The 57,671-nt window shown below is 38.7% G+C and carries 52 protein-coding genes and 1 riboswitch (1 of these 53 running past the window's edge); of the genes, 40 read left to right on the top strand and 12 right to left on the bottom strand.

Annotation, left to right across the window (positions count from 1 at the left end; genetic code table 11):
* From CUS89_RS00285 to CUS89_RS00270, 4 genes are all read left to right on the top strand, one after another.
* Positions 1 to 123 carry the final stretch of a hypothetical protein gene (locus CUS89_RS00285; RefSeq protein ID WP_104870581.1) on the top strand. 291 nt of this gene lie to the left of the window's left edge, so 123 of the gene's 414 nt are visible here — the last part of the coding sequence; its start codon lies off the left edge, out of view; it ends in the stop codon at positions 121 to 123.
* Positions 124 to 244: 121 nt separating this feature from the next.
* On the top strand, positions 245 to 1,318 hold the full coding sequence (gene rlmN / locus CUS89_RS00280; protein ID WP_019722503.1) for a 23S rRNA (adenine(2503)-C(2))-methyltransferase RlmN: 1,074 nt from the start codon (positions 245 to 247) through the stop codon (positions 1,316 to 1,318).
* 85 nt (positions 1,319 to 1,403) lie between these two features.
* Positions 1,404 to 1,946, top strand: a complete 543-nt coding sequence (gene aac(6') / locus CUS89_RS00275) for an aminoglycoside N-acetyltransferase AAC(6')-Ii (protein ID WP_104870580.1) — start codon at positions 1,404 to 1,406, stop codon at positions 1,944 to 1,946.
* A 334-nt stretch (positions 1,947 to 2,280) separates the two neighbouring features.
* A complete protein-coding gene (locus tag CUS89_RS00270) occupies positions 2,281 to 3,948 on the top strand; it encodes a peptide ABC transporter substrate-binding protein (protein ID WP_104870579.1) in 1,668 nt (555 codons plus the stop codon).
* A 92-nt stretch (positions 3,949 to 4,040) separates the two neighbouring features.
* Here the strand turns inward: CUS89_RS00270 and CUS89_RS00265 are convergent, their stop codons facing one another.
* On the bottom strand, positions 4,041 to 4,385 hold the full coding sequence (locus CUS89_RS00265) for a DUF3899 domain-containing protein (protein WP_104870578.1): 345 nt from the start codon (positions 4,383 to 4,385) through the stop codon (positions 4,041 to 4,043).
* Between the two features lie 80 nt (positions 4,386 to 4,465).
* On the opposite strand from CUS89_RS00265, the gene opp3b reads away from it, so the two are divergent.
* Genes opp3b through CUS89_RS00240 form a run of 5 tightly spaced genes read left to right on the top strand, consistent with a single transcriptional unit; the run spans position 4,466 to position 9,487 of the window.
* Positions 4,466 to 5,407, top strand: a complete 942-nt coding sequence (gene opp3b, locus CUS89_RS00260) for an oligopeptide ABC transporter permease (RefSeq protein ID WP_019722500.1) — start codon at positions 4,466 to 4,468, stop codon at positions 5,405 to 5,407.
* A complete protein-coding gene (locus CUS89_RS00255) occupies positions 5,408 to 6,451 on the top strand; it encodes an ABC transporter permease (RefSeq protein ID WP_104870577.1) in 1,044 nt (347 codons plus the stop codon).
* Between the two features lie 5 nt (positions 6,452 to 6,456).
* Entirely contained in the window at positions 6,457 to 7,539 is a 1,083-nt protein-coding gene (locus CUS89_RS00250; protein WP_104870576.1) for an ABC transporter ATP-binding protein, read from the top strand.
* A complete protein-coding gene (locus CUS89_RS00245; protein ID WP_104870575.1) occupies positions 7,514 to 8,467 on the top strand; it encodes an ABC transporter ATP-binding protein in 954 nt (317 codons plus the stop codon). The genes CUS89_RS00250 and CUS89_RS00245 overlap by 26 nt, the downstream gene beginning before the upstream one ends.
* Before the next feature lie 12 nt (positions 8,468 to 8,479).
* Positions 8,480 to 9,487 (top strand): RNA-guided endonuclease TnpB family protein, encoded by a 1,008-nt coding sequence (locus tag CUS89_RS00240; protein ID WP_065096132.1) that lies wholly within the window; start codon positions 8,480 to 8,482, stop codon positions 9,485 to 9,487.
* A 143-nt stretch (positions 9,488 to 9,630) separates the two neighbouring features.
* On the opposite strand, the gene CUS89_RS00235 is transcribed toward CUS89_RS00240, so the two are convergent.
* On the bottom strand, positions 9,631 to 10,452 hold the full coding sequence (locus tag CUS89_RS00235) for an NUDIX domain-containing protein (RefSeq protein ID WP_104870574.1): 822 nt from the start codon (positions 10,450 to 10,452) through the stop codon (positions 9,631 to 9,633).
* A 91-nt stretch (positions 10,453 to 10,543) separates the two neighbouring features.
* Positions 10,544 to 10,822, bottom strand: a complete 279-nt coding sequence (locus CUS89_RS00230) for a hypothetical protein (RefSeq protein WP_104870573.1) — start codon at positions 10,820 to 10,822, stop codon at positions 10,544 to 10,546.
* A gap of 277 nt (positions 10,823 to 11,099) precedes the next feature.
* On the opposite strand from CUS89_RS00230, the gene metG reads away from it, so the two are divergent.
* Entirely contained in the window at positions 11,100 to 13,109 is a 2,010-nt protein-coding gene (metG, locus tag CUS89_RS00225) for a methionine--tRNA ligase (protein ID WP_065096133.1), read from the top strand.
* A 337-nt stretch (positions 13,110 to 13,446) separates the two neighbouring features.
* Entirely contained in the window at positions 13,447 to 14,208 is a 762-nt protein-coding gene (locus tag CUS89_RS00220) for a Fic family protein (protein ID WP_104870572.1), read from the top strand.
* A gap of 43 nt (positions 14,209 to 14,251) precedes the next feature.
* On the opposite strand, the gene CUS89_RS00215 is transcribed toward CUS89_RS00220, so the two are convergent.
* On the bottom strand, positions 14,252 to 14,845 hold the full coding sequence (locus tag CUS89_RS00215) for a hypothetical protein (RefSeq protein ID WP_104870571.1): 594 nt from the start codon (positions 14,843 to 14,845) through the stop codon (positions 14,252 to 14,254).
* 169 nt (positions 14,846 to 15,014) lie between these two features.
* Between CUS89_RS00215 and CUS89_RS00210 the strand changes: the two genes are divergently transcribed.
* The 5 genes from CUS89_RS00210 to CUS89_RS00190 all read left to right on the top strand — a co-directional run bounded on the left by CUS89_RS00210 (position 15,015) and on the right by CUS89_RS00190 (position 19,566).
* Positions 15,015 to 16,337 (top strand): APC family permease, encoded by a 1,323-nt coding sequence (locus CUS89_RS00210; RefSeq protein ID WP_104870570.1) that lies wholly within the window; start codon positions 15,015 to 15,017, stop codon positions 16,335 to 16,337.
* Positions 16,338 to 16,473: 136 nt separating this feature from the next.
* Positions 16,474 to 17,250 carry a TatD family hydrolase gene (locus CUS89_RS00205; protein ID WP_104870569.1) on the top strand — a complete coding sequence of 259 codons (777 nt, stop codon included), beginning with the start codon at positions 16,474 to 16,476 and terminating at the stop codon, positions 17,248 to 17,250.
* Positions 17,243 to 17,812, top strand: a complete 570-nt coding sequence (rnmV, locus tag CUS89_RS00200; protein WP_104870568.1) for a ribonuclease M5 — start codon at positions 17,243 to 17,245, stop codon at positions 17,810 to 17,812. Before CUS89_RS00205 ends, rnmV begins: the two co-directional genes overlap by 8 nt.
* Positions 17,805 to 18,689, top strand: a complete 885-nt coding sequence (gene rsmA, locus CUS89_RS00195; protein WP_104870567.1) for a 16S rRNA (adenine(1518)-N(6)/adenine(1519)-N(6))-dimethyltransferase RsmA — start codon at positions 17,805 to 17,807, stop codon at positions 18,687 to 18,689. Before rnmV ends, rsmA begins: the two co-directional genes overlap by 8 nt.
* A 250-nt stretch (positions 18,690 to 18,939) precedes the next feature.
* On the top strand, positions 18,940 to 19,566 hold the full coding sequence (locus tag CUS89_RS00190; protein WP_104870566.1) for a hypothetical protein: 627 nt from the start codon (positions 18,940 to 18,942) through the stop codon (positions 19,564 to 19,566).
* Positions 19,567 to 19,648: 82 nt separating this feature from the next.
* On the opposite strand, the gene CUS89_RS00185 is transcribed toward CUS89_RS00190, so the two are convergent.
* Positions 19,649 to 20,758: an ABC transporter ATP-binding protein gene (locus CUS89_RS00185; RefSeq protein WP_104870565.1), complete on the bottom strand. Its 1,110-nt coding sequence runs from the start codon at positions 20,756 to 20,758 to the stop codon at positions 19,649 to 19,651.
* A gap of 413 nt (positions 20,759 to 21,171) precedes the next feature.
* Here CUS89_RS00185 and CUS89_RS00180 point away from each other — a divergent pair, with 413 nt between their 5' ends.
* The 4 genes from CUS89_RS00180 to CUS89_RS00165 all read left to right on the top strand — a co-directional run bounded on the left by CUS89_RS00180 (position 21,172) and on the right by CUS89_RS00165 (position 23,049).
* Positions 21,172 to 21,405 (top strand): AbrB/MazE/SpoVT family DNA-binding domain-containing protein, encoded by a 234-nt coding sequence (locus CUS89_RS00180; protein ID WP_010736133.1) that lies wholly within the window; start codon positions 21,172 to 21,174, stop codon positions 21,403 to 21,405.
* Positions 21,406 to 21,732, top strand: a complete 327-nt coding sequence (locus tag CUS89_RS00175; protein WP_010736132.1) for a type II toxin-antitoxin system PemK/MazF family toxin — start codon at positions 21,406 to 21,408, stop codon at positions 21,730 to 21,732. It abuts the gene before it with no gap.
* 63 nt (positions 21,733 to 21,795) lie between these two features.
* Entirely contained in the window at positions 21,796 to 22,227 is a 432-nt protein-coding gene (gene mgsA / locus CUS89_RS00170; protein ID WP_104870564.1) for a methylglyoxal synthase, read from the top strand.
* Between the two features lie 154 nt (positions 22,228 to 22,381).
* A riboswitch (THF riboswitch) is annotated at positions 22,382 to 22,479 on the top strand.
* 36 nt (positions 22,480 to 22,515) lie between these two features.
* Positions 22,516 to 23,049 carry a folate family ECF transporter S component gene (locus CUS89_RS00165; protein ID WP_104870563.1) on the top strand — a complete coding sequence of 178 codons (534 nt, stop codon included), beginning with the start codon at positions 22,516 to 22,518 and terminating at the stop codon, positions 23,047 to 23,049.
* A gap of 76 nt (positions 23,050 to 23,125) precedes the next feature.
* On the opposite strand, the gene CUS89_RS00160 is transcribed toward CUS89_RS00165, so the two are convergent.
* From CUS89_RS00160 to CUS89_RS00145, 4 genes are all read right to left on the bottom strand, one after another.
* Complete coding sequence (locus tag CUS89_RS00160) at positions 23,126 to 24,901, bottom strand: ABC transporter ATP-binding protein (protein ID WP_104870562.1); 1,776 nt, start codon at positions 24,899 to 24,901, stop codon at positions 23,126 to 23,128.
* 1 nt (position 24,902) lies between these two features.
* Positions 24,903 to 26,618: an ABC transporter ATP-binding protein gene (locus CUS89_RS00155; RefSeq protein WP_104870561.1), complete on the bottom strand. Its 1,716-nt coding sequence runs from the start codon at positions 26,616 to 26,618 to the stop codon at positions 24,903 to 24,905.
* Between the two features lie 406 nt (positions 26,619 to 27,024).
* Positions 27,025 to 27,666: a lytic polysaccharide monooxygenase auxiliary activity family 9 protein gene (locus tag CUS89_RS00150; protein ID WP_104870560.1), complete on the bottom strand. Its 642-nt coding sequence runs from the start codon at positions 27,664 to 27,666 to the stop codon at positions 27,025 to 27,027.
* A 628-nt stretch (positions 27,667 to 28,294) separates the two neighbouring features.
* Positions 28,295 to 29,236 carry a helix-turn-helix domain-containing protein gene (locus tag CUS89_RS00145; protein WP_104870559.1) on the bottom strand — a complete coding sequence of 314 codons (942 nt, stop codon included), beginning with the start codon at positions 29,234 to 29,236 and terminating at the stop codon, positions 28,295 to 28,297.
* A gap of 211 nt (positions 29,237 to 29,447) precedes the next feature.
* Between CUS89_RS00145 and CUS89_RS00140 the strand changes: the two genes are divergently transcribed.
* The 12 genes from CUS89_RS00140 to CUS89_RS00085 all read left to right on the top strand — a co-directional run bounded on the left by CUS89_RS00140 (position 29,448) and on the right by CUS89_RS00085 (position 45,267).
* Entirely contained in the window at positions 29,448 to 31,184 is a 1,737-nt protein-coding gene (locus tag CUS89_RS00140; protein ID WP_104870558.1) for a fibronectin type III domain-containing protein, read from the top strand.
* 560 nt (positions 31,185 to 31,744) lie between these two features.
* A complete protein-coding gene (locus tag CUS89_RS00135) occupies positions 31,745 to 33,790 on the top strand; it encodes a pectate lyase-like adhesive domain-containing protein (RefSeq protein ID WP_181055274.1) in 2,046 nt (681 codons plus the stop codon).
* A gap of 286 nt (positions 33,791 to 34,076) precedes the next feature.
* Complete coding sequence (locus tag CUS89_RS00130) at positions 34,077 to 34,706, top strand: WxL domain-containing protein (protein ID WP_104870556.1); 630 nt, start codon at positions 34,077 to 34,079, stop codon at positions 34,704 to 34,706.
* A 31-nt stretch (positions 34,707 to 34,737) separates the two neighbouring features.
* A complete protein-coding gene (locus CUS89_RS00125) occupies positions 34,738 to 35,787 on the top strand; it encodes a DUF916 and DUF3324 domain-containing protein (RefSeq protein ID WP_104870555.1) in 1,050 nt (349 codons plus the stop codon).
* A gap of 168 nt (positions 35,788 to 35,955) precedes the next feature.
* On the top strand, positions 35,956 to 37,434 hold the full coding sequence (locus CUS89_RS00120) for a helix-turn-helix domain-containing protein (RefSeq protein ID WP_181055273.1): 1,479 nt from the start codon (positions 35,956 to 35,958) through the stop codon (positions 37,432 to 37,434).
* Between the two features lie 399 nt (positions 37,435 to 37,833).
* Complete coding sequence (locus CUS89_RS00115; RefSeq protein ID WP_065096148.1) at positions 37,834 to 38,847, top strand: NAD(P)H-dependent glycerol-3-phosphate dehydrogenase; 1,014 nt, start codon at positions 37,834 to 37,836, stop codon at positions 38,845 to 38,847.
* A 30-nt stretch (positions 38,848 to 38,877) separates the two neighbouring features.
* Complete coding sequence (gene galU / locus CUS89_RS00110; protein WP_104870553.1) at positions 38,878 to 39,759, top strand: UTP--glucose-1-phosphate uridylyltransferase GalU; 882 nt, start codon at positions 38,878 to 38,880, stop codon at positions 39,757 to 39,759.
* A gap of 64 nt (positions 39,760 to 39,823) precedes the next feature.
* Positions 39,824 to 40,198 (top strand): hypothetical protein, encoded by a 375-nt coding sequence (locus CUS89_RS00105; protein ID WP_065096150.1) that lies wholly within the window; start codon positions 39,824 to 39,826, stop codon positions 40,196 to 40,198.
* A 507-nt stretch (positions 40,199 to 40,705) separates the two neighbouring features.
* Positions 40,706 to 41,311 (top strand): SIS domain-containing protein, encoded by a 606-nt coding sequence (locus CUS89_RS00100; protein ID WP_104870552.1) that lies wholly within the window; start codon positions 40,706 to 40,708, stop codon positions 41,309 to 41,311.
* Between the two features lie 510 nt (positions 41,312 to 41,821).
* Complete coding sequence (yfcC, locus tag CUS89_RS00095; protein WP_104870551.1) at positions 41,822 to 43,561, top strand: putative basic amino acid antiporter YfcC; 1,740 nt, start codon at positions 41,822 to 41,824, stop codon at positions 43,559 to 43,561.
* A gap of 199 nt (positions 43,562 to 43,760) precedes the next feature.
* Positions 43,761 to 44,954, top strand: coding sequence for a beta-aspartyl-peptidase (gene iadA / locus CUS89_RS00090; RefSeq protein WP_104870550.1), 1,194 nt, complete (start codon positions 43,761 to 43,763; stop codon positions 44,952 to 44,954).
* Positions 44,955 to 45,045: 91 nt separating this feature from the next.
* Positions 45,046 to 45,267 (top strand): CsbD family protein, encoded by a 222-nt coding sequence (locus CUS89_RS00085; protein WP_104870549.1) that lies wholly within the window; start codon positions 45,046 to 45,048, stop codon positions 45,265 to 45,267.
* Between the two features lie 60 nt (positions 45,268 to 45,327).
* Here CUS89_RS00085 and CUS89_RS00080 read toward each other — a convergent pair whose 3' ends face one another.
* Positions 45,328 to 45,993 (bottom strand): ABC transporter ATP-binding protein, encoded by a 666-nt coding sequence (locus tag CUS89_RS00080; protein WP_104870548.1) that lies wholly within the window; start codon positions 45,991 to 45,993, stop codon positions 45,328 to 45,330.
* A gap of 12 nt (positions 45,994 to 46,005) precedes the next feature.
* Positions 46,006 to 47,517, bottom strand: coding sequence for an ABC transporter permease (locus tag CUS89_RS00075; protein WP_104870547.1), 1,512 nt, complete (start codon positions 47,515 to 47,517; stop codon positions 46,006 to 46,008).
* 470 nt (positions 47,518 to 47,987) lie between these two features.
* On the opposite strand from CUS89_RS00075, the gene CUS89_RS00070 reads away from it, so the two are divergent.
* From CUS89_RS00070 to CUS89_RS00040, 7 genes are all read left to right on the top strand, one after another.
* The gene (locus tag CUS89_RS00070; RefSeq protein ID WP_104870546.1) at positions 47,988 to 49,667 is read left to right on the top strand and encodes a ribonuclease J; all 1,680 of its coding nucleotides are present in this window, start codon (positions 47,988 to 47,990) and stop codon (positions 49,665 to 49,667) included.
* 115 nt (positions 49,668 to 49,782) lie between these two features.
* Positions 49,783 to 50,148 carry a hypothetical protein gene (locus tag CUS89_RS00065; protein ID WP_104870545.1) on the top strand — a complete coding sequence of 122 codons (366 nt, stop codon included), beginning with the start codon at positions 49,783 to 49,785 and terminating at the stop codon, positions 50,146 to 50,148.
* 414 nt (positions 50,149 to 50,562) lie between these two features.
* Positions 50,563 to 51,243, top strand: a complete 681-nt coding sequence (locus CUS89_RS00060) for a metal-dependent hydrolase (protein WP_104870544.1) — start codon at positions 50,563 to 50,565, stop codon at positions 51,241 to 51,243.
* A gap of 9 nt (positions 51,244 to 51,252) precedes the next feature.
* Positions 51,253 to 52,584 (top strand): DRTGG domain-containing protein, encoded by a 1,332-nt coding sequence (locus tag CUS89_RS00055; protein ID WP_019723185.1) that lies wholly within the window; start codon positions 51,253 to 51,255, stop codon positions 52,582 to 52,584.
* 15 nt (positions 52,585 to 52,599) lie between these two features.
* Positions 52,600 to 53,550, top strand: a complete 951-nt coding sequence (locus tag CUS89_RS00050; RefSeq protein ID WP_104870543.1) for a DHH family phosphoesterase — start codon at positions 52,600 to 52,602, stop codon at positions 53,548 to 53,550.
* Between the two features lie 304 nt (positions 53,551 to 53,854).
* On the top strand, positions 53,855 to 54,187 hold the full coding sequence (locus CUS89_RS00045) for a zinc ribbon domain-containing protein YjdM (RefSeq protein ID WP_034688843.1): 333 nt from the start codon (positions 53,855 to 53,857) through the stop codon (positions 54,185 to 54,187).
* 77 nt (positions 54,188 to 54,264) lie between these two features.
* On the top strand, positions 54,265 to 54,969 hold the full coding sequence (locus tag CUS89_RS00040; protein ID WP_104870542.1) for a zinc metallopeptidase: 705 nt from the start codon (positions 54,265 to 54,267) through the stop codon (positions 54,967 to 54,969).
* A gap of 126 nt (positions 54,970 to 55,095) precedes the next feature.
* Here CUS89_RS00040 and CUS89_RS00035 read toward each other — a convergent pair whose 3' ends face one another.
* Positions 55,096 to 56,571, bottom strand: coding sequence for a helix-turn-helix domain-containing protein (locus CUS89_RS00035; RefSeq protein ID WP_104870541.1), 1,476 nt, complete (start codon positions 56,569 to 56,571; stop codon positions 55,096 to 55,098).
* Between the two features lie 468 nt (positions 56,572 to 57,039).
* On the opposite strand from CUS89_RS00035, the gene CUS89_RS00030 reads away from it, so the two are divergent.
* Positions 57,040 to 57,585, top strand: a complete 546-nt coding sequence (locus CUS89_RS00030) for a hypothetical protein (RefSeq protein ID WP_104870540.1) — start codon at positions 57,040 to 57,042, stop codon at positions 57,583 to 57,585.
* Positions 57,586 to 57,671 lie beyond the last annotated feature (86 nt).

Raw genomic sequence — 57,671 nt, 5'->3', positions numbered from 1 at the left:
AGCTTTTTCTTGATTATTCCAGCAACATTGCTGATTCTGGGTCTAATCTTTATTAAGTGGTTGATTTTAGATCCAGAAAAGTTGTCAGAAGAATATGATGAGATGGAGGAAACTCACACATAATCTAAATAAGATTTTGTACGAGTTTCTAAACGATTATTTAGTTTCTTTTGTGAACTATTGCATTAACAAAGGGAATCAGTTATAGTATGTAGCGATACTTTGAAAAAAAGAGGGAATAATCGTGGAAAAACAATCCATTTACGGCTTAACAAATAAAGAATTGACTGCATGGTTTTTAGAACATGGTGAAAAGAAATTTCGTGCGTCACAAGTTTGGGAATGGCTCTATCAAAAGCGTGTCACAACCTTTGAAGAAATGACGAATCTTTCAAAAAGTTTGATTGAAAAACTAGCAGAAAACTTTGAGATCAATCCATTGAAACAAGTGATCGTGCAAGAGGCAAGTGATGGAACAGTCAAATACTTGTTTGAGTTACCGGATAAAAATATGATCGAAACGGTTTTGATGAGACAAGAATATGGCTTATCTGTGTGTGTAACTACACAAGTTGGCTGTAATATTGGCTGTACTTTTTGTGCCAGCGGTTTATTGACGAAAAATCGCGACTTAACAGCCGGTGAGATCGTGGCACAGATCATGATGGTCCAACATTACTTTGATGAACGTCAACTGGGGGAACGAGTATCTCATGTCGTAGTGATGGGGATCGGTGAACCATTCGATAATTACGACAATGTGATGGATTTCTTGCATATCATCAATGATGCGAAAGGTTTAGCGATCGGCGCTCGTCACATCACGGTGTCAACAAGTGGTTTGGCAAATAAAATCAAAGAATTCGCTGAAAATGGATTACAAGTCAACTTAGCGATTTCATTACATGCACCAAATAATGAAGTGCGCACATCCATGATGCGTATCAATCGCCGTTTCCCAATTGAAAAATTGATGGAAGCAGTGGATGAGTATTTAGAGAAAACAAACCGTCGGATCACATTTGAATACATCATGCTGAATCAAGTGAATGATCGTCCCGAGCATGCGCAACAACTCGCTGATCTGTTGAAAGACAAGAAAAAATTAACTTATGTCAATTTGATCCCTTACAACCCAGTAAGTGAACATGATCAATATTCAAGAAGTCCAAAAGCGGATGTATTGAAATTTTATGATGTGTTGAAAAAGAATGGCATCAATTGTGTGATTCGCAAAGAGCATGGGACAGATATCGATGCAGCTTGTGGACAATTGCGTAGCAAACAGATGAAAAAAGAAAAAACTGTAGCAAAATAAATATTCTTAAAGTTAAGTTTTCTTTCCTTTTCTTTTTCCCGTTTGGCTGATAGAATAGGCTGAAATTGGAATGGAGGGGAATAGGATGATCATCAGTGAATTTGATCGTAAAAATATCGGTTTGAAGGATCAGCTTGCTGACCTTTTGCGATTGACTTGGCCGAGAGATTACGGGGAACAACCAATGAAAGAAGTCGAGCAATTACTAGCGACGGACCGAATCGCGGTATCAGCGGTTGAACAAGATCGTTTGGTTGGTTTTATCGGTTCGATCCCACAGTATGGAACGACTGGTTGGGAAATTCACCCTCTAGTAGTAGAAACTTCTTTTCGCAAGAAATATATCGGTAGCCGCTTAGTTGACTACCTAGAAAAAGAAATCGCCTCTAAAGGTGGTGTGATGGTTTATTTAGGAACAGATGATACAGATGGAGATACGAGTCTTAGTCATACGGATCTTTTTGATCATCCGTTGGATAAACTGAAATCAATCGAAACTTTCCACAAGCATCCTTATACATTTTATGAAAAGTTAGGTTATCAGATCGTAGGTGTTCTTCCAGATGCAAATGGAACCAATCAACCTGATATTATTCTGGCAAAACGTCTCGGGGAAATCGATCAATGAACGAAGCATAAAAATGATTTCTCAAAAAATCGAATAAAACATTAGAGCCTCCCATACTGTGGAGGCTCTTTTTTATAGCAAAAACCGAACATTCATAATAACTGTTCTTATAACAATCATTTTTTTATGATTATTTTATTCGAAAGTGGGTGAGATAAAAATCCTTTATTCATCTCATTTTTTCAGAAAAAAATAATAAAACGTTCATGTAAAAGTCATTATTTTTTAGAAAAAGCAAAAAAAACTGTTGCAATTTTAATAATTATTCATTAAACTCATAAACAACTCAGAAAATACTAATTATTCTGAAAATTTCGATAAAGGGGTACGGAAGATGAAAAAGAATTTAACTTTTGGTGTTGTGGCCTTATGTGGGCTTGTACTTGCTGGTTGTTATGGTGGCAGCAGTGCAGATACAAGTGGTAGTGGTTCTGCAAGCAGTGGATCAGCAGATGGAGGAGGCGTCTTCAACTTAGTAGTACCTCAAGAAATGCCGTCAGCCGACTTATCGGTTGCAACAGATACGATCAGTTTTACTGCACTAAATAATGTGTATGAAGGAATCTATCGTTTAGATGAAGATAGTAAACCTCAACCAGCCGGTGCGAGTGAATTGGCTGAAGTTAGTGAAGATGGTTTGACTTATAAAGTCAAATTGCGTGAAGATGCAAAATGGTCAAATGGTGAACCTGTCACAGCAGCTGATTATGTTTATGGTTGGCAACGTACGGTAGATCCAGCAACGGCATCAGAATATGCGTATCTTTTTGCACCAGTTGAAAATGCTGAAGCAATCACAGCAGGCGACAAAGACAAATCAGAATTAGGCATCAAAGCAGTTGGCGATTATGAATTGGAAATCAAATTAGCCAAACAAACGCCATACTTCCAATACTTACTTGCTTTCCCTTCATTCTTCCCACAAAGTCAAGCAGTGGTTGAAGAACATGGAGATGCGTACGCATCATCAAGTGACAACGCAGTATACAATGGACCATTTACTTTAGCTGATTTTGATGGACCAGGTACTGATACTGAATGGACGTACAAGAAAAACGAAGAGTACTGGGATAAAGATGCAGTTAAATTATCAGAAATCAAAGTCAGTGTCGTAAAAGAATCTTCTACTGCATTGAATCTATTCAAAGATGGACAAGCAGATGATGTCATCTTATCAGGTGAATTAGCACAACAAAATGCCAATGATCCAGCTTATACGTCAGTTAAAGAAGCACGTACAAGTTATATCGAGTTCAATCAAAGAGAAGATGATTCACCATTCAAAAATGTGAACTTAAGAAAAGCTATCTCTTACTCAATCAACCGTGAAGCATTAGTGAAACAAGTCATGGGTGATGGTTCAGTTGTTTCAACAGGCTTGATTCCAGCTGACATGACTAAGAATCCTGAAACAAATGAAGATTTCGCAGCAGAAGCCGGCGAATTAGTATCATACGATCAAGACAAAGCAAAAGAATATTGGGAAAAAGCGAAGAGTGAATTAGGGATCGACTCATTAGAATTTGAATTGATGGCATCAGATGATGACTCAACGAAAAAAGTGATCGAATATATCCAAAACTCTATCCAAGAAAACCTTGACGGTGTGAAAGTAAAACCTACACCAGTACCATTCTCTGTTCGTTTGGACCGTTCATCTTCAGGTGATTTCGATACAGTATTAGGTGGCTGGGGCGCAGACTATGCTGACCCAAGTAGCTTTACTGACTTATTTGTAACAGGCAATTCTTACAACCGTGGTCAATGGTCAAATGCAGACTATGACAAAGCCGTTGAAGCATCTGCTTCTAAAGATGCAGGTGACGAACAAGCGCGTTGGGCTGACTTACAAGAAGCGAATAAAATCATCGCTGAAGATATGGGTGTCGCGCCAGTTTATCAAAAAGCTGAAGGTCACTTAGTGAATCCAAAAGTCAAAGGTATCGTTCATCATGCTGCTGGTGCATCATGGGATTACAAATGGACATATATTGAAGAATAATCTGTCCTAAAAAGAAAAAAGAGCGTCTGGGATGTGTCACAAATCCCAGACCTCTCAATTTTCTGATCCTAGTTATTCTTTTGGCCGTTCATTTAGACAAGTGAGATGAGCGCAAAGACAATCGAAAACACAAGCAAAATTCCAGCGATGATCAGCCAAAAGGTATACATACCGTAGCTGACCGAAGATAGGGAAGTAAATTCTGGTTTTTCCTTACGGTTTCTCGTTCGTGCTAAATGGATCGAACGTTGAAAATGATCAAAGAAACCTGAGGAGAACACCCATAAAAATCCGCCGATAATCAAAAACGGCAACGCACATAAAAATAAATCATTGGATAATTGAAGAAGGGTCAATTGATCAGTCAAAGCATTTTTTAGTAACACGAGGACGATCACTAGACCGGCAAACAAATAAGGACGATATTTTTTTTTCATTATTTTGCTCCTTTATCATTGGTTCATTAAATAATGTAGCGAAACATTGATCAGAAGTCAAAAGCTAGGGGGAAACATTCGTGAATAGTTATATAAAATATGTATTAAAACGTGTCTTCTTTATGGTCATCACACTTTGGTTGATTGCAACCATCACATTCTTTTTGATGCAATTATTGCCTGGTACACCTTACACAAACCAGGAACGTTTGAGTCCTGAAACAATTGAGATGTTGAACAAACAAGTCGGTTTAGATAAACCAGTCATCGTTCAATATGGGATCTATCTTTCTAATTTGATCCAAGGAGATTTTGGTATCTCTTTCCAATTCAAAAACCAACCAGTTGCTAACTTATTAGCAGGACGAGTAGGACCTTCATTACAGCTTGGTCTACAAGCAATCATTTTTGGAACTTTCTTTGGAACGATCCTAGGAACGATCTCAGCAATGAAACAAAATACATGGGTCGATACGTCTTCTACATTAGTCGCGATCTTAGGACGTTCTATCCCTAACTTTGTTTTTGCTGTATTGTTACAATACATTTTTGCCATCCAATTCCGCGTATTACCGATCGCAAAATGGGATGGGTTCATGTATACGATCTTACCAACGATTGCACTGGCCATGTCGCCATTAGCCGACTCTGCCAGATTTATTCGAACAGAAATGGTCGAAGTCTTGCATAGTGATTACGTTGAATTGGCCCGAGCAAAAGGTTTGAGTCGTTGGGAAATTGCCTTCAAACATGGTCTACGCAATAGTTTGATCCCGTTGATGACCTTGTTAGGACCATTAGCAGTCGCATTGATGACGGGTTCATTAGTTGTTGAAAATATCTTTGCTATTCCGGGAATCGGTGAGCAATTCGTTAAGTCGATCACAACAAATGACTATCCAACGATCATGGCTGTCACGATCTTATATTCATTTATGTTGATCTTAGTTATTTTAGTCGTAGATCTACTTTACGGACTAGTTGATCCGAGAATCCGAGTTTCTGAAGGGAGTCGAAGCTAGATGGAACTGATACCTAAACGCTACGAAACAATTGCAGAAATACCTGCAGATGAATTTCTACCGTTACAAAAAAATACAGAAGAAGAACGTGAAAAAATCGAAGCTCCTTCACTGAATTTTATCCAGGATTCTTGGCGTCGATTGAAGAAAAACAAAGCGGCAGTTATTTCCATGGGATTACTGATCGTGATCATCTTTATCTCGATCATTACGATTTTCGTTTCACCCCATGATCCAACCGCTCAAAATGTCGATTACATCAACTTACCACCACGCATTCCCGGTATCAATATCGACGGACTGAATGGGAAAGCAATGGTGGCTGGGGAGTTAGTGGATAAATATGCACAAGCAAACGTTCCAGCAGATGTGAACTACTTTTTAGGAACAGATGGTTTAGGTCGTGATGTGTTAAGTCGTTTGTTCATGGGTACACGTATCTCTCTACTGATTGCCTTTATCGCTGCGTTACTAGATGTAACGATCGGTGTTGCCTATGGTTTGATCTCTGGTTTATTAGGTGGTCGTGTGGATAATGTGATGCAACGTTTCTTAGAAGTCTTATCTGGTATTCCTAACTTAGTCGTGATGATTTTGATGTTAGTCGTCTTTGAACCAGGGATCTTCTCGATCGTGGCTGCGATGGCGATCACGAACTGGATTCCGATGGCTCGGATCGTCAGGGCGCAAACATTGAAATTAAAAGACCAAGAGTATGTGTTAGCAGGGATGACATTAGGTGAATCCAAATGGAAGATCGCCTTCAAGCATATCTTGCCAAACATTTCGAGTGTGATCATCATCCAAATGATGTTCAGTATCCCATCAGCGATTTTCTTCGAAGCTTTCTTAAGCTTCATCGGTTTAGGCTTGACACCACCGTCTGCTTCATTGGGAACGATGTTGAGTGATGGATATAAAACATTCTTATACTTGCCGTACCTACTATGGATTCCGGCAGCAACTTTATCGGTGATCATGATTGGTTTCAACTTATTAGCTGATGGCTTACGTGATGCCTTTGATCCTAAAATGAAAGAGTGAGTACGATGACGAAAATTCTTGAAGTAAAGAACTTACAAATCTCCTTTGCTACCTATGCTGGAAAGGTCCAAGCCATCCGAGGCGTCGATTTTCATTTGAACAAAGGTGAAACATTGGCGATCGTTGGTGAATCCGGTAGTGGGAAGTCCGTAACGACTAGAAGTATCATGCGTTTACTATCAAGTAACGCATCGATCGATTCTGGTGAGATTTTATTCAAAGGACAAAACCTTGTTGGTAAAACAGAAAAAGAAATGCAAAAGATTCGTGGGAAAGAAATCGCGATGATCTTCCAAGATCCGATGACTTCATTAGACCCAACGATGACGATTGGTAAACAAGTAGCAGAATCTTTACGTAAGCATAATAAAGTATCGAAAAAAGAAGGGCAAAAAGCTGCTTTAGAATTATTGAATCTTGTAGGGATTCCGGATGCCGAAAAACGTATCCACAGCTATCCCCATCAGTTTTCAGGAGGACAACGGCAACGGATCGTGATTGCGATCGCGCTGATTTGTTACCCAGAAATCTTGATCGCAGATGAACCAACGACAGCCTTAGATGTGACGATCCAAGCACAGATTTTAGAGTTGTTGAAAAAAATCCAGTCAAAAATCGACACGTCAATTATTTTTATCACCCATGATCTTGGTGTCGTAGCGAATGTCGCCGATCGAGTAGCAGTGATGTACGGTGGGAAAATCATTGAAGTGGGGACATCTGAAGAGATTTTCTACAATCCACAACATCCGTATACGTGGGGCTTGCTTGGCTCTATGCCTACCTTGGAAAGTGGCAATGACCGCTTGTATGCAATCCCAGGTTCTCCACCGGATTTATTGAATCCGCCAAAAGGGGATGCCTTCTACCCACGAAATGAATTTGCATTGAAGATCGATGCGGAACAAGCACCACCGTTTTTCGAATTATCACCAACACACCAAGCAGCGACTTGGCTACTAGCCCCACAAGCACCAAAAGTGACACCGCCAGAAGAGATCCAACGGCGCTGGGCGATGTTTCAAGAAAAGCAAAAAGCACATGGCCAAGGGGGATTGAACAATGAACAAAAAACTGCTCGAGGTTAAAGGCTTAAAACAGTATTTTAATGTAGGAAAGAAAAATGAAGTCCACGCAGTGAATGATATCAGTTTCCACATCTATGAAGGAGAAACATTTGGCTTAGTTGGCGAATCTGGTAGTGGAAAGTCAACCACAGGTCGGACGATCATCCGTTTGAATGAACCGACGGGTGGCGAGATCTTATTTGATGGACAAGATGTGACGAAATTAAAAGGAAAACAAGCCATGACGAAGTTTCGACATGAAGTCCAAATGATTTTCCAAGATCCATATGCTTCATTAAATCCACGAATGAAAGTACGAGATATCATTGCAGAAGGCATCGATGTCAACGGACTAGCTAAATCACCCGAAGAACGTGCAGAAAAAGTCAACGAGTTACTAAAAACAGTTGGCTTGAATCCTAGCCATGGCACGCGCTATCCTCATGAATTTTCAGGGGGACAACGCCAACGGATCGGGATTGCACGAGCATTAGCAGTCAATCCGAAGTTTATCATTTGTGATGAGCCAATCTCTGCCTTAGACGTATCGATCCAAGCCCAAGTGGTCAATCTTTTACAAGACTTACAAAAAGAGCAAGGCTTGACTTACTTGTTTATTGCGCATGATCTATCCATGGTGAAACATATCAGTGACCGTATCGGTGTGATGCACAATGGGTTATTGCTTGAGATGGGAACCAGTGAAGAAATCTATAACCATGGGGTCCATCCTTATACAGAAAGCTTACTATCAGCGATTCCATTGCCTGACCCTGATCATGAACGCCAACGTCGTCGGATCAAGTATCAACCTGAACCAGACGATGGAAAAGCTCGTTCGTTACGCGAAATCGCTCCAGAACACTTTGTATATGCAACAGAACAAGAAGTTGCCTATTATGCAAAAAAATTAAAACGGCAGAAAGAAGCCTTGCTAGTCGCAAACTAGGGGGAGAAGCCGATGCTAAAAGCCTTTAAATTTCGAATCTATCCCACTGAGTCACAAAAACAGTGGTTGATCCAAACATTTGGTTGTGTGCGTTTCACTTACAATCATTTATTAAAAGCCAGACAGGCGTATTATTTAGAAACGAAAGAAATCGATTATACGCTGACACCAGCTTCTTTAAAAAAGCAATATCCCTTTTTAAAGGAAGTCGATAGTTTAGCCTTAGCGAATGCCCAATTAAACTTGGATCGTGCATTTCGTAATTATTTTAAAGGACGCGCAAGCTTCCCCAAACTGAAAAATAAAAAAAGTATTTGGCAGTCGTATACGACAAACAATCAAAAGGGAACGATCTATTTAGAAGAAACATCTATCAAACTGCCTAAGTTAAAAGAAAAAATCCGCATCCATGCGCATCGTCCGATTGAAGGAACGATTCGCTCAGCGACGATCTCGTCTCGATACAATGAGATCTTTTATGTCTCCTTGCTCTGTGAAGTTCCCCAAAAGACAATGGAAGCGTCAAATAAATGGATCGGGATAGCTTATGATCCAGATCGTCTAGTGGAGATGTCCACCCCGCTTGATATCGCGATCCCTAAATTCAAACAAGTCGATCAACAACTCCAGCGAGCAAAGAGAAAACTTGTGATCAAAGGACGAGCAGCACAGCATCGACGAGCACACGTTGAAAGAGTGAAAAATTATCAAAAGCAAAAAAGAAAAATCAAAGACTTGTATTTAAAACAAAAATTTCAACGAGAAGATTATTTTGAACAAATTTCAGGAACAGTGATCCGTCATTATGATTATTTGTTTGTCGAATCAATTCCAGCAGATTGTCGGGAAGGTGATTTTTCTATCCAAGATTGGCACAAGCTATTAGCAAAGCTCCAATATAAATCGCAATGGTATAGCAAAAAGCTAGTTTTGATCGATATGAAAGAACAAACGAATCCTTCCACAACCAAAAAGAGTCTGGAATTAGTTGAAATCGGGAAACAAGTACTTTTTGAATAATAAAACTGGTAGGGGCGCCAGGGTTCGCCTTGTTTATAAAAAACATTTATTGTTTTTGTTTCTAGGAATTTCTTTCAGAAAAGCTCACTAATTATGACAAACCAAAAAAGAGGAGAAGAGCATTCAATGCCCTTCACCTCTTTTTATTCTGTATGGCCAGGTTTTAATTGATAGATCTTTGAGGGACGTCCGATACCGACAGGACGTTCGCCGATTTCATCAAAGTATTGTAACATGGCTTTTTTGAAATTAGAATGATCGATCATTTTAAAATCGATCCCTAAGAATTTAGCGAATACTTTGCGTGCTTCAGTGATCGTGAAGTCTTTTCCTAGAACTTGCAACACTTGCGGTTCATGCTCCATTTTATTGACGACCCGATTGAATGCTTTGACAATGATCTCACTATGGTCAAAGGCTAACGTGTCTTTGCCAGAAGACTCGCTCGTCGTCAAATCTAGAGTGATTGCCACTTCACCACTCGATAGATGAAGTTTGTTTGCATTGCGTTCAAGTGAAAACCACTGCACTTCTTTGGCATCGTCTCCAGCAATCAAAGGTTCTTCACCAATAAAGGCGAGATAGCTGACTGTCACGACCCAACCACGAGGATCACGATTCGGTGTGCTGAAGGTATGCAGTTGTTCAATATTTTCTTCTGATATGATCACGCCGGTTTCTTCCTTTGTTTCTCGCAAGACGCTGGCACCTGTGGATTCATTTTTTTGGACGAATCCTCCGGGAAGTGCCCAGGAATTTCTATAAGGATGACTCTTACGTTGGATAAGTAAAACTTTTAGTTGGTCTTCTTCTTTGTTGTAGCAGAGTAAAACGATATCAACTGTCAAGGAAGGTTTTTCATATTCAGGACGTTCTTGGTCTTGATACCAAGCTAAGAAATCAGCTTCCGGTGCTTCTTGTTCGTAATATGTTTTTTCTTCTTCTTTTGAATGAAAATGTTCCACTTTCACACCTCCCGTTATGTTAAGGTACTTTTTACTTTATTGTAGCAGAATCTCCATGAAAACCAAAGATTTCTAGACAAATAAATCGAACTCACAGTTGAAAAAGAAACGGTAAGAGCAGATTAAATAGGAAGAAAAGCAAATAAAATGGAAGAAGCTTTTGTTTTTCTTCTCGAATCGCCAAAAATCCACAGAGGACGATATACCCTGCAAAAACCACTCGAAGGATCAAAGTGAGCAAAAGGAACGTGTTCAATTGTCCATGCAGATTGAAATAACCATACAGATGTAAATAATAAAAACTAAATAATAGATGGATGAGAGAAAGTAAAGCAATACTGATAAGCAATAATTTGTGTTTTTTTGTCATTAATCTCAAAACCTTTTCTTATATGATATTGCTTATTATAGCATGTTTGTGAAGCAAAAATGGCAGAGTATGCGATCTTGAAGAAAAAGGAGTGAGAGTGTGCGTAGAGGAGGAAGTGGATCATCACGATAACGTAGGTTCTTTATAAATGTTTTCGTGAAAGGAAAGGACATCTTTACATTTCAGGAGTTATCAAAAAAAGCTAACAGCGTATTTATTTTATGGTATACTAGCAAGGAAACGAATTCGCACCATGCGATAAAGGAGGAAGTACCCCATGGCAGAAAAGGAAACTTTTTATATCACTACGCCCATCTATTATCCAAGTGGCAAACTGCACATTGGCAATTCTTATACAACGATTGCATGTGATGCTGTTGCACGTTATAAACGTTTGATGGGCTTTGATGTGTTTTATCTAACTGGGGTAGATGAACACGGACAGAAAATTGAGAAAAAAGCAGAAGAATTAGGCGTAGAGCCACAGGAATATGTAGACAAAATGGCTGCAGATGTCAAAAAACTGTGGAAAACATTAGATATCAGCTACGATAAATTCATTCGAACAACTGATGATTATCATAAAGCAGCAGTCCAAAAAATCTTTGATCGCTTGCTTGAACAAGGCGATATTTACTTAGGTGAATATGAAGGTTGGTATTCTGTCTCCGATGAAGAATTCTTTACAGAAACTCAACTTGCAGAAGTATACAAAGATGAAGATGGCAAAGTGATCGGTGGGAAAGCGCCAAGTGGTCATGAAGTCGAGCTAGTCAAGGAAGAATCTTATTTCTTCCGTATGAGTAAGTATGCGGATCGCTTGTTAGAGTACTACGAAGAACACCCAGAGTTTATCCAACCTGAATCACGTAAAAATGAGATGATCAATAACTTCATCAAACCAGGTCTAGAAGATCTAGCGGTTTCGCGGACGACGTTCAGCTGGGGGATCAATGTCAAAAATGATCCGAAACATGTAGTGTATGTCTGGATCGATGCGTTGTCGAACTACATCACCGCACTTGGCTACGGTTCAGAAGACGATCAATTATTCCAGAAATATTGGCCCGCAGATGTCCATATGGTTGGAAAAGAAATCGTTCGTTTCCATACGATCTATTGGCCAATCATGTTGATGGCACTAGATATTCCATTGCCGAAGAAAGTCTTTGGACATGGCTGGTTGCTGATGAAAGATGGCAAGATGTCTAAATCCAAAGGAAATGTCGTTTATCCAGAAATGCTCGTAGAACGCTATGGCTTAGATGCTTTACGTTATTACTTATTACGTGCGGTACCATTTGGCTCAGACGGCGTATTTACACCAGAAGACTTTGTATCACGTGTGAACTACGATTTGGCGAACGACTTAGGGAATCTTTTGAATCGGACGATTGCGATGATCAATAAATATTGTGATGGCATGGTTCCTGACTATGCGTCATTAGTGACACCATTTGACAGTGAGTTATCAACAACTGCTGCGAATGTGGTAGGTCGTTATCATGATGCAATGGAAAAAATGGAATTCAACACTGCTTTAGCCGAAATTTGGGTGCTGATTTCTCGTGCCAACAAATATATCGATGAAACAGAACCTTGGGTCTTAGCAAAAGACGAAGAGAAGAAAAAAGAGTTGGAAAGCGTAATGATCCATTTAGCTGAATCGCTACGTATCACTGCGATCCTGTTGCAACCGATCATGACAGAAACACCAACTAAAATCTTCAATCAATTAGGGTTGGATGCCGAGACGATGAACCTTGAAGGATTACACTTCGGTGAATTCCCATCTGGGACAAAAGTCGTTGCAAAAGGTACACCGATCTTCCCACGCTTAGAGCTGGAAGAAGAAATTGCCTACATCCAAGAGAAAATGTCAGAAGGCACTCAAACAAATGAGGACTCAGTCAAATGGGACCCAGAAGAAACAGAACTTGTTTCCACCAAAGAAAAACAAATCAAGTTCGATGTATTTGAAAAAGTCGAATTAAAAGTAGCAGAAGTCATCAATTGCCAAAAAGTCGAAGGGGCAGATAAATTATTGCAATTCCGTCTAGATGCAGGAGATGACCAAGACCGTCAAATCTTATCCGGTATTGCCGAATTTTATCCTGATCCAAGTGAATTGATCGGCAAAAAATTAGTGATCGTTGCTAACTTGAAACCACGCAAAATGCGCGGGCTGATCAGTCAAGGAATGATCCTTTCAGCAGAAGCAGCTGATGGTTCATTACAAGTGATCGAAGCACCAAAAGGTATGCCAAACGGTTCTGAAGTTGGCTAATCAATGACTGTAAGAACTATTCTAAGCAAATAAGCTTAGAATAGTTCTTTTTTTGTAGGGTACTTTTCTTAGATCTGTCAAAATAAAACTAACGAGGTTGTGCGAACACCGTTTATTTGATTTTAGGGGGTACGAGAGGACGAATGTCCCCGGCTTTTTTATAACTTTGATTGCTTGACAAATTTTTTGGAACTGCAGTATTAAACCATTCATACATGTTACAATAAGAAAAAAAGTGAGTAAGTAAACAATCCAAGCCGAGTGATCAGGTCATTGGGTTAGTTAGCGTTTGATATGAAATAGGATAACTATGCTATCTATTGGAAGGAGACGAAAGATGAATGTGGATAAGTTAGATTTAGTTACCCGATTTGTACTGGAAAAGAAAGCAAATCTGCATGGTGGAATTTACCATAGGATGCAAGTAGAAATGGCGTATAATTCCAATCGAATCGAAGGGTCGAGAATATCTGAGAAGCAAACTGCCTTAATATTTGAAAATAATATTCTCCCTCCTGCTGAAAGTGGTGAGGCGACGAAACTAGATGATATCAAAGAAACAGAAAATCATTTCAAAGGTTTCGACTACGTGATCGATCATATCGAAGAACCCTTATCGAATGACTTTATCAAAGAACTACATCGAATTTTGAAACGAGGAACAACCGATGAAAACAATCCGCTAACACCTGTCGGAGAGTTCAAGGTTGTTCAAAATATGATTGGTTTTGGTTATGATGAAGTTGAAACAGCAGCACCAGAGAAAGTAAGTAAAGAAATGATGGATTTGATTACGAACTACGAGAATCAAAAGAACAAAAGTTTAGCTGAGATTGCTGACTTCCATGTGAAATATGAACGCATCCATCCGTTTGCAGATGGCAACGGACGTACGGGACGTTTGCTTATGTTCAAAGAATGCTTGAAGCACAATATCATGCCTTTCGTGATCAAAGATGTCCATCGTGAATTCTACTACAGAGGTTTAAGTAATTGGGGAACCCAGAATGGTTATTTACTTGATACTTTAGGTATGAGTCAAGATATGTATAAACAGTTTTTGAAAAAAATGAAATTCACAGGATCGGTTCATCAATAAAATAGTTTTATAGATGATCAACAAAAAGTCGAACGATGAGAAATCATCGTCCGACTTTCTTTAGTTTTAACCGTTGTTTGACTTTCGTCGGCAACAGCGCTGCAACGATCGAAAATGGAATACAAAGAATATACCAAGCAACTAGACGGCTATTGCCATAACGTGCATAGATCTTGATCAATAGTGTGTGAAGGATCAACAACCCTAGGAGCAAGCTGATCGCGAAGAACCATCTTGTATCCCAATCAGTCAGATGACGTAATGCGTTCATGGCTAAAGGATAGCCATAGAAAAAAATTCCGATCATCGTTACTCGCCAATTTTTGACGATCGTTTGGACATTCAGTAGTAAAAAGAGGACCGACAGTAAAAAAGCAATGGGAGGAAATATGCTGACAAGGAAAGTATAGACGATTCCCCACAGGAACATCCCCGGTCCTTTGATCAAGGTGACGATCAGAAGAAAACCAGCCATCAATAGCAATTGCTGTGTCAATGTCGCAATGGTTAACCAGCCAAATAAAATCAACAATAACCAGTGTATTTTGGATTGTTTTTGTTCTTTTTGTGGAAAGAAAGTAGTACCTTTATCTTTTAGATAAGATGCTAGTTTTGGATCGATTGATTGAAAATCCATAGGTTACCTCCTTATAATTCAAGTAGGTTTATTTTATAAGAAGTCAGCCGAGAATACATCCGTCTTTAGAGGGATATTTTCAATACAAATTTCTGAAAAGAATGGTAAAATAAAAATTTCTCAGTTATACTGAAAAAAATAAAAAAAGAAATAGGAAATGAGGAAGAGGATGAAAGGGAAATTAAAACGCGAGATCAATTTGTTTGGGGCATTATCCACAGTAATGGGAACTGTGATCGGTGCCGGCGTCTTTTTTAAAACAGCAGCGGTAGTGGCAAGTACACAATCAACAAGTTTGACGTTACTCGCGTGGTTGTTAGGGGGATTCTTAACGATCTGTGCGGGGCTAACAGTCGCTGAATTAGCCACTGCCATTCCTGAAACTGGCGGAGCGGTCAAGTACATTGAAGCAGCTTACGGCAAGTTACCCAGCTTTTTATTGGGTTGGGCACAAAGTTTGATTTATTTTCCAGCGAACATTGCGGCATTATCGATCATCTTTGCGACACAGTTGATCAATCTCTTACAGCTATCATCAAGTTACTTATTAGTGATTGCTATTATTACAGCACTATCTATCACTGGATTGAATCTTTTAGGAACCAAAGTTGGTGCGTACGTTCAATCTATTACATTGGTAGTCAAGTTGATCCCGATTGCAGTGATCATTATTTGGGGGCTTTTGACACCAGGACAAGGTACTGTCCAATTATTTCCAGTGGAAGCTGGGCAAGGCGTTTCGTGGGCAGAAGGACTTAGTGGGGCATTGTTGGCGACGCTTTTCGCTTACGACGGCTGGTTAGGTGTCGGAGCTATGGCTGGAGAAATGAAACGTCCAGAAAAGGATTTACCAAAAGCAATTATTCTAGGTTTAAGTTTTGTGACATTCGTTTATCTATTGATCAACTTCGTCTTTTTAAAAACCTTACCGATCGATCAAATTGCCGGGAACTTGAATGCTTCATCTGATGCGTCAGCGGTCATCTTCGGTGAACTAGGAGGGAAAATCGTTACGATCGGTATCTTGATCTCTGTCTACGGCGCATTGAATGGGTACACATTGACTGGGATTCGTGTCCCATATGCAATGGCATTAGAAAACGAATTACCGTTCAGTAACCAGTTGACAAAGCTTTCAAAAAACTTCACCGTTCCTTATGTACCTGCGTTGTTCCAATTAGCAATCGCTTGTATCATGATGAGTTTAGGGTCGTTTGATTTTCTGACGGATATGTTGATTTTTGTGATGTGGCTATTTAGCTTATTGATTTTTATTGGCGTGTTTATTTTAAGAAAGAAAGCACCAGAGATGCCTCGTCCTTATAAAGTGCCACTCTATCCAGTGATACCGATCATTGCGATTTTAGGTGCCATCTTTATTTTAGGGATGACACTGATCACACAAACGAATTTAGCATTGATCGGGATCTTAGTCACATTGTTAGGTGTACCTGTGTTTTATTACAAAAAAAGACAAACTGAAAGTAACTAACTGATAATGAAAAGACAAGAAGTGAATCAAGTCATTTCTTGTCTTTCTTTGTACGATATCTCATGTTTTTTAGTCTTTGAGACTTCTTTAACGCTTGCTTATATGCTAAAGTAATTAATGAAAAGGAGAGATAAAGATGATATTTGATTCTCATACTCATTTGAACGCGGAACAATTCAATGATGACATTCCTGAAACGATCCAGCGTGCAGAAGAACTAGGTGTGACTAAAATGGCTGTCGTAGGTTTTGATAAACCGACGATCGAAAAGTCCTTGATGCTTAGTCAAGATTATCCAAACATTTATAGCATCATTGGCTGGCATCCTACAGAAGCTGGTAGCTATACGAAAGAAATCGAAAATAAACTGCAAGAACAATTGACTTTACCAAAAGTGGTTGCTTTAGGAGAAATCGGACTGGATTATTATTGGATGGAAGATCCAAAAGAAGTCCAAGACAAAATTTTTAGAAGACAAATAGCCATCGCAAAAGAGATGAACTTACCAATCAGTATCCATACGAGAGATGCCTTGGAAGACACTTATAAGGTTTTAAAAGAAGAGGACATTCGCGATATTGGTGGGATCATGCATAGCTTTAGTGGTGATTATGAATGGGCACAACGTTTCCTTGATTTAGGGATGCACATTTCTTTCAGTGGTGTCGTCACTTTCAAAAAGGCATTAGATGTGCAAGAAGCAGCGACAAACGTTCCATTGGATCGTCTATTAGTGGAAACGGATGCTCCTTATTTAGCGCCAGTGCCATATCGAGGAAAAAGAAATGAACCAGGGTATACTCGTTACACAGTCGAAAAGATCGCTGAGCTTCGTCAATTACCAATGGAAGAAGTAGCGGCACAAACATGGAAAAACGCGCATCATTTATTTGGATTGTCAGAGCATGACTAAATTAAAGATCCAAGAAATCATTGTCGTCGAAGGAAAAGACGATACGAGAAGGCTACAAGAAGTGGTTGAAGCCGACACGATAGAAACGATTGGTTCAGCGATCAATGAAGAAATCTTGATGCAGATCGAACATGCCCAAGAAACTCGTGGGATCATTATTTTTACGGACCCGGATTTTTCAGGTGAGAAGATCCGTAAAACAATCATGGAAGTGGTACCACAAGCAAAACATGCGTTTTTGCCAAGGAACCAAGCTGTACCGAAAAAAAAGGGAAGTTTAGGGGTCGAACATGCGAGTGATGAAGCGATATTAGAAGCGTTGAAAAAAGTCGTTACGCCAGTCGATGATGAGACCCAAGAACCGGAGATCACTAGACAAATGCTTGTTGCGTATGGTTTGATTGCCGGAGCACAAGCAAAAGAAAAGCGTGAGATGCTAGGCGATGAGTTACGTATCGGCTATACGAACGGAAAACAATTGGAAAAACGGTTGAACATGTTCCGAATTACGTTAGCTGAGTTTAAGCAGGCAATGAAAAAAGTGGAGGATCATTATGAGTGAATATCGGGATATTGCAACACCCACTAGAACAAAAGAAATTTTATTGAAGCACGGCTTCTCATTTAAAAAGAGCTTAGGACAAAACTTTTTGACAGAGCCGAATATCCTTCGAAAAATCATTGAAACTGGTCAAATCGATCAACAAACCAATGTCATCGAAGTAGGACCTGGAATCGGGGCATTGACGGAGCAGATCGCGCGTCACGCCAAACAAGTAGTTGCGTTTGAAATCGACGATCGCTTGATTCCTGTCTTGGCAGATACCCTTTCACCTTATCCGAATGTAACAGTTATTCACCAAGATATTTTGAAAACTGATTTAGCAGAGGCGGTCAATACTCAATTCAACGAGCAGTTACCATTGAAAGTGGTGGCTAATCTGCCTTATTATATTACGACACCAATCATGATGCACTTTCTTGAATCAGAGGTAGTGGTTGACGAAATGATCGTGATGATGCAAAAAGAAGTAGCTGATCGTATCTCAGCTAAACCCGGAACAAAAGCATATGGTTCTTTATCGATCGCTGTGCAATATTACATGGAAGCAAGTTTGGCTTTTATTGTGCCAAAAACAGTATTTGTGCCACAACCAAATGTGGATTCAGCAATCTTGAAATTGACAAGACGCGCAACGCCAGCAGTTTCCGTAACGGATGAAAAAGCCTTTTTCCGTTTGACAAAGGCTGCGTTTCAACAGCGTAGAAAAACTTTATGGAATAACTTGCAACATGCCTATGGGAAAGACGAAGAAACAAAAAGTTGGTTAACTGAAAGTCTAACGGAGGCAGGAATCGATCCGAAAAGACGAGGAGAAACACTTTCTTTAGAAGAATTTGCTGCTTTAAGCAATGCTATGGAACATCTGAAAAAATAAAGTGAGGAATAGAAGGCTGAAAAAGTCTTTTAACTCTAAGCATGAAGGCATCACTTGAGAAAACCATTTTAGGTATTCTTCAAGTGATGCCTGACTATTTTAGGAAATAAGGATCAAGGACAAATTCTTCGATTTTAGAGAGGGTGGCATTTCAGACGCCTTGTTTCTTTTTATGTGTCTTGACACTTTAGGAAGTTAGCAGTACAATAGGTCAAAACGAATGTGTCAAGACACGTAAAGGGAGAAAAAAATGAAAACAAATTCTGTAAGAAAATTGACAATTTCCGCTTTGCTGATCGGAATGGGCGTTCTTATTCCAATGATCATGCCTAAGATAGTGATTCCGCCTGCATCATTTACGCTAGCTTCACATGTGCCATTATTTATCGCAATGTTCTTTTCACCGGGTGTCGCTGTTGCAGTAGCGCTAGGTACAACATTTGGCTTTTTCTTGACGACACCTGTGATTATTGCGCTTCGTGCATTGTCTCATTTGGTGTTCGCTCTGATCGGTGCATGGTATTTACAGAAAAAACCAGGGATCGTCTTAAAAGACGGACAATTCACCCTATTGAATTGGCGTTTTCAAGGGTTTAATCTACTGATTGGCGTGATTCACTCGATCATCGAAATGTTAGTGGTGAGTGTGTTCTTTTTCATTGGGAATATGCCGGAAACCTACTATGCAGAAGGCTACTTCTATACGGTATTCATCTTGATGGGGATCGGTGGCTTGATCCATAGTTTGGTGGATTATAATATTGCTTATTTCATTGCCGGAACGTTGAGCAAATTCTTTGATGTACCCGTCTTCACTGCTGCTAAAAAACAGCAAAAGAAAGAGATCATGCAAGGAACGATCAAAAAAGTCGTTTAGCTATTACACAAATAAAGACTGAAAAATCACCAGAAAAAAGACCCAAGATCGAAAGATCCTTGGGTCTTTTGCTTATCGTCAATTAAGGGATCGTGATGACATCTTCTGTGTCTTTATCAAAGAAATGTCCTTTGTTGATATTGAAGGCAAGGTCGATCATTTCTCCTGGCTTATGGAAGTCACGAGCATCAACTTTAGAAATAAATTCAGTTGTTCCAGTGCGAGTATAAAGCATGGTTTCGGCACCAAGTAATTCTGATACAACGACTTCTGAATTGACAACAGTTTCTGGTGAGGCGTCCAAGACAACTTGTTCACTGTGAATATCTTCAGGACGGATACCAAAGACAAGTTCTTTGCCTTCATAACCTTTTTCAACTAATACTTTATTTTTACCTTCAGGGATTCTCAATTTTAGTCCATGACCATCTGAGATAACACCTTGGCTTAATTTTACGTTGAAAAAGTTCATGGCAGGTGAACCAATGAAGCCAGCAACGAACATATTGACCGGTGTGTCATAAACTTCTTTCGGTGAACCGATTTGTTGGATAAATCCATCTTTCATGATGACGATACGGTCTGCCATCGTCATGGCTTCTGTTTGGTCATGGGTAACGTAAATGGTTGTTGTTTCTAAGCGTTGATGCAACTTCGCGATTTCGGCACGCATAGCTACACGTAGTTTGGCATCTAAGTTTGACAACGGCTCATCCATCAAGAAGACTTTTGCATCACGTACGATGGCACGACCTAAAGCGACACGCTGGCGTTGTCCTCCTGAAAGAGCAGCAGGTTTACGTTTTAAGTATTCAGTCAACCCAAGGATCTCCGCAGCATTTTCTACACGTTGTTTGATATCGGCTTTGTCGTATTTACGCAATTTCAAACCAAACGCCATGTTGTCAAATACCGTCATGTGAGGGTATAAGGCATAGTTTTGGAATACCATCGCGATATCACGGTCTTTAGGAGCAACATCATTCATTACTTTGCCGCCGATATTCAATTCCCCTTCAGAAATATCTTCAAGACCAGCGATCATTCGTAGAGTTGTTGATTTCCCACAACCGGAAGGACCAACGAATACGATAAATTCGCGATCTTTGATTGCCAAGTTAAAGTCAGTAACAGAATAGTTTTCTGCATTGTCATATTTCTTGTATACATTTTTCAGAGCCATTTCTACCATCGTACAAACCACGCTTTCTTTTTTCTTATATTTGATGTGTTTAGTATAGTTGAAAGCGCTATCTATAATCAATGTCACAATGAACAAGAATTCGTAGGAACTTTCGTCAATGTGTACAAAATAATTGGAAAGTGCGTGAGATTACTAAATCTGCCACCTATAAAATAGAATAAATGATGTTCATGAAGCAGATCCTTCAATAATGAGAGCAAACTCCAGAAATATGGCAATTTATTTTTTTTGTTTTTACTGCTCAAGTTATCAAAGATTTACCGTGTATTCATTATCTTAGAGCGTATAATACTTTGTAGATATTAAGAGATATAAAAAAGGAGGCAACCAAGAAAAAAAAATTTGATTTTCATGTTAAATTAAGTTAAACTCAATTTAACATAAGCTGGGAGATGATAATAATGGAAACGACTGTTAGAAAGATTGGAAATTCTGTAGGAGCGATTTTTCCCAAAGATATTTCTCCAGAAGTTGGAAAAATATATACGATTATTAAAATAGGTGAAACATATGTATTAAAGCCCAAAAAAGAAGATATCTTTAAGACTCCAGAGGCATGGGCAGGCTTTAGAGATTCAATCACCCAAGAAGATAAAGAGTGGGATGAGATGAACCTTGAGGGGGAGGAACTATAAATGGATTATCCAAAGCAAAAAGATATTGTATGGCTGGATTTTGATCCAGCTAGAGGAAAGGAAATAAAGAAGCGAAGACCAGGTTTGGTAGTAAGTAAGAATAACTTCAACCAATACACTGGTTTTTGTTTGATTTGCCCAATCACATCAACTGAAAGAAAATTTGATACATATATTAAGATCAAAGAACCACAAATCATTTCTGGACAAGTTGTTACACATCAGTTGCGTTCAATTGACTACACCGCTAGAAACATAATAAAAATTGAACAATGTGATATTCTAACATGGGTGGATGTACTAGAAGTCCTTGATATGTTTTTATAGAAATTTGAAAAATATCAAACCACAAAGAAATTTGTTACACTGGTAAAAAAGGAGTGAGGACGGATGAAAATAGCATTGATTGCACATGATCGTAAAAAAGAATTGATGATCAAATTTACAACAGCCTATAAAATCATACTTGAACAACATGAACTATTCGCGACAGGGACAACCGGTCAGCGGATTGCAGAAGCCACAGGATTATCGGTTCATCGGTTTAATTCAGGACCTTTAGGTGGTGACCAACAAATTGGCGCAATGATCTCAGAAGATGAATTGGATCTAGTGATTTTCCTGCGTGATCCTTTAGCAGCTCAACCTCATGAACCTGATGTCACTTCGTTGATCCGCTTGGCTGATGTATATGATATTCCTTTAGCAACAAATATTGGGACAGCAGAAGTTTTGTTACGTGGGCTTGAAGCCGGATTTTTGGAATTTCGACAAGTCATTCATGAAGAAGGAAGTAAGATCCCTTTTCCTAATAAGATCTAAAATTCGGGTTTTATGAGGATAGAGACAGTTGATCAAGGCGAATGTCTGCCATGTTACGAACTTAGGAATCGTTTTCGTTTAGAACATTAGGTTTTTTTATTTACAGGGCTTCCTTTTCTATGCTATAGTTTGTCTGGGATAAGTTCCCACTATTAACAGAGTAGAAAATAAAGCGTTAAGTGCTTAGAGGATGGGATGTTGCCTCTAGGACGAAGGACATTCGTTCGCGGTTTTATTTTCGCATTCGCTGCATGAAACATGTAGCAGCTCTTAAAGGAGATGCTAGAAATGAAGAAAAATCGTTTAGATGCTCGTATGATTACGATCATGGGACTGCTGATCGCATTGATGGTCACGTTGTCTCGCTTAGTTTCATTTGAAACACCATTACTCAAAATCAGTGTAACGTTCATTCCCCAAGTGATCATGGGTATTTTATTTGGCCCATTTTGGACAGGGGTTGGTGCTGTGTTAGCTGATGTGGTGGGTATGGCATTATTTCCTAAATCTGTCTTTTTCATCGGCTTCACGTTGAATGCTTTTATTGAAGGAGCGATTTATGGTTTCTTTTTCTATCGCAAAGAGATCACTTGGAAAAATGCAATTTTAGCCACGCTCAGTGTGACAGTGATCGTTAGCTTGATTCTGACACCATTATGGTTGGTCATCATGTATCAAGTACCGATGAACTGGGTATTCTGGGGACCACGTTTATTAAAAGCCATTATCTGGTTGCCGATCCAATCGACGATGATCTACGTGATTGGGCGCGCCATGCCATATAAAAGAATTTTGCGGAGTTTAACGACGCATACAAAATAAAAACAAGCAGTCTTCCCATCCCAGAAGACTGCTTGTTTTTTGCATAGATCAGAAAAATCATCTGATTCGATGTTCACTATTTTTCAACCGATCCAGTAAATTGCGCTTGATAAAGTTGACGATAGCTGCCATCTTCAATTTTCAATAATTCATCATGTGTTCCCATCTCAACAATTGCCCCTTGATCCATCACGAGGATCTGATCGGCATTTTTGATTGTGGACAAGCGGTGGGCAATCACAAAACTAGTTTTTCCTTCCATCATTTTTAGGAAGGCATTTTGGATTTTCTTTTCTGTCAATGTATCAACTGAACTTGTTGCTTCATCAAGTATCAACATAGGGGGATTACTGATCATCGTACGAGCGATCGTCAGTAATTGACGTTGTCCATCGGAGATTTTCAATCCCTGTCCACCAATGCGTGTATCCAGTTTCTCTGGCAAGCGTTGGACAAATTCATACATATAGGCTGATTTTAGAGCGTCATTGATTTCTTCATCGCTGGCGTCTGGCTTTCCGTAACGTAAATTTTCTCGTAACGTACTGTCGAATAACCACGTATCTTGTAAAACCATGCCGAAGCTCTTACGTAAGGAATCACGAGCGATTTGGGTAATATCATAATCGTCGATCGTGATCGTCCCAGAATTGACATCATAAAAACGCATCAATAAATTCACTAATGTGGATTTACCAGCCCCCGTTTTACCAACGATTGCTACTGTTTGACCAGGTTTAGCAACAAAGCTGAAGTTCTCGATCAACCGTTGTTGTGGTTCGTAAGAGAAAGAAACATGTTTGAAAGCGACCTCGCCTTTGATCGTTTTAGGATCAAGTTCATATGCAAAAGGTTCATCTGGTGTTTCTTCCGGTTGGTCGATCAACTCAAATGCGCGTTCTAAACCAGAAAATGCTGTTTGGATCTGTGTCGTGATACCTGATAATTCAATAAAAGGTTTTGAAAACTGACTTGAATAGATCGTAAAGCTTGAAATGATCCCGACAGTAATCGTTGAATCACTTCTTAAGGCAAGTAAACCACCAATCAAACCAATGGAGAGATAGGCTAAGTGATCGACAAAACGAGAAGATGGGTTCGTTAATGAAGAAGAGAACTGCGCGCGCTGACCTTTCTCATATAAATCAGCATTCAATGCGCTGAATTGCTGTTGATTGACTTCTTCTTGTTGGAACGCTTTGATGATTTTTTGATTACCGATACGTTCCGTAACGAAACCTGAAATATTCCCGATGATTTTTTGCTGGTTATCAAAATCATTTTGCGAAGCGCGTGCCACTAACCAGCTGACTAAGAAAATGATCGGTGTCGAACAAATGACGACAAGTGTCAATAGTGGACTCAAGCTGAGCATGAAGATCAGTGAGAGAATAATGATCGCTACCCCAGAAAATAATTGATTGAAGGCCGCTGATATCGCAATGGAGATGTTATCCATATCGTTTGTAAAGCGACTGACAATGTTCCCATGGGAATTTTGATCATAGTATCTTAACGGCAAAAGATTCAAACGAGCAAAGGCATCTTTTCGTAGATTAGCAACAGAAAGGTATGCCAAACGATTGCTTAGTACTTGGATCAACCATTGACTGATGACATTCAGTAAAACGATCCCACCGAACATCACAAGTAATTGGACTAACCGAGTAAAGTTGACTTGTCCCACACCAACCATTTGATCGATACTTTGACCGATTTGTAAAGTCATCACGACGGTAGCAACACCATTGATGATTCCCAACAAGACAGCTAACCAAATTTCTCGCGGATGGGCAGTAAGATAAGGAACAAAACGTTTGAGCGTTTGCCAAGATAGTTTTTTTGTTTTCATTTTATTCCTCCTCCTGTGATGCCACGATTTCACGATACTCAGAAGATTGACTAAGCAATGTATCGTGTGTACCCTGTGCCACGATTTTCCCTTGATCCATGACGATGATGTGCTCTGCTTGTTGAATCGAACGGATACGTTGAGAAATAATGATAACTGTTGTGTTAAGGGAAGACTGTAATGCTTGACGCAAGTTTAGATCCGTTTGATAATCAAGGGCACTCAAGGAGTCATCTAAAATCAATAGGGCAGGTTTGGCGATCAATGCACGAGCAATCGTCAACCGTTGTTTTTGTCCTCCGGAAAAGTTTTTCCCATTCTCCATGACTCTTGTGTCTAAACCTTTGGGTAATTGGCGAACAAAATCTTCGGCTTGAGCAATCGCTAAAGCTTCCCAACATTCTGCATCTGTCGCATCAGGTTTACCCCACTGAAGATTTTCGCGGATAGTACCGGTGAATAGGACAGCTGTTTGTGGTACTTGCGAGATCTGACTTCGTAATGTATCTAATGGCCAGTCGCGAACGTCTTGTTCATCAAACAATACAGAGCCTTCACTCACATCATAAAAACGTGGGATCAATTGTGTCAATGTCGTCTTACCACTTCCGGTCGGACCAATGATCCCTAAGACAGTTTGGCGTTTTAACGTGAAATTGATTCCTTGTAATGACAGTCCAGATTCTGGCGTATAACGGAAATCGACATCTTTAAATTGTAAGATCGCCTCAGAATCCATATTTGGTTCACGAGGAGTCTCAGCATCTGTAATAGTATTTTCAGTATCTAAGACTTCTTTGACCCGCTGAGCAGAAGCTTCTGCACGAGTGAAAATCACGACAAGATTGGAAACGACGATCAAGGCTAATAACATTTGGTTCATGTAATTGATCAATGCTAAGACTTGTCCTTGTTGTAAAGAACCGATGTTTACCTTGACCCCGCCGACAGTCAATAGACAAATGATCCCGACATTCATGATCAATGTTGTTGCCGGAGAGAGCAAAGCAGAGATATTGGAAACACGTAAATAATTTTTTGCCAAGACATCCGTGTTTTCATCAAATGTTTCGATCTCTTTATTGGTACGAGAAAATGCCCGAATGACACGAACCCCGCTTAAGTTTTGGCTAACAGTCTCATTTAGACCATCTAACTTTTCTTGGACTTTTTGATAGAGGGGGATCGTCTTACGGATAATAAAGTATAAAATGACTGAAAAAATAGGTAATAAAGCTAAGAAGAATAGTCCGACTTGCCAGTCGATCACAAAAGCCATGACTACTGATCCAATACTTAAAAAGGGTGCACGGATCAATAAACGGATGACCATTGCGAGTGCCAGTTGTAGCTGATTGATATCATTGGTCATGCGCGTGATCAATGTATCCGTCCCAAAATGATTTAATTCACTATGGGAGAAAGAGTTGATTTTTTTGATGAGTTGATTTCTAAGCTCTGTTCCAAACCCTTGAGAGGCAATGGATGAATAATATTGACAAATAATGGCACAGATCAATCCGATCACCGACATAGCGATCATCCAGATACCCATGTTGATGATCACTTCACGATTGTTCATTTTTAGCCCATTATCGATCAGCGAAGCCATCAGTAAAGGTAAAATCAATTCAAAGACTGCTTCTAAAAATTTAAATACAGGACCTAGGATGATTTGTTTTCGATAGTCTTTCGCATAGCGCAATAACTGAATCATAAAAATTTCCTCCTAAAAACAAGTTACCCAATATTGTTCGAACGTCTATCGGCAAAAAACAACCGATTTATGATAAATAGATATCCTTAAAGCAACAAAAATACCTTGCAACGAGAAATCTAACGATGATATAACTAGGTACTCTCATATTGTAGCTTATGAAATTTAGAATGAAAAGAGAACAAGCCTTTTCATAATCCACACATTTTAGTAAAACTTAAGAAATCACACCATAACGCTTAGCGTATTGTCGCCCTTGCAACTCCTATAATTAAATAAACCATAGAAAAAAATAACTACAAAAAAGCACCATCTACAAAAAATTGACGAACAATTCTCGTAGATGGTGACTTATTTTCCGTGGTTAAAGATTCCTGCCTCGGTCTCTTTCCGTCATTAATAATTTTTATTTTTGCAAGTCAGCTAAAACTGTTTCACCTTTGACATCGACGTCAATGACATTATAGAAACCATTTTTAGTATCAGCAACATCCCAAATAGCTAAGATCACATGATAGCCTAAACGGTCATTAGGAATGTTGATCGAATGTGTTGGATTAGTAGAAGCTAGTTGTCCATCATTACCTACTTCACCAATGAATTCCAAGTCGTCTCTTGTCAACGCATCATTTTGATCCCAACCTGCTTTTGTCATGTAGTAATGCCATTTCGTTGTTGCATGGTTGGCAGTGAATGTCCAAGTAAAATCATTTGCACCAGCTGTCAGTTGTTGTTTTGTCCACAATGAGGCTGTTTGTTGATCCAATAAGAAATCACCTACCGCACCATTTGCAGAAGCGATTTGCCCATCTTCAGGTCCAGCAGCTGGGAATCCTTTTGGTGCTTCAAGAGATTGTGGCTCATTGATAACAGCTCCGTATTTTTTGAATGCAGCATTCCAGTTTGTATTTTTGTCGAGGCTTCCTTGGTATCCACGACTTGCTGGTTCAGAAACATAACCGTGCGCAGCAACATCGACAGAAGTAAGCGTGCTTGCTCCGATACCTGCTAAAATGAATCCTAAACCAATTAACGTACTTTTTTTCATGATGATTCCTCCAATAATTTTTCTTTATGTAACTAACGATTGTTATCATAACTGACATATTATTAATGTGAAAATTATGTATGTTATTGCAACAAAAAAAATTCGTTCATCGCGAGTGTTATTAGAAATTATACTAGTTAGTCATTTTTTAGGTGAAACGTAAATGTTCGCTGGAGAAAGAACTGCCACTGAAGGAGTCGCGTTTGCACAGTATAGAGTATAGAAGGTGGAGACACGGAGACAAAACAAGTAACAAAAGAATTTATTGAGAGGAAATGTAGAGAACGAATCAGAAAATCAAGGAAGCAACGTTATGCTCCTACACAGGCAATAGACTGGTGTGCCGTGTGGGTGGCCCATGTGACTGGGTAGGATTTGTTGACTTTAGTAATCGGTACCCTGAAAGGAATACACGAAGACGAATTTATTTAATGCGTTGCATTTCTGATAGTTCTTTGATCGATAATCGTCTGACTACGAAATGTGCAATGAACTGTTTAGAAACTCTCGTATCAAGTACGCCATTCCAGTGGAACCTATCGAATCAATCGAGAATAAATAGAGAATAAATAGAGAGACTTAAAAACCGTGTATCTTCTCATTGGGAGTGAGGAGATACACGGTTATTTTAGGCAGTATTCACTTGGCGTTGTGAAGAGATATGATCACACGGACCTTTGACAACAACTTTTGTGTGATGGTCATTGTGCGTAAAATCACATGCTTCTGCGCAAAATTTTTCTTTCAGATTGTTCATGTAGTCTTTACTTGTAGAAAGATCTAACCATTCAAAAAAGGCAATACCCGTTTCTACTTCTTTTAAAGCTGATTTTTGTCCATCTGCTAGTTTATCTAAAGCAGTAAACACTTTGTAATGCGCAAGGTCGAGTGTTTGCTTATGGGTCGTAGCGATTTTTTTCAATTGCGCTAGAAATAATTTGCGTAAAGTGGTTGATTCACGGTTAAAAGAAAGACGTACACCGTTTAAAATAAAATTAGAAAGAAGTTCAGAATAATAGGTATTATCTATGTAGGCTTTCATTTTTGTGATACTGTTTTGGAACAAGTAGGCAATATATTCATCATCAAAAATAAATAAACAATTTGAAAAAATAGTCAATTCAAAGTGGCCCCAAGTATCGATCTTTTCAAGATACTTTTTAATGACACTGATCTCTTCTTTCATTGATGCGGTAAAAGAAGTACTATATAGATAATTTGAAATCAATTTTCTTTGGGCATAGATCAAACGATAATAGATGTTTCCTGTTTTTTCAAATTCATTAAGCAATTCTTGTTCTTGAGCAGACGTAATGTTTTTTGAAGTAATCAAGTAATTCGTTAATTTTTGTTTATTTGACAATGAATTACTATTCAATAAAAATTGATATTCTTCAAGCGTGATATTCATCCGATCAAGATAATTTACTAATAGTTCAAAACCAATTTTTGTTCCGCGTGATTCGAAAGCTGCTAAGGTTCCTCTTTGTGAGATACCTGAAGTTAGTTGTTCTTGTGTCAATCCGCGATCTTTTCTTAATTTTCGAATTAGAGCAGCATGTTCTGTCATGTTCATTTCCTCCAGAAGCTGTTTTTTGTACATGGCTATAGTAGCATAATGTAGTTATGTGGATGTTATGTTTTCATATATGCGTCCTTTTGATAAAAAAGTGCGATTTTTTTTTCTCTGAAATTATTTTGTTGCAATACCAAACAAAAAAAAATCTATAGAATAAGATATGTTTTAATCTGTTCTGTAATACAAATTTAGGAGGGAAAAAATGAACAAGAAAACTTTATTATTCTCAGTTGGTCTTTTAGGTTGTTTGATTGGAGGCGGAACAGATGTGTTTGCAGCAGACGCAGCAGATACGATGCCAGATATCTCAAATCGCCAAGTTTCAGTAGGTTATTATCATAATTGGATGCCTGAACAAGGTGCTGGTTACCAAGGCGGTCGTCCGGCAGATACTGATTTGGCAAAAGTAAATCCTTTTTATAATGTGATTGCTGTGTCATTCATGAAAGGAGAAGGTATCCCAACATTCAAACCTTACAATATGTCTGACAGTGAATTTAGACAAAAAGTAGCAACTTTGAATGCTGAAAATCGTGTGGTCATTATTTCACTTGGGGGTGCAGACTCACATATTGAATTACATAAAGGGGAAGAACAAGCCTTTGCAGATGAAATCATCCGTTTGGTTGAAGTTTATGGATTTGATGGCTTGGATATTGATTTAGAGCAAACTGCAGTAGATGCAGGCGACAATAAAACAGTGATCCCAGATGCGTTGAAGATCGTTCGTGCGCATTTTGAAAAAGAACAAAAACATTTTATTATCTCCATGGCGCCAGAGTTTCCGTACTTAAGAACACAAGGTAAATATGTTCCATACATTACTGCTTTAGAACAAGAGTATGATTTTATTGCACCACAGCTGTACAACCAAGCAGGTGATGGTATCAGTGTTGGAACTGAATGGATCGCTCAAAACAATGACAGCAAAAAATTTGAATTCTTATATGGGATTTCAAAAGCTTTCAATGAAGGAAGCGGTGGTTTTATCCAAATTCCAGCGAATCGTTTAGCTTTAGGTATTCCAGCAAACGTTGATGCAGCAGCAAATGGTTTTGTAAAAGAACCATCGAAAGTTTATGATGTATTTGAACAAATGGAAAAAGATCAAACACCATTAAAAGGTTTGATGACTTGGAGTATCAACTGGGATGAAGGAAGAAACTCAGCTGGAGTAGAGTACAATGAATCATTTGCGAAGTCTTATCAGGATCTATTCCAAGAAAAAACACCTGATACAGAAAAACCTTCACAACCAACCAATCTAGCAGGCACAGCAACACATTCAACTGTTGCATTATCATGGACAAAATCAACAGATGATCGTGGCGTAGCAGGTTATTACATTTATCGCGATGGCGAACAAATTGGCAGAGCAACAAACAATGCTTATACAGATACAAAATTGACTGCCAGCACAGAATACACTTATACAGTGAAAGCATTCGATGCAGCTGGTAACGTTTCAGAAGAAAGTAAAGCGTTAGTGATCTCTACATTAGAAGAGCCACCAGCAGACTTGGAAGCTCCATCAGTACCATTGAACATTACGGCTTCATCAATTAGTGACAAGAGTGTCTCTTTATCATGGACACAATCAACAGATAACGTTGGTGTAGTAGGCTATTATGTTTACCGTGATGGTGAGCAAGTAGGAGAAACAGAAACAAACACATTCAGTGATGCAGGATTAACAGCTAATACAGAGTATTCTTATACAGTCAAAGCATTTGACGAAGCAGGCAACATTTCAGAAGAAAGCAAAGCATTAGTTGTGACAACAGCGGATGCACCAGCAGTAGAAGCATGGGATGCAGATACAATTTATGATTTAGGTGATCTCGTGACACACAAAGGCAACACATATCGTGCAAAATGGTGGACACGAGGCAATGAACCTGGAACTGAACAATGGGGCCCTTGGGAATTGATTGGCTAATCGATCCATATCGGTCTTTATTAATAAAGCAACGTTGATACTCAACCAATCAACGAATAAATGATTTGCTCAGTATTGTTAAGATTTTCGTGCATGTGTAACGAGAATCTTAGCAATTGGGCAAAGGCATGATAAAAATTCAATTAGTTTTTATGTTTGTATAACAGAACATAGAAAAAATCATATATTAAAACAACTATTATAAAAATTCCAAGTCCTCTTTTAAGAGGGCTTTTTTTATTTTTTAAAGAAACATGAATGGATTGAAATCATAACGTATAGGTAAAATGATTATTAAATTTTTACACTGAGAAGGGTAAATCTATGGATTTTTTTCCCTAGATTATCAAGCATAATACAGACATAGATCAGTAAGCACTTCGTAAAGGAGGTTGATATATGAGAAATAAATATAACGTGAATGGTTGTTTTCAGGCTGAGTGTTTGATGGAAAAGTGATGTTCCAACTGAGCGGTAAATCATGAAAAGATAAATGATCACCCTAATGCTATTGGTGGGATCAAATTATCTAGGTGTGTAAAAAAGGGATGTTTTTTATAATGACAAGGATGAAGATAGTAAAAAATATAAAAGTAGTTATGTGTATAGTAAGTATCATTTTTTCTTTTTATAACGTAGCCATCAGTCTACCGTATCATGCGTCTGCTGATTCGACAACTGTGAATAGTGAAAATACCCCAAGTGAAAGTACCACGACAAAAGAAATGGATTCTTCAGAGGAATTAAGTGAATCATCTAGTCCCACGCAAAGTGATTTTCAATCCGTTTTAGCTGTTCCTACAGCAGCTTCAGGCATAGCTAGTGTGGATAACTTCAATGATTTTCGCACCGCTTTATTGGACACCACTATTACAGACATTTATTTAACTGGAGATATTACGTTAACAGCCTCTTTTAATATATATTCGGCAAAAAATATTTATGGAGATGGCCATACGATCGATATCAATCTTCAACTGATTGGCGTTGCATTACCGTATGTGACTTGCTCGATTTATGATGTCACACTAATCAACCAACATCCCTATTCGTTTTTCTGGTCCGAATTTCCAGGAGTCACGGTCAACTATACAAATGTCACCTCTTCTGGCCAGCAATTCATTTATCTACCTAACGGGACAGCCAATTTGTATGAGAATGTCACAGCCTCATCAGATACGCAAGAAGTTTGTGAAGTAAAAGAATTAAATATACGAAATGGAGCAAATGTAGCATTTAATAATACGAGTAATAGCTATCCAGTAGTAGGTAATAATAGCAATACTGTATTGAATATAGAAGATAATACCACTTTTAGCGCACAATCAAACAATCCAACAGCAACTATTGCAATCGGTCAATCGCTGTCAATCGCAGCAACTAGCAATTTTTCGATTGCTAATTCCAAAGGTTGTGCTTTAGGTTCATATTATAGTAGTGCACCATTCTCGATCGCTTCAAATAGTGGGATTGGTACTTGGAAGCTAAATAGCACAGACCCACTTCCCGATATCGGCTATACGGGGCCAATTACGACAAGTTTTAATTTAACTTCGATTGATATTGCTCAAAATACCTTGAGTGTGACGTCCAATAATCCCATGTTTCCAAAATATTTCCAGTCTAAAAATGTAAGAAAAATTGCTAGTGGTCCATTTACGAGTAAAGCACAGGTAGTTACAAAGGATATTGATCTATTACTGGGTGAAGTTTGGATACCACCGTATAACTTTGTCAGTGCAACAAATGCGCTAGGACAGCCACAAACAATCAATGATGTCACGATTCAAGGTGAAGCAGATAACGACAAACTAGGTACTTATCAAATTACTTTTACTTGTGATGATGCTGTGTCGATTGCCACAGTCAATGTCTTTGACATCAAGCTCCATTCCTTACCTACGATCTATGCCAAGGATACATGGAATGAATATGATGGATTAGATTGTATCATCGAAGCAGATAATAGTAACAATTCGTCCCTGCCTTTCTTCGAGGCAAATGTTAGTGTCACTGCGCAAAAAATCGAAGGGGCTGATTTGGTTGATATTGATCCTCAAAAGTTGACAGAAGAAGAAGGAGAGTATGTTCTTACCTATACGTATAAGCATAAATCTAAAAGTATGAATGTGACGGTTGAGGAAAGTCTATTCAATGATCAATCAATCTATCCAGACAGCCTTGATTTTGGCAATGTCGATATCCAATATACAGACAATCAATTGATTACTACAAATGCCACAGGAAAAATTGATATCACTGACAAACGAAGTAACAATGGGGACGGATATAAAGTAAAAGTCACTCAGGACCAAGTATTGACTGGAGTGAACAGTGGCTTTCAATTAACAGGATCAATGATCCAATTTGAAACAGGGACAGCAACTAATAGTAGTGGGGGAGTAGTATTAAGTACTGGGAGTAATCAAACGGTTGAGATTCCAGTTGGAGAAGAAAAAGAAGTATTTCGAGTGGATAAAGGAAATAGTCGGGGTCAGATTGTCTTGCCACTCACCGATTTTAAGTTGAAGTTGCCAAATGATAGTCCGAAAATAGCTGATTCTTATCAGGCAAAAATCACTTGGACACTTTCAGAAACGCCATAGCCATAAGTTTCTAGCAGATGATGGAATTTGAATGGATGATGACAGAATGAGGAATGTGCCATCTAATGAATCAGAAAAATAGAGTCTGAAAGAATAATCAGGATTAAGTTGCGTACACAATTTACAGAATCGTGAACCAAGCGGTAATGAAGTCAACTAGTTGCGTCTCATTTCTAAAAGCCAAAAGGAATGATACACAGGTTTTGGACAGTTCAAGCATGATCAAAGTCCGTATATTAGGACAGCTAGTTATAAAAAATTTTACAATGAAAAGGAGCATAAGATAATGGTAATCACAAAAAAATATGTCATGGCAGGTATGAGTATCTTAGTAGGAGCAAGTTTAGGCGTCACAGCGGTGAGCGCGGATACGACGACGGATGGAACAGTGACTTTACAATCACCAACGGGTGGAAATGGAGAAGATTTGAACCTAGCAACCAACAAGTTACCAACTAATCTGAATTTTGGTACAGCTAATATCAAATATGATCAATCCATCGAACAAATCGCTACAGTAGACGGTAATCAGGCATCTGCGCCAACAACCACGGATATCCAGGTCACAGATAATCGTGGTGATCTGACGAAGGGCTGGAAACTAAAAGTAAAACAAGCGACCCAATTTACGTCAACCGTCAATCAGGCTGAATTGGCGGGGGCAGAATTAACAATCAACACAGGGGATGTGACAAACATTGGTGGTGATCTGCCGACAGGCGGTGTGATCAATACCCAAGATTACGTGATTACGCCTGGTGTAGATGTGGAAGTATTCAAAGCGAGTCCAGGAGAAGGGTTAGGGATTTCTACATTGCCAGTCAACCAATACAAGTTAAGTATTCCTGCGGCAGCTAAAAAAGAAGCGGATACCTATCATGCACAATTGACATGGACATTTTCTGATACATTGTAAGAACTGCTCTTGATAGAAAGGACGTGCCCCCGTGAAAAGCAAAAGAAATATGGCAATGCTTTTATTTTTATTCTTTTTGTATCATCTATGTGGTACACCTGTTTTTAGTGATGAAAACTCAGTTTCTCAGAATATTCCATTTTTGGTGTCCACGCAATTGCCGGACAATCAAATAAATAAACAGGTCTCCTATTTTGATTTACAAATGGAACCAAAACAAGAACAGACGTTGCATCTTAAAATCGAAAATATCTCGGATCAGACGATCACGCTAGAAACATCTTTATATCAAGGGAATACGAACAGCATCGGAGTCATTGAATATGACAAATCTATAAAAGGCTTGGCAAATAACGCACAAGTCAATATAGAAGATCTAGCAAAAATAGCAGAAAATAAAATCAAGATTTCTCCAAAGCAAACACATGAATTACAAGTGAAAATCAAGATGCCTGAAAAAGAATTATCTGGGATTACCATTGGAGCGATTCGGGTAGTCCAGAATAATGAAGAAAACAAAGAAGGTAATATTCAAAATAATTTTGCGAGAGAAGTCGGTTTGGTTTTACAATCAAGTGATCCAGAAAAAATTCCTTCAGAATTGAAATTTTTAGATGCACAAGCAGAACAGGTGAATGCTCGAAATGTTTTTACAGAGAAAATCCAAAATCCTAAGCCCAAATTAGTCCGGCTAACCAACTTGAAAGCGGTCATTAGTAAAGAAGGCAATCAAGAAGTTATTTATCAAGCAAACCAGCAAGAAGGGTCGATTGCCCCAAATACGGTTTTGAACTATAGGATACCATTAGATGGCAAATCATTATTACCGGGAGCGTATGTGGCGACATTTGAAGCAGATGAGGGAGCACAGCACTGGAAGTTAACAAGGAGATTTACAATAAAAAGCAACACAAGCAAAAAATTAAATCAAACAGATATATTGATCAAAAGTAAACCTAGTTTTTTTGCACAATATAAATGGATGATCATAACTGGGTGCATCTTACTGGGGGTTATTCTAGTTTTGTGTATTTATGTAGGTAAAATCAAAAGGAAGTTAGCTGAACAGGAGAATAACTGAGCTCGTTTATCATACGTAAAGGTGAGAGGAAAGAACTGGTGTCACGTTCCTTCCTCTTTTTCGTGACAAGAAAAATAAGTTTTTTTAAATTTTATCAGTCTTTTTACTTCAACTTGATTTTTTAATGATATTATCCACTTAATTTAGCAGGTGGGTGGGGGAGTAATAGTGTTCAGAAAATATTTAGAGAAAGAAATTTTTCGAAAAGTTACTATTATTAATCTATTGTGGGAAAAATCAAGTTTGACTTCACTGGAGATTGCTCAACGATTGAATGTTTCTGTCTCTACGATAAAAGGTGATATAAAAGCAATCAATCTACAGTTCAATGAGAATGATCCCTTGATTGAATCAAATCCAACAGGTTATTTGATCAGAAATAAGTACAAAAGAAATAAACGTGCGTACATGAAGAAAATCTATCAATATTCACCCTTTATCAAAGCGTGCATCTATTTTTTTAAAACCGATTTTTCAAATCCCCTAGGTTTTGCCAAGCAAGAATATATCTCTTCTTCCAAAGCATATCAACTAAAAAAAGAGGTGATGTCTTATGTTGCTTCTTATGGCATCGACTTGAATGATAAGAAGGTCGAGGATGAATACCGCTTACGGTTTTTGATTGCGCTTTTTCAAATGAAGAGTGGTATCCAAGTAGTAAAAGTATCAAAGACAAGTCAGTATAAAATAAATCTTCTGTTCCAACAAATCGAAAAAGAAGAAAAATGTTTATTTTCAGATTTCTCAAAAGAATACGCACAGATTTTACTTCAATTGATGTTTGATCGAAAAATGAAGTTAAAAGACAATCTGGATAGAAAAAAACTAGAGATGTATAAATGCACACCTATTTATCATCAGATAGAAGATCGTCTTATCGCTTTTTTAAAACAAATGTTTTTAAGTCCAGATGAACGAAATTTAAACTATTGTACGATCGTATTCAATTTTTTAAACCAAAATTTTTATGAAGTAAATGCACATGAAAAGAATTATCAGTGCTATATTACTTTTACCAAAAAATTCCCTGTGATCAAGTACGAGTATCTGATCCATAAGATGGAACGGAATATTCCTAACTTTTCTAATAACCAACGAACCATCGAAGTACTAACCTTGATGTTTTTGCGGAAATGTCACTTCAATTTCCAACAGTTGATTCCGGAAGAACATGTTGTGGAAGGGACAGACATGGCAGAGATTCCCCAAGCATTCTTTGAGAAAATCAAGCAGATCTTTATGGATTGGAATGATTTTTCAGGATTGGACCTAGCATTTTCAGACGATCATTTTCGGTATTTAGCAACCAAGATTTATTTTTTGACCTATCGTAGCAAAAATGAAAAAAGAGTCTTTTTACTGACAGGGGTCTGTACGGATTTTTTATGGGCACAAGAGATGTTAGAACAAGAATTTGGAAACACTTTGGACATCCAACAATTCAATCCGGAAACAATTCCCAGCGACTACAACAAACGTGACGTGATTTTGTATAATATCAGTCACGAGAAACTATCACAAATTGATTGCTTCAAAATGAAGGTATCCTTTAATTTTGATTTTTGTGAATTGTTTAACATAAGAAAAGAATTGTTTGGTTATGATATCGCCATGTATAAAAAAATCATTGAGAAGGAATTACAATAACTAGAAGAGATGGGTAAAGGCGACTGACTTTTAGAAAGCCAATAAAAAAACGAAAATCGCTTATTGACTGTCGATTTTCGTTTTTTATTCTTGATTTTTTTGTGTATCCTTGTAAATTGAGCTTACATTGGCGGTGTAACTGACCACATAATTTGAACCTCCCTTTGTTCCTTTGTTGATAAGAAGACTATATCATTGGAATAGACCAAATAAACATCTTGTATGGTATTGCAACATTATTTTTTTGTCCGTGTTAGGATTAAGAAGTAAAAGGGCTGGATAAAATAGAACTTTTTCGAAATCCTTATTAAACAAAAGCTAAAAACAATGAAAATAAGTCCAGTATTTTGATAATCTATACTATAATAGAAATTAACTATGAATTTTGGAGGAATTTCCATGAAACAAAAGATTGCAGTATTAGGCCCTGGTTCTTGGGGAACTGCTTTAGCACAAACCTTAGCAGAAAATGGACATGACGTCCGTATCTGGGGGAATGTTCCAGAACAAATCACAGAGATCAATACGTATCATACAAATAAACACTATTTGCCTGAATTACATTTACCAGAATCGATCGTCGGCTACACAGAATTGTCTGAAGCTGTCAAAGAGGTAGATGCAGTATTATTTGTTGTACCAACGAAAGCAATCCGTGCTGTAGCGCAAGAATTGCTACAGCATTTAACGACAAAACCAGTGATCATCCATGCCAGCAAAGGATTGGAACAAGACACACATAAACGGATCTCAGAAGTGATTGCTGAAGAAATCCCAGAAGAGAAACGGCAATCCATCGTTGTTTTGTCAGGCCCTAGTCACGCAGAAGAAGTGGCTGTCCACGATATCACAACGATTACTGCTGCAAGTATTGATCAAAAAGCAGCTACTTATGTGCAAGAATTATTCATGAATGAGTATTTCCGTATCTACACAAATAACGATGTGATCGGTGTCGAAACGGGCGCAGCATTGAAAAATATCATTGCGATCGGTGCCGGTGCGATTCACGGGCTTGGTTTTGGCGATAATGCGAAAGCGGCAATCATGACAAGAGGATTAGCTGAGATCAGTCGTCTTGGTGTAGCGATGGGCGCGAATCCTTTAACCTTTATTGGATTAAGTGGTGTCGGTGATTTGATCGTGACTTGTACAAGTGTTCACTCACGTAATTGGCGTGCGGGTCATATGTTAGGTGAAGGACAAAAATTAGACCAAATCCTAGAAAATATGGGGATGATCGTGGAAGGTGTATCGACTACAAAAGCGGCGGTTGAACTTGCTGAGCAACTAGGTGTAGAGATGCCCATCACCCAAACGATCTATCGAGTTCTTTATCAAGGTGAGGATATCAAACAAGCAGCAAAGGAAATCATGTTGCGTGATGGCAAGATGGAAAATGAATTTCAGTAAATCAACAGAATGGAGTATATAAATACGCATATGGAAAATAAAATCGTAAGAAAAGCAGTCATTCCTGCAGCAGGTCTAGGCACACGTTTTTTACCTGCAACCAAGGCAATGGCAAAAGAAATGTTGCCGATCGTTGATAAACCAACGATCCAATTTATCGTAGAAGAAGCTTTAGCTTCGGGCATCGAAGATATTTTGATCGTCACTGGAAAAGAAAAGCGACCGATTGAAGACCATTTTGATTCGAATATCGAATTAGAATTGAATCTACAAGAAAAAAATAAAATCGACTTGCTAAAATTAGTCGAAGAAACGACGAATGTCAATCTTCACTTTATCCGTCAGTCCCATCCTTTAGGGTTAGGTCATGCGGTATTACAAGCCAAAACTTTTGTTGGAGATGAACCATTCATCGTCATGCTTGGGGACGATTTGATGGAAGATGAGATTCCACTGACAAAGCAATTGATCTTAGATTACGAGAAGACAAAAGGTTCAACTGTAGCAGTCATGAAAGTCCCTCATGAAGATACATCAAAATATGGGATCATCGATCCAGAAGCAAAAGAATCTGAAGGTTTATATGAAGTGAAACAATTCGTCGAAAAACCTTCACCTGAAGAAGCTCCTAGTGATTTAGCAATCATCGGGCGCTACTTATTGACACCAGAAATTTTTGAACGATTAGAAAAACAAAAACCTGGGGCTGGCAATGAGATCCAATTGACGGATGCAATTGATGAATTAAACAAAATACAACCCGTATATGCAAGAGAATTCAAAGGCTCTAGATATGATGTCGGGGATAAATTTGGTTATCTAAAAACGAGTATCGAATACGGTTTAGGTCATCCCGAAATCAGCGAACAGCTAAAACAATACCTCATTGATTTAAGTCATTCTCTTGACTAAAAAACTTTACAATTAGATAAATGAAACCTTGAGAAAAGAATAGTGAATGGAGTGTATTGCTTACATGGGGATTTTAATCAACATTGCACAAACATTTCTTGATGGATTGAAATGGTTGATGGAGGGAAATAATTGGCTATTTTTACTGCCAGTATTATTTATTAGTTTGTTTACGATGTTTTATATGGTCAGAATAAAAGAAACTTTTTTGATCTTTATTTGGTACTTAGCCTCAGTGGCGATCGGTAGTTTGATCATCGTTCTTTTGTGGGGCGATCAACAGGCATTTCTTTTTGCGGCAGCTTTTCTCTTGCTGTATCTTTTTGCCTATATCCCGTATCTACTCAAAAGATTCCATGTCGTCAAAAAAGGCAGACATGCAGCTTCTCCGAATCGATCAAAAGATGTCTCAGAAAGACGGACAAGGTCTGGCCGCTGATATTTTGATACTTGCACTTGTTCAGCACTTTCCTTACAATAGATGCAGATAGAAATAACTAAAAAAAAGGCTCCTTGATAGTTAGCGGCAACTAACTATCAAGGAATGACCAGTCACACGTATACACCCTGACCGATCATTTTGCCATAGTCGATGCAACGCACCAACCGCATTTATTGTACCTGATTTAAGGAAGATTTTCTACCTTATGAGTATAAATAGCGGAGGAAGCGAGGCAGTTTGTTTACTATGTCAAAAAAGATGTATGTTGGTGCAAGTGGTTTGTTCAATAAGTTTCAAAACCTTGCATTTAGCAATACATCGTTCCTATCTATTACTCTAAAGCCGAAGACATCAAGATGCTGCTACATCAGATCTTTCGTTTGATTGTAATGAATAAGTGGTTAAGGTAAAGATGAGACTGAGCGTTTGCTTCGTCTCATCTTTTTGTGTTTTTCTTTTAACAGTTATCTCTATTCTGAAATAGCAGAAGAAGAGGAGAAAAGAATGAGCTTACCCTATTTTGATTATTGTCAACAGCTTGAACAAAAACTAAGGTTCGAGAAAACCTTGATGGAACAAGCGGGGCGTTGGATCGCCACACAGATTCACCGAGGAGGATGCTTACATATTTTTGCTAGTCGCACGTTGCAAGGCATTGCTTATGAATTTTGGCAACAATGCCCGAAAATCTTACCAACTCAGTTGATCGAACACCCGGCAGCGGGAATTTATGAGTCACTGGAAGGAACTGGTCAAGCGATCATTGAACAAATCAATGCGCAACCAGAAGATATTTTTCTCCTCTTATCAAATGAAGGGAGAAATCCAGCAATCATTGAACTAGCAGAATGGATCAAAGAACAGGGACACCTATTGATCGTGATCACCGGATTTGATCTATCCCGAAGTATCAAGTCAAGACATAGTAGTGGTTTGCGCTTATATGAATATGCGGATCTAGTATTAGATAACTATGCAACAATAGATGATGCAGTTCTTACGGTTCCTAAGTTTGAGCCAGCGATATGCGGTGCTGCTTCGTTAGCCACCTTAATTTTATTACAGCAGATCGTTTATTTTTCAGTGTATTCTTTGTTGGAGAATGACTAAAATAGAAGGATAAGAGTCCGAAAAAGAGACAAGAAAGAATCGTGATGATTCTTTCTTGTCTCTTTATACACGTTGATGAAAGAGTCTTCCCCAAAACTCTTTACATTCCAATTATAGTACATTTGTTATGAATATTGCAATGAAGATACCTAATGAAAATTAAAAGAGAGGGGGAAAATCGACCAAAAACGATGGATCAATCAGAGATCTAATAAGGTTGAAAATGTATAAATATTTGATAATCACAAAAAAATCTTTGTTTATTCGCAATCAGAAATGAAAATAAATGGACAAGAATGTCTACATTGTAAAAATAAAAAAAGAATTTTAATCCGTTTTTATAGGTGTCATGCCTTTAAAAACAGCTTTCTCAGCAAAATACTTCTTATAGAAAACTAAAATCAACAGATTTTTTTAATGGTTTATTCATGTGGTATAGAACATTTTACTGTATAATCTATTTGCTTATTCATTATTGACAAAAACGTAGCAAGAAAGGAAGAACGAGTTTTGAAGAGAAAAAATTCTTCAGTAAAGAAAAAACGAGACTTTACCAAAATGACGACCCCGCATACGTATGTCATTATTTTTGGTGTAGTTGTACTTGCCTGGTTATTAACATTTATCGTACCAGCTGGGAGATTCAGTACGCAAGATATAGAATACAAAGATGCAAATGGAGAAACGAGTACAAGAACAGTATTACGCCAAGATTCGTTTCGTTATGCCTATGAATTAGACAAGGCTTTTGTATTTGATCAACTGGAAGAATTACAAAATGATCCGAGCGAAAGAGAAAAACTAGCTGTTCCTGAAGAAGGATTAGAAGAAGTCTTGGCAGCTGGTGAAAAAAACTTGACCCAAGAGAAGTTGGATGAAATCTCGCTGACAGATGATGTTTTATATGATGAATATGGGGAAAACATCTATGATACCTCAAAGAAGCTGCATAAAACAGCGAAACTATGGGGAACCGATGATTTCGGTGGCTTTGGCTTTTTGAACTTTGTTTTTGAAGGTTTAGTATCAGGAGACAAATATGGCTCAGCAGTAGGAATTGCGGCACTTATCTTAGTCGTGGGTGGTGCATTTGGGATCATCATGCGAACGGGTGCCATCGATGCAGGTATTTATGCTTTTATCAATAAGACACGTGGGCTGGAACGTTTAGCTTTACCGCTATTATTCTTTGCTTTTTCATTTGGGGGCGCAACGTTTGGTATGGCTGAAGAAGTCATTCCATTTTCGATGGTCATGGTGCCGTTTGTGATTGCCTTAGGGTATGATTCGATCGTCGCCGTCACGGTCACCTACGTGGCTTCACAAGTAGGGAATGCCACTTCATGGATGAGTCCGTTCAGTGTCGCCGTTGCTCAAGGAATCGCAGGTATCCCAGTCTTGTCAGGTGCAACTTTCCGATTGGTCATGTGGGTCGTCGTGACTGCATTATCGGCTGGTTACTTAATGATCTATGGAGAAAAAGTACGGAAAAACCCAGAAAGTTCATTAACGTATAAATCTGACGAATACTTCCGTAACCATTTGAAGAAAACATCCGACGAACAAAAACCTTTTACACTAGGACACAAATTGATTTTAGTTGAAATGTTGATCGTCTTAGTTTGGATCGTTTGGGGAGTTACTCAAAAAGGCTACTATATCCCAGAAATTGCTTCACAATTTTTCGTTATGGGATTGGTTGCAGGGATCATTGCTGTTTTATTCAAATTAGACGGTATGACGGTCAATGATATTGCCTCTTCTTTCCAATCTGGAGCAGCAGATCTAGCTGGAACAGCAATCGTTGTTGGGATGGCAAAAGGAATCTTGCTCGTATTAGGGGGATCAGATGCGTCGGTACCTTCTGCGCTTAATACGATATTACATGGTATTGGAACAGCACTGACTGGTGTGCCAGCCGTCATCGGTGCATGGGCGATGTATGTTTTCCAAAGCTTGTTCAATCTTGTCGTAACCTCAAATTCTGGACAAGCAGCATTGACGATGCCAATCATGGCGCCATTAGCCGATTTAGTTGGTGTCTCTCGTCAAGTTGCCGTATTGGCTTATCAATTAGGTTCAGGGTTCATGGATGCGTTCACGCCAGTTTCTGCTAGCTTGATCGGTGTCCTAGGTGTGGCAAGGATCGAATGGGCAAAATGGGCACGATTCCAAATCAAAATGCAAGGATTCTTCTTTGTATTAGGAACGATCTTCATTATGATTGCGATCGCGATCGGACTTCAATAAAGCAAATAAGAACTGATTTATAGCAATTAAAGAAGTTATGTTACCCATGTGTAACTATGAGATAATAAGCGAGAAAACCCGAAAGTATCTTCATATTTTGGGATTTTCTCGCTTATTTCCGAAAGAACGATGGATTGCTTATTAAACAACCTTTCGTGTGTATGAAAGGGTACAGACTATTTTATAAGGAGGATCACGGATGAAACTCATTCGACAAATCGAAGTCTATGCACCAGAATATCTTGGTAAGAAGGATGTGTTAGTGGCAGGAAATAAAATCGTTGCCTTGGAAAATCAACTATCCGGCGGTTACGAAGAATTGAGCGTGGAAGAAATTTCCGGTGAAGGGAAACTCTTGACCCCAGGTTTTATTGATGCCCATTTCCATATTTTAGGTGGTGGCGGTGAAGGTGGCTATCATAATCGCACACCAGAAGTCACACTTAGTCAATTAACGACAGCAGGAGTGACAACAGTCGTAGGTTGTATCGGCACAGATGGTGAGGGTCGAGATATGACTGCTTTGATCAGTAAAGCAAGAGGATTAGAGGCAGAAGGATTGACTACGTATGTTTATGTGGGGTCTTATCGGTTACCAGTCAAAACGGTCACTGATTCATTGATCAAAGATTTTCTTACCATTGATAAGATTATCGGAATCGGAGAAATCGCTGTTTCTGATCATCGCTCTTCCCAACCAACATTCGACGAGTTTGCTCGAGCAGTGGCGGATGCTCGTGTTGGTGGCATGTTATCAGGTAAAGCAGGAATCGTGAATGTCCATTTAGGTGGTGGACGAAGAAAACTAGAATTGCTAGATCGTGTGGTGGAAGAGACAGAAATTCCTATCACTCAGTTTTATCCGACCCATGCGAATCGGACGACTGAATTATTAGCTGCATGTATCGAATTTGCAAAGAAAGGTGGAACCATCGACTTCACTGCAAGTGAAGATCCTGACTTTTGGGAAAAGACCGATGGCGAAGTCCGGTTTAGTAAAGCATTGAAGCAGTTATTAGAAGCACAAGTATCTCTTGATAACTTCACTTTGACTTCCGATGGACAAGGCAGTCTCCCATATTTTGACCAAGAGAACCGTTTTATCGGTATGGGCGTTGGTAGTGCGAGATCCTTATTAGTTGGTATCAAAGAAGCCGTTCAAAAAGAAGACATTCCCTTAGACATTGCCTTACGAGCAGTGACTTGTAATCCTGCAAGAGTCCTTAAATTGGACCAAAAGGGAAGAATCGCTGTCGGGAAAGATGCGGATCTGTGCCTACTTGATAAAGAAACCTTAGAGATCGATACAGTGATTGCTAATGGCATCGTCATGGTCCAAGAAAAACAAGTGAAGGTTTGGGGAACGTTTGAGCAAACGATTGCAACGAGCTGAATGCTGGGATAAGCATACTGTTTGTTTGTTTTTATAATTGGTGTTACTCTAAAAGCAGTTAGATAAGACAAATTTTAGAGGAGGAAATATCATGGCAGATTTAGAAGGACGCTCTAAAGATTTGAAAGACAAAGTTGCAGGTGAAGGCAAAGAAGCCTATGGAAAAGCAACAGGCGACAGAAGCAAAGAAACAAAAGGTAAAGCCCAATCTGCAGGTGCGGATATCAAGAGCAAAGCTCGTAATATCGGCGATGAAATCAAAGAAGGCTTTGAAGATGTAAAAGAAAAATTTTCAAAAAAAGACCATAAATAGTCTACTTGTAAATTCTTATAAAAAAGCGTCCTACCAATAAGGAGGACGCTTTTTTAGCGGTTATCCAATATCAATGGATGCGAATGTTTTGTTCTTTAATTCAAAGACTTCATCACATTTTTTTGCCACTTCTAATTCGTGTGTCACAATGATGATACAGCGATTTTGTTCGTGAGCGATTTCTTGGAAGAGTTGAACGATTTCTTGTGAAGTCGTTTCATCGAGGTTTCCTGTTGGTTCATCCGCAATGATCAACTGATGTTCGCAACAAATCGCTCGAACGATTGCTACACGTTGTTGTTGTCCCCCAGACAATTTAGTGACTTGCTGTTTTGCGAGGGTTTCATTTATCCCAACCCGTGCTAGCCGATCAAGTGCAACTTGCCGATAATCTTTTTGCGGGGTATTCGAAATTTCCATGGCGGTAATGACGTTATCAAGAGCTGAAAGGTAAGGCAATAAGTTGTACGCTTGAAAAATGATCGATACATCATTTTTACGATAATTCCGTAGTCCTATTTTAGCTAAAGATCGCTCTTCGTAATAAACAGCGCCTTCTTTTGGTGTATCAAGTCCTGAGATCAACGAAAGAAAGGTCGTCTTTCCTGAACCACTTGCCCCTAATATGGCATACATTTTCCCTTTATCAAAGGACAAATTCACATCTTTATAAAGCGCCTCTGTTGGATTTTGATACCAGAAGCTCAAGTTTTCTGTACGTAACATCTAATTCCTCCTTTAGTTTAATAAGATTTTTCGTGGATTTAGTCGCAGTATGCCGATTGAAGCTAGAAAAACTGAGAGTAAGCTGATCCCAAATGCAACAGCTGCTAGAAGGCCGAGTTGGGCTGGTTGAACGGCGATCTCGAGGTCGCTTACTTGTTCTGAAACGGTAAATGGATTACTAGCTCCATCGGGTTGTCCGCCAGGCCCACGATTGCCACCACCAGGCATTTGATCGCCTTGTTGCTCGGCAGGTGAGTTGGTTGTTGTTTCAGTTTGTTGATCAAGCAACTGTTGACCGACAGCATTTGCAACGACATTTCCACTGAATGAAGCCACACCTAACGCGACGATCATACATATGGCCACTTCTGTAAACAATTGAAGAACGATTTTACTTCTGGATTCACCTAATGAAAGCAATACCCCTAATTCATGCCGACGTTCACGAATCGTGATCATAATGATCAAAGTCAAAATAATGATGCCAGCAACCGCAACGAGTAAAACGACATTTTTTGAAAAGCTAGCTACGTTGTTAAGTGGTTCAAGCATTGCTTGGAACATCGTATCGTTTGATTGAAGACTGAACGTTGAAGTATCGATCAAGTTTTCTGCTTCAGTGATAAAGTCTGCCATTTTATTGGGATCGGTCAGCGTGTAAACTGCAGAATCGATTGTGTCATTTTCTGTCGAGCCATTCAAAGTATTGGCAAATGTATAATAAGTATACAAAGTGTTCGCTGGATTCATGAAATTGAAATTCATTCCCATGCTACTACTTGTTTCACTCGATTCATAGATTCCTTTGATCGTCATTTCATAAGTCGTTTCTTCATCTTCAGTGCTAGTAATAACGAAAGTATCCCCTACGGATAAGTCATTCGCGCTAGCTAAAGTAGAGTCGATCACGACATTGTTCGTATCTTTGTCGCTTTCAGTGATTCCTTCACCTTCGATGATTTTTGCTGTGCCATCCGTAAAGCCACTCGTTTGGGCTGTATTGGATACCCCACTGACTTGAAAATCTGCTTGCATCATTTGTGGTTTGCCACCCATGTCTCCACCCATGTTTTCGCCGTTTGGTGCAGCATCAGTCGCAGTATCAGTATTAGTTTCTTCTGATGTTTCTGAGGTGTCAGAGCTTGAAATGGCGGTGATCCCGCTATTTGCTAAAGCTGATGCGGAGCTTTCGAAGGAAAAACTTGCTACATTATCTAGTGCTGCAATCTTTTCTGCATCGCTGACTGAAACAGGTGTGAGGGAGAAACTTCCAGGATCTGGTCGACCACTTGATTCAGTATCAGTTGCCTCCGTTTGTTTTTGGAAAGCCGCTTCACGATTTGCACTTAAAGTGACAGTTGCACCGACATCTTTTTGAGCTTGCTCTGCTGCTTGTTGTGCTGCACTACGTATGGTTAGCCCAGCAAGAACGAAGACAAGGATTGCTGTAAAAACTGCCAATAAGAGTAAAGAACGCCCCCATTTTACTTTTGTACTTTTTAATGCTCGTTTGAAAAAATTCATTGGTTCGATCTCCTTTCGAAATGAGTACAAAAATAGAATAAAGGGAGTAGCTTAAGCCTACCTTAAAAAGAGACCACGGCCAGAAACAGTTGAAAGCTAAAAACAAGTCAAATGGAGTAGGAAATGAAAAACATTCTATAGTTATTGAGTAATTTATGGTAAAATAGACGAAGTATCTTCTAAAATGAAAGAAGAAAAAATGGTCTGGGAAAAACATGGAGACAGAAACAATCGTACATGCTAGCGATTTGTTTGATTTGTTGTATAATGATGTGGAGCAGTTGATCGAGCAACTGAAGCAATCCCGATTTTTTTGTGTCAAAAAAAGATCCTAAACGCCTGTAAAATTAAGATGGATTTTAGTACTTAATGAAATCATCCGAAAACCAGGCGCTCAGAAAATGGATCGTTTAAATAAAATAGAGAATCGACATCGTTAAATGAAGATGTCATAAGAAGAGGTGAAATTTGTGAGTACCATTAAGATTATCCCTTTAGGCGGTGTACGCGAAAATGGAAAAAATTTGTACATTGCAGAAGTAGGGGAAGCTATTTTTATTTTAGACTGTGGTCTAAAGTATCCTGAAAACGAATTATTAGGGATTGACGTTGTCATTCCTGATTTTACGTATTTAGAAGATAATGTCGATCGTGTAGCAGGTGTCTTTCTAACACACGGTCACGCAGATGCGATTGGGGCGTTGCCTTATTTATTGTCAAAGATTTCTGTACCTGTGTTCGGAACAGAATTGACGATCGAATTGGCAAAATTGAATGTCAATCGCAATGATGCTGCAAAAGGATTCAAGGATTTCCATGTGGTGGATGAACATACAGAGATCGATTTCGGTGAAACGATCGTTAGCTTCTTCCGCACCACTCATACGATCCCAGATTCAATCGGGATCAATTTGAAAACCCAAGAAGGAAATATCGTTTATACGGGTGATTTCAAATTTGACCAAATGGCGATCCCAATGTACCAAACGGATTACGCCCGTTTAGCAGAGATCGGGAAAGAAGGCGTGTTAGCTTTACTGAGTGAATCAGCAAATGCAGAAAATGCGACACCTGTTGCTTCTGAGTTCCAAATCGCTGATGAAGTATTTGATACGATCAAATATTGGGAAGGACGGATCATCGTTGCTTGTGTTGCAAGTAATCTTCAACGTGTCCAACAAATCTTAGACGCCGCTGCCAAAGCAGGACGTAAGGTCGTGTTGACTGGGCAAGACTTTGAACGGATCATCCGAACAGCTATGCGCTTAGAAAAACTTCAATTACCAAGTGAAGACCTATTGGTCACATTAAAAGATATGAAAAACTATGAGCCTGAAGAACTGATCATTTTAGAAACAGGCCGTATGGGTGAACCGATCAAGTCTTTACAAAAAATGGCAAATGGCGCGCACCGTCATATCAAAATCAAAGAAGGCGATCTTGTTTATATCACAACGACACCAAGTATTGCGATGGAAACAATGGTTGCTAAGACAGAAGATATCATTTACCGAGCAGGTGGAATAGTCAAACAAATCTCTGACAATCTGCGGGTTTCTGGTCATGCCAATCCTAATGACTTACAATTGATGTTGAACTTTATGAAACCTAAATATTTCATCCCAGTTCAAGGAGAATACCGTGAACTAGCTGCCCATGCAGACTTAGCCCATGCAGTTGGTATCCCTTATAAAAATATCTATATCACAGGACGTGGGGATATTTTAGAATATAAAAACAAGCGGATGAGTGTGGCAGGTACGACAAGTGCTGAAAATGTCATGATCGACGGACTAGGTGTTGGTGATATTGGAAACATCGTCTTACGCGACCGTAAAATCTTATCTGAAGACGGTATTTTTGTTGCAGTAGTGACAATCAGTCGTCGCGAAAAGAAAATCGTCTCAAAACCGCAAATCACTTCACGAGGATTTGTTTATGTCAAAGCAAGTCGTGATTTGATCAATGAAAGTAGCAACATGATCGAAACCATCGTAGGGAAACATTTAGAAAGCGATGATTTCGAGTGGAGCAAGCTGAAACAAGAAATACGTGATCAATTAGGTCGCTATTTGTTTGAACAAACCAAACGCCGCCCAGTGATTTTACCAGTCATCATGGAAGCGACACAACGTCGCGGCAAAAGATAAAAAAATGAAAAGCTGTATCAAAGGATGTTCAGATGATGAATATGTTTGGTATAGCTTTTATTTTATAGGAGCGAGATTATTAAATATACACTATTGAAAGGTGGAAGAGTCTACAATGAAAAAGGAACTTGTTTTGGGAAATGATCAAATGAAAGAGAAACAGATCATCGTTTTTGGCGTAACTTCAATGAGTACAGATAGTACCCTTTATACCAATTTGTTAGTAACAAAAATGAATAACTTCGCAAAAAAACAACATTTACTTGTGCATGTTGACATGCAGAGCATTTCTAAGTTGGAACAATTTGCAAAGACTGCTGATGTCATTCTGTTATCTCCAGAGCTGTCTTCGATGAAAGAAACTATCATAAAAGAGTACCCTACAAAGATTATTGAAGTGATAGACATGAAAGATTATGGCCTACTAAATGCTGAAAATATCTTAAAAAAATTCTTGATCACTAAACTAGAAAAGAAATAATTCTCAAAATAGTTAGCAAACTCCGTTTTTTTTCATCATTGTTCTACTTAAGAAAGTGTCGCGGATCTGTTCAAACTTGTAAGGCTTATAAAAATATTTAAACTTAAATAAAAATACCAATAGTAGAAACTAGATTCTTGATTTCTACTATTGGTATTTTTTTATTTTAGTATCATAACTAATCCGTAGTCGTTCTGGATTTAATCACAGTGATCAAACAATAAATAGAAACTATTGATTCTCCACGAAACATTCCCTTATTCAGGTGTTCAGTGATAAGTACACGCTCACTTGAGACTTGGTACAACCTGTGTTATCTGTTACAATTAAGTAGGATATACTGTACTACTAAATGTATGAATGATCAAACCAAAATCGAAAGAGTCAGTGACCAAAATGTTGAGGAGTGAGAAGATGAAGATTACTTATCATGGACATTCTTGTATTTCTCTTGAAATGCAAAATGGCCAAAAAGTGCTGATAGATCCATTTATTACTGGCAATCCTATGACTGATTTAAAGGTGGATGAAGTCAAAGCAGACTGGATACTGGTCACCCATGGGCACAATGATCATATTGGTGACATGTTGCCGATTGCGAAGAACAATGAGGCGACTATCATCAGTATTGTCGAAATCGCTGATTATGCACAACAACAAGGAGCAAACTCTTTTGGGATGAATATCGGTGGTAAAAGGGAGTTTCTTTTCGGCACAGTCAAATTCGTCCATGCACAACATAGCTCAAGTCTCGAAATCGATGGTGTTCCACGCTATATGGGAGAACCGAGTGGTATTTTGATCCAAGCAGAAGGAAGAACGATTTATCATGCGGGAGATACCGCAGATTTTAGCGATTTGGCGCTTTTAGGTGAACAGTTTACGATCGATGTAGCCTTTTTACCGATTGGCGACAATTATACAATGGGGCCTGAAGATGCGGCTCGTGCGGCGAAGCGAATCAAAGCGAAGAAAGTCGTACCGATCCATTACAATACCTTTCCTGTCATTGAACAAGATCCGCAAGTATTCATCGATTTATTAGTAGATACAGAAGGAAAAATAATGAGCGTTTCGGAAACGCTGGAAGTGTAGGGGAAAGAGATGGCGACAAAACATGATCTGATTTTAGAATATATCGAAAGCCTGCCAGTGGGGAATCGAATATCTGTCCGTAGTATTGCGAAAGAATTGAACGTCAGTGAAGGAACGGCTTACCGAGCAATCAAAGATGCTGAAAATGTAGGCTTAGTGTCCACGATCCAACGAGTAGGAACCATTCGGATCGAACGCAAATTGAAGAAAAATATCGAACGATTGACATTTGGAGAAGTCGTGCGGATCATTGAAGGTGATGTCTTAGGAGGGGCAGTCGGTCTAGATAAAGTCTTGAATAAATTTGTCATTGGTGCGATGACCGAACACGCGATGGAACGCTACATCACTCCAGGTTCATTGATGATCGTTGGTAACCGTACAGAAGTACAAAAGTTAGCGCTCGAAGATGGAGCGGCGGTGTTGATTACGGGTGGTTTTGATACGACACCTGAGATCGCTCAATTAGCGGATGAATTAGCCATGCCGATTTTACGCACGACTTATGATACCTTTACCGTAGCGACGATGATCAACCGAGCGCTTAGTGATCAACTCATCAAAAAAGACATCATGCTCGTCGGTGATATTTATCTGACTGCTCAGAAAACACATTATTTATTACAGTCGGATACGGTAGCTGATTATCAACGGATTTCAGAAGAAACCCAACATTCTCGTTTCCCGGTAGTGAATCATCACATGCGCCTGATGGGGATCATTACGGCAAAAGATGTCGTAGGTAAAGCACCGACCCAAGTCATTGATCGGGTCATGACCAAAGATCCAATCAGTGTCAAGAAAACGATGAGCGTCGCTTCTGTCGGACATCAAATGATTTGGGATGGCTTAGAAGTCATGCCAGTGGTTTCCGATGATTTGACCTTAGAAGGATTGATCACACGTCAAGATGTCATGAAGGCGATGCAATTGGTGCAACGACAACCGCAAATCGCTGATACGATCTCTGATCAGATTTCCGGTGCGATCCAAACGATCGATACAGACCGTGAAGGCAATCGATTGACGACACCTAAGTTCAAATTTGAGGTTTCGCCACAAATGGTGACAGGTGTTGGAACGATTTCTTTTGGGGTGTTAAGTGAAATCATTTCAGATGTTGCGCAAAAAACAATGATCATGAACCAACGAAGAAATATCTTGTTGGAGCAAATGAATCTGCATTACCTTCGTCTGATCCAGATCGAAAGTGAGTTAGACATTCGTCCAAGAGTTTTGGAAATCGGTAGAAGGTCCGCTAAACTCGATGTAGAAGTATTTATAGAAAACACGATCGTGGCTAAAGCCATTGTCGTTTGCCAAGTGATGGAACGTTCGTAGAGAGTAGGAAAGAAAATGACCATACAAGAAGAGATTTTGAATGAAATCAAGAAATATCAAAAAATCGTGATCCACCGACATCAAAGACCTGATCCAGATGCTTTAGGTTCACAAGTGGGATTAGCCGAGTTATTACGTAATAGTTTTCCAGAAAAAGATATTCGTCAAGTGGGAAAAGACGTTGAAGGCTTGCGTTATTTAACAGAAATGCAAGAAGTCGATGATGCTTTTTATCAAGGGGCATTAGTTATTGTAACAGACACAGCGAATGCGCCACGTATTGATGACAAGCGCTATTCCTTAGGAGAGCAAGTGATCAAAATCGATCATCATCCGAATGATGAACCCTATGGCGATTTACTTTGGGTAGATACGAAAGCCAGCAGTTGTAGTGAAATGATCGCTGAGTTTGCTTTGATGTTCCCCAATGCGCTGAAGTTGAATGACAACTCTGCCCGCTTGTTGTATGCTGGCATCGTTGGTGATACTGGAAGGTTCTTATATCCTTCAACAACAGGTCGCACGTTAGAAATAGCAGCAGCGTTAAGAAAGTATTCTTTCGATGCAAGCCAATTGAATCGTGAAATCGAACAAATCACCATGAAAGTAGCGAAACTATCCGGTTGTGTCTATCAAACGATCGAAGTTGACGAAAAAGGTGCCGGAAAAGTAATCTTGTCACAAGAATTGTTAGGGAAATATGGCATCGTCGATTCAGAGACCGCATCTGTCGTCTCTTTACCTGGTGTCATTGACGAAGTGTTAGCTTGGGCGATTTTTGTCGAGCAACCAGAAGGCTATTATCGTGTACGTTTACGTTCAAAAGGACCAGTCATCAACGAGATCGCCAAGCGACATCATGGTGGCGGGCATCCCTTGGCAAGTGGCGCAAATGCAAAAGACCTCGAAGAAGTAGCAGAGATCTACAGAGAAATACAAGAAGCCTGCACGAATTATGCACGTTAAAAAATCTGCTCTAAGTAGGAAATAAAGAATTCGATACAAACCTAGCATTCACTTTTATCTGTTACTTTTGGAACGAATAAATGGTGGGGACAGAAGGAACCTCTTTGGAGATCAGACTACTTCTGTCCCGCCTCTTATTAATAATTGGCGTTGATTGTCTTTTTTATCAGGAATATGTAAACTCATGCTCAATGAGACCAAATCAGCATAGGCACTCTATGGTTCCCAATAGTAAATTGCTCTTTCCAAACTGTTATTTTTCCGTTATAATATTGCTCAATAACGAACAAAAAGGAGAAACAACATGACAGTACCAAATTGCCCAGTATGTGGGTCAGAATATGCTTATGAAGATCGAGGATTATTGATTTGTCCTGAATGTGGAAACGAGTGGACACCATCAGAAGAAACAGAAGCAGAAGGCCTAGTAGTGCTCGATGCAAACGGCAATCGTTTAACAGACGGCGACAGCGTGACCGTTATCAAGGATTTAAAAGTAAAAGGGGCTTCCTCACCTATCAAACAAGGAACAAAGGTGAAGAATATCCGTTTAGTTGAAGGAGACCACAATATCGACTGTAAAATCGAAGGGTTTGGTCCAATGAAGCTGAAATCAGAATTTGTCAAAAAAAATTAAAATATTCAATCTCTTTTCACAATTATTCTACTCGAACAATGGTAAAATAGAGGTAATGAGGAAAGGGTGAAACGATCATGTATGGATATGGTTTTTATGGCTTGGATCCAACGCTTCTTTTAGTTATTGCTGGATTGGCTATTTCTGGAATCGCTTCTGCTTACGTCAATAGTACCTTTCGTAAATATGATAAAATCAGAAGCAAAAACAATGTGACTGGTACGCAAGCCGCCCAGTTCATTTTACAAAGTCAACAAATCAATAACGTTGGCGTCCAACAAATCGCCGGTGATTTGACGGACAATTATAATTCAGGGAACAAGATGTTAAGCTTATCGCAAGCTACTGCAAAATCTACATCAGTTGCTGCAATTGGAGTCGCTGCCCATGAATGCGGTCATGCAGTGCAAGATGCCGTTGGCTATGCTCCGTTGAAAATCAGAGCTTCATTAGTGCCTGTCGCAAATTTTGGCTCAATGATTTCGTTCCCATTGATCATGGTAGGTGTATTATTTAGCTGGAATACGACGTTGATCAACATTGGCATCTTCGCCTTTTCATTGGCGTTGTTGTTTCAACTTGTTACGCTACCAGTAGAATTCAATGCGTCAAGACGAGCGATCCAAATTTTAAGTGAAGGTGGCTTACTGACAGAAGAAGAGGTGCCGATGGCGAAACATGTGCTATTTGCGGCTGCCTTGACCTATGTTGCTGCGGCGCTATCTACATTCTTACAATTACTACGTTTGATTTTGATCTTTGGTGGTAATCGTCGAGACTAGGACAAGCTAATAAAAGTGAGGGACAGTCATTTAGACTGATCCACTCACTTTTTTATTTTAGGAAAATCGGTATTACTTTACAGACCAGTCAGTAGAGTAACGTAGGCTTCTCCTATTTTCTTTGAATCAAATCATTTTATTGACATAAAGTTGTTGGATCTTTGTGACTAAATCTACCCACAAATCTTTTTCTTTACTAGGATCAAGGTAAAAAATTTTACTCGTTTGATGAAATTTATCGAACCAATCAGTGACGATCAAATCGGCTTGTTCTGGATTTTCTGTCAAGCGAATCATTTTCTCGTCAAATACTTGTCGTAATCGATTTTGGATATGATAATTTCCTGTCAGTGTTTTATTCATCTGTACATAGATCAATAATTTTTCATTTGTTTCAGACTGTAAAAGGTTGTAGATCAAGCTACTCAAATAATAAATAATCAAGCTTTTTTTTGGGTGGTCATGAAAAACTTCAGAGATGATGTGCTTGATTAGTTGTATTTGTTCATTCGATTCATCCACTTCAAGTGCTGATTTAGGAAAATGCAAGGAGTAGAAAAAGGGTGTCGTATTTCCTAACATTAAAATAGAAACCAATGAAAGCATCAGATAGTAATTATAGAAAAACCTTTTTTCAGATGAAGAAATCACTGGAAAGGCTTGAGCTAGCTCTTTTGTCAGTAAGGTGATTTGTATACAAAGGCGATTACGTTTATTCGTCAAAGTGTAACCAATCAAACTTTTTTGCTGACTTGAAATGAGATTAGGGAAAAAACAATAGATCAGGAAATTAAAATGCAAGAGTTCATCAATAGCTGCTTCATGTGGTAAAAGTTTAAATAAATGATGTTTAAAACTCCCAGAAACATCTTGTACCTGTTGTAGCAATTCTAAAATAGCATAAACCTCATTAGATTCAGATGTGATCAACGACGATTGTTGCGTACGAAGCGTAAAAATAGCAATCAACAAATACAGATTTTCTTGATACTTCAGTGAATGGTTTGAAACGAGCAATTTTTTGGATAATCGCCGCTCTCTTTTTAGTTGACTCAATTTGAATTTATCAAAAGGCCATTCCAACCCTTGAAAAGCATCAGATAGAATAAAAAACAGATAGAGTCGGATAAATAATTCGTTTCCTTTGAACAAATAACAGCCTTGCGATGAAACGATCTCGATTTCGAAATCTTGAAGTGTTTCATTCAATTGGTGTGTTAATTTTTCTAAGTAAGAGTGGGATATGTACAATTGCTCCAATAAATATTTTTTTGGAACATACGCTTTGGGATAATTGACCATAAGTAATAAGTAGTTGAAACGATTGGATTCTCTTAAATAAAAAAGTTTGAGTTTGTGATAAATCATCATTTTTATTTCTTGGTACTCATCGGATATAGTTATTTCTCCTTTGTGTGTAGAGAAAATAAAAGCAGGAATGCTCAATTGCTGTTCAATCGTAGTATTCAACTTTCGAATCAATTCTTTGATTGTCCGTTTAGGGATGGTCAGTTCATCCGCAAGCTCTTTCAACGTACATTGACTTTTTTGAGTGATCGTATAGAGGACTAATAACTCTTTCTTTTTTGCATCAATTAACATGTTGGACTCCTTTCTGACAATTAGTGTACTAGTAGTGACATAAAATGTGAGTGGAAAGTGTTTTCAATGTATGATATTCTCACATAGTAATAGAATTTGATTATATAACTTGTTATTTTAAGAAATAATAATTAGTTATCTATTCTATTGTTTATTTCTTTGCTTATTTTGTCAAGTTGGAATCAGTTAAATAAACTCGGTTGAGGGAACGCATTGTTATTTAATTGAGGATATTGTTATTTTTAAAAACTTGTTTTTGACGAAGTATCAGATAAATCAAGCTTCTATTACAAAGAGACATATTTTAACCCCCGAAATATGTTATTATCGTTTTTTTTTATCAAAACTTGTTTCTTCATGGTTTACATAAGTTTTTCCTACTAGATGATGAGCTGGATAGTAAGGGAAAATTAAAGAAAGAATCATTGCCGGATATGAATAAGATAATCGGAAAGGATGGATGGTTTCGTGGGAAGAGTGACGAACTTTAGTAAAGAATATTTACTATTTAAGAGTATGGTATATGCTGAAGAAAATGGGTTATCGACAATCACAGCGAGAAGTTTAGCATCTTTTTGTGGATGTTCTACTTACCCGATCTATGCACATTTTAAATCAATCCGTATACTAAAAGAAAAAATTATCGAAGAGATCACGATATGTTTTGATCGATATTTAGCTGAATACGTCATCGACGATTTTTTTAGTGTCGTTCATTTATTGAAGGAATTTTTCTCGATTCATGAGAGTATTAGAGGAGTAGTTATCAAATCCGAATTAGACATGGCCTCATTGTTCAAACGAACGTTCTCGGAATTCGTCAGAGAACATACGGGAATCAAAGAAGCATATTTATTAGAACTTCTTTGGCTGAATGCATTAGGCAGTTTAAATTCGGACAAATCATCAAAAGAATTTTTTGAGACAATGACATTGATTTGGAATAAATTAGCAGAATTAGAAGAAGATTTGCCTGAAATGCTAACAAATATCCAATACGTTCCTGTTAATTGATCTGACGTTTTTTGTATTGATGATTTACTTTATTTGTTCGTATGACGAGGGCGGGACAGAAGTGTTTAGCCTCGAGAAATAAGGCG

The sequence above is a fragment of the Enterococcus mundtii genome, assembly GCF_002947535.1.
GTDB classification, from domain to species: domain Bacteria; phylum Bacillota; class Bacilli; order Lactobacillales; family Enterococcaceae; genus Enterococcus_B; species Enterococcus_B mundtii_B.
The sequence above is the reverse complement of the archived record's forward strand: the minus strand, read 5'-3'. Positions and strand labels throughout refer to the sequence as shown.

Excerpts from the sequence above, each read along its gene's own strand:
- CUS89_RS00270 (WP_104870579.1), top strand. The coding sequence starts at position 2,281 with ATGAAAAAGAATTTAACTTTTGGTGTTGTGGCCTTATGTGGGCTTGTA.
- CUS89_RS00265 (WP_104870578.1), bottom strand. The coding sequence starts at position 4,385 with ATGAAAAAAAAATATCGTCCTTATTTGTTTGCCGGTCTAGTGATCGTC.
- CUS89_RS00255 (WP_104870577.1), top strand. The coding sequence starts at position 5,408 with ATGGAACTGATACCTAAACGCTACGAAACAATTGCAGAAATACCTGCA.
- CUS89_RS00250 (WP_104870576.1), top strand. The coding sequence starts at position 6,457 with ATGACGAAAATTCTTGAAGTAAAGAACTTACAAATCTCCTTTGCTACC.
- CUS89_RS00245 (WP_104870575.1), top strand. The coding sequence starts at position 7,514 with ATGAACAAAAAACTGCTCGAGGTTAAAGGCTTAAAACAGTATTTTAAT.
- CUS89_RS00240 (WP_065096132.1), top strand. The coding sequence starts at position 8,480 with ATGCTAAAAGCCTTTAAATTTCGAATCTATCCCACTGAGTCACAAAAA.
- CUS89_RS00230 (WP_104870573.1), bottom strand. The coding sequence starts at position 10,822 with ATGACAAAAAAACACAAATTATTGCTTATCAGTATTGCTTTACTTTCT.
- metG (WP_065096133.1), top strand. The coding sequence starts at position 11,100 with ATGGCAGAAAAGGAAACTTTTTATATCACTACGCCCATCTATTATCCA.
- CUS89_RS00220 (WP_104870572.1), top strand. The coding sequence starts at position 13,447 with ATGAATGTGGATAAGTTAGATTTAGTTACCCGATTTGTACTGGAAAAG.
- CUS89_RS00215 (WP_104870571.1), bottom strand. The coding sequence starts at position 14,845 with ATGGATTTTCAATCAATCGATCCAAAACTAGCATCTTATCTAAAAGAT.
- CUS89_RS00210 (WP_104870570.1), top strand. The coding sequence starts at position 15,015 with ATGAAAGGGAAATTAAAACGCGAGATCAATTTGTTTGGGGCATTATCC.
- CUS89_RS00205 (WP_104870569.1), top strand. The coding sequence starts at position 16,474 with ATGATATTTGATTCTCATACTCATTTGAACGCGGAACAATTCAATGAT.
- rnmV (WP_104870568.1), top strand. The coding sequence starts at position 17,243 with ATGACTAAATTAAAGATCCAAGAAATCATTGTCGTCGAAGGAAAAGAC.
- rsmA (WP_104870567.1), top strand. The coding sequence starts at position 17,805 with ATGAGTGAATATCGGGATATTGCAACACCCACTAGAACAAAAGAAATT.
- CUS89_RS00190 (WP_104870566.1), top strand. The coding sequence starts at position 18,940 with ATGAAAACAAATTCTGTAAGAAAATTGACAATTTCCGCTTTGCTGATC.
- CUS89_RS00185 (WP_104870565.1), bottom strand. The coding sequence starts at position 20,758 with ATGGTAGAAATGGCTCTGAAAAATGTATACAAGAAATATGACAATGCA.
- CUS89_RS00180 (WP_010736133.1), top strand. The coding sequence starts at position 21,172 with ATGGAAACGACTGTTAGAAAGATTGGAAATTCTGTAGGAGCGATTTTT.
- CUS89_RS00175 (WP_010736132.1), top strand. The coding sequence starts at position 21,406 with ATGGATTATCCAAAGCAAAAAGATATTGTATGGCTGGATTTTGATCCA.
- mgsA (WP_104870564.1), top strand. The coding sequence starts at position 21,796 with ATGAAAATAGCATTGATTGCACATGATCGTAAAAAAGAATTGATGATC.
- CUS89_RS00165 (WP_104870563.1), top strand. The coding sequence starts at position 22,516 with ATGAAGAAAAATCGTTTAGATGCTCGTATGATTACGATCATGGGACTG.
- CUS89_RS00160 (WP_104870562.1), bottom strand. The coding sequence starts at position 24,901 with ATGAAAACAAAAAAACTATCTTGGCAAACGCTCAAACGTTTTGTTCCT.
- CUS89_RS00155 (WP_104870561.1), bottom strand. The coding sequence starts at position 26,618 with ATGATTCAGTTATTGCGCTATGCGAAAGACTATCGAAAACAAATCATC.
- CUS89_RS00150 (WP_104870560.1), bottom strand. The coding sequence starts at position 27,666 with ATGAAAAAAAGTACGTTAATTGGTTTAGGATTCATTTTAGCAGGTATC.
- CUS89_RS00145 (WP_104870559.1), bottom strand. The coding sequence starts at position 29,236 with ATGACAGAACATGCTGCTCTAATTCGAAAATTAAGAAAAGATCGCGGA.
- CUS89_RS00140 (WP_104870558.1), top strand. The coding sequence starts at position 29,448 with ATGAACAAGAAAACTTTATTATTCTCAGTTGGTCTTTTAGGTTGTTTG.
- CUS89_RS00135 (WP_181055274.1), top strand. The coding sequence starts at position 31,745 with ATGACAAGGATGAAGATAGTAAAAAATATAAAAGTAGTTATGTGTATA.
- CUS89_RS00130 (WP_104870556.1), top strand. The coding sequence starts at position 34,077 with ATGGTAATCACAAAAAAATATGTCATGGCAGGTATGAGTATCTTAGTA.
- CUS89_RS00115 (WP_065096148.1), top strand. The coding sequence starts at position 37,834 with ATGAAACAAAAGATTGCAGTATTAGGCCCTGGTTCTTGGGGAACTGCT.
- galU (WP_104870553.1), top strand. The coding sequence starts at position 38,878 with ATGGAAAATAAAATCGTAAGAAAAGCAGTCATTCCTGCAGCAGGTCTA.
- CUS89_RS00105 (WP_065096150.1), top strand. The coding sequence starts at position 39,824 with ATGGGGATTTTAATCAACATTGCACAAACATTTCTTGATGGATTGAAA.
- CUS89_RS00100 (WP_104870552.1), top strand. The coding sequence starts at position 40,706 with ATGAGCTTACCCTATTTTGATTATTGTCAACAGCTTGAACAAAAACTA.
- iadA (WP_104870550.1), top strand. The coding sequence starts at position 43,761 with ATGAAACTCATTCGACAAATCGAAGTCTATGCACCAGAATATCTTGGT.
- CUS89_RS00085 (WP_104870549.1), top strand. The coding sequence starts at position 45,046 with ATGGCAGATTTAGAAGGACGCTCTAAAGATTTGAAAGACAAAGTTGCA.
- CUS89_RS00080 (WP_104870548.1), bottom strand. The coding sequence starts at position 45,993 with ATGTTACGTACAGAAAACTTGAGCTTCTGGTATCAAAATCCAACAGAG.
- CUS89_RS00075 (WP_104870547.1), bottom strand. The coding sequence starts at position 47,517 with ATGAATTTTTTCAAACGAGCATTAAAAAGTACAAAAGTAAAATGGGGG.
- CUS89_RS00065 (WP_104870545.1), top strand. The coding sequence starts at position 49,783 with ATGAAAAAGGAACTTGTTTTGGGAAATGATCAAATGAAAGAGAAACAG.
- CUS89_RS00060 (WP_104870544.1), top strand. The coding sequence starts at position 50,563 with ATGAAGATTACTTATCATGGACATTCTTGTATTTCTCTTGAAATGCAA.
- CUS89_RS00055 (WP_019723185.1), top strand. The coding sequence starts at position 51,253 with ATGGCGACAAAACATGATCTGATTTTAGAATATATCGAAAGCCTGCCA.
- CUS89_RS00050 (WP_104870543.1), top strand. The coding sequence starts at position 52,600 with ATGACCATACAAGAAGAGATTTTGAATGAAATCAAGAAATATCAAAAA.
- CUS89_RS00045 (WP_034688843.1), top strand. The coding sequence starts at position 53,855 with ATGACAGTACCAAATTGCCCAGTATGTGGGTCAGAATATGCTTATGAA.
- CUS89_RS00040 (WP_104870542.1), top strand. The coding sequence starts at position 54,265 with ATGTATGGATATGGTTTTTATGGCTTGGATCCAACGCTTCTTTTAGTT.
- CUS89_RS00035 (WP_104870541.1), bottom strand. The coding sequence starts at position 56,571 with ATGTTAATTGATGCAAAAAAGAAAGAGTTATTAGTCCTCTATACGATC.